The organism is Pseudomonas sp. HP_14, assembly GCF_055283875.1.
Genome location: NZ_JBTOQI010000020.1, coordinates 1 through 56,407, shown reverse-complemented (window position 1 = coordinate 56,407; position 56,407 = coordinate 1). Strand labels below are relative to the sequence as shown.

The following is a 56,407-nucleotide window of genomic DNA, read 5'->3' as shown; positions in this document are numbered from 1 at the left end:
CGCCGTTGTTCGTGGATAGCGCCGTAGAAGGAACGCTGCCGCCGATATCGATCCTCGACCCGGCAGAAAAAAAACAGCTCAACTATTCACCCGAATCACTGGCCGCAGTTGGCCATTTGCTGGAAATCAAGCTCAAGGAGTTTGGTGTTGAGGTGTCGGTGGATTCGATTCACCCAGGCCCTGTGATTACCCGTTACGAAATTCAGCCCGCTGCTGGCGTCAAGGTCAGCCGTATTGCCAACCTGGCCAAAGACCTTGCACGTTCTCTGGCGGTGACGAGCGTTCGTGTGGTTGAGGTCATCCCGGGCAAGACCACGGTGGGTATCGAGATTCCGAACGAAGACCGGCAGATCGTACGTTTCTCTGAAGTACTGTCGACGCCCGAGTACGACAACGCCAAGTCGCCCGTCACGTTGGCTCTGGGGCACGACATCGGCGGCAAGCCGGTGATTACCGATCTGGCAAAAATGCCGCACTTGCTGGTGGCCGGTACAACCGGTTCCGGTAAGTCCGTGGGCGTTAACGCGATGATTCTGTCGATCCTGTTCAAATCCGGCCCGGAAGACGCCAAGCTGATCATGATCGACCCGAAGATGCTTGAACTGTCGATCTACGAAGGCATCCCGCATCTGCTTTGCCCGGTGGTTACCGACATGAAAGACGCTGCTAACGCATTGCGCTGGAGCGTTGCCGAGATGGAGCGTCGTTACAAGCTGATGGCGAAGATGGGCGTGCGTAACCTTTCCGGCTTCAACCAGAAGGTCAAGGAAGCTCAGGACGCAGGTACGCCGCTGGCAGACCCGCTCTACAAGCGTGAAAGTATTCATGACGAAGCACCGCTGTTGACCAAGCTGCCGACCATCGTCGTGGTTGTGGATGAGTTTGCCGACATGATGATGATCGTCGGCAAGAAGGTCGAAGAGTTGATTGCGCGTATTGCCCAGAAGGCACGTGCGGCAGGTATCCACCTGATTCTTGCCACCCAGCGTCCTTCGGTCGATGTGATCACGGGCCTGATCAAGGCGAACATCCCGACGCGTATGGCGTTCCAGGTGTCGAGCAAGATCGACTCGCGGACCATCATCGATCAGGGTGGCGCGGAACAACTGTTGGGGCACGGTGACATGCTGTACATGCCGCCGGGCACCAGCTTGCCGATTCGTGTTCATGGCGCCTTTGTTTCCGATGATGAAGTACACCGAGTGGTGGAAGCCTGGAAGCTGCGTGGCACTCCTGATTACAACGACGATATTCTTGCAGGTGTCGAGGAGGCCGGTAGCGGCTTCGACGGCGGTAGCGGTGAAGGGGGCGAAGACAGCGAAAGTGATGCGCTCTATGACGAGGCGGTCAAGTTCGTACTGGAAAGCCGCCGCGCATCGATTTCTGCCGTGCAGCGTAAACTGAAGATCGGTTACAACCGTGCCGCCCGGATGATCGAGGCGATGGAAATGGCTGGCGTCGTAACCTCCATGAACACCAACGGCTCGCGTGAAGTGATCGCGCCGGGCCCGATGCGCGACTGATCGCGCACTTCCATAAATGCCCCGCCAGCGTTTCAAGGCTGGCGGGACTCCACCGAACTCTATGAGGGCTCCCATGCGTCTAATCCGCATGTTGTTGGTAACAGCACTGACTTTCTCCGCGATTCCGGCACATGCCGACAGCAAGGACGTCGCACGTCTGACCCAGTTGCTGGAAACGTCCAAAACCCTGACCGCGCGTTTCTCCCAGCTGACCCTGGACGGTGGCGGTACTCAGTTGCAGGAAACGTCGGGTGAGATGGCTTTGCAGCGTCCGGGTTTGTTCAACTGGCACACCGATGCTCCTCAGGAGCAATTGATGGTCTCCGACGGCAAGAAGGTTTCCCTGTGGGACCCGGACCTGGAACAGGTCACGATCAAGACCCTCGACCAGCGTTTGACCCAGACCCCGGCATTGCTGCTGTCCGGTGATGTCTCCAAAATCAGTGAAAGTTTTGATATCACTGCCAAGGAAGCGGGCGGAGTGATTGATTTCACCCTCAAGCCCAAAACCAAGGACACGTTGTTCGATAGCCTGCGCCTGTCGTTCCGCAACGGCGTCATCAATGACATGCAGTTGATCGACAGCGTCGGCCAGCGCACCAATATCCTGTTCACCGGCGTGAAAGCCAATGAGGCGATCCCGGCGAGCAAATTCCAGTTCCAGATTCCGAAAGGCGCTGACGTCATTCAGGAATAAGAGGTTTTAACGGTTGTCCATGGACCTGTTTCGAAGTGAACCGATTGCTCAGCCGCTGGCCGCACGTTTGCGTGCGACCAATCTGGATGAGTACGTCGGTCAGGAGCACCTGCTGGCTCACGGCAAACCTCTGCGTGAGGCGCTGGAGCAGGGGGCCCTGCACTCGATGATTTTCTGGGGGCCTCCCGGTGTGGGTAAGACCACACTGGCACGGCTCCTGGCGAAAGTCTCGGATGCGCACTTTGAAACGGTCTCTGCGGTACTGGCCGGGGTCAAAGAGATTCGTCAGGCGGTAGAAGTTGCCAAGCAACAGGCCGGGCAATACGGCCGCCGGACCATTTTGTTTGTCGACGAAGTGCACCGTTTCAACAAGTCCCAGCAGGATGCATTCCTGCCTTATGTCGAAGACGGCACGCTGATCTTCATTGGCGCCACTACTGAAAACCCGTCGTTCGAGCTCAACAACGCTTTGCTGTCGCGGGCCCGGGTCTATGTCCTCAAGAGCCTTGATGAGGCTGCGCTGCGCAAGCTGGTGAATCGGGCGCTGACCGAGGAGCGCGGTCTGGGCAAGCATCAGTTGAGCCTGAGCGATGAAGGTTTTGCCATGCTGATGGCCGCTGCCGACGGTGACGGTCGGCGCATGCTGAATTTGCTGGAGAACGCGTCGGACCTGGCCGAAGACGGCTCCGAAATCAGTCTGGAGCTGCTGAAAAGTCTGATGGGGGACAGCCGTCGTCGGTTTGATAAGGGCGGCGAAGCGTTTTACGACCAGATATCCGCCTTGCATAAATCCATTCGCGGCTCCAACCCTGATGCAGCCCTGTACTGGTTTGCCCGGATGATCGATGGCGGTTGCGACCCTTTGTACCTGGCCCGGCGCGTAGTGCGCATGGCCAGTGAAGATATTGGCAATGCTGATCCGCGCGCGCTGCCGCTGTGTATGTCTGCCTGGGATGTTCAGGAGCGACTGGGCAGTCCGGAAGGTGAGTTGGCCGTGGCTCAGGCGATTGTTTATCTGGCCTGTGCGCCGAAAAGCAACGCGGTTTACATGGGATTCAAGGCTGCGATGCGCGAAGCGACCGAGCATGGTTCGCTGGAAGTCCCGCTGCATTTGCGCAACGCGCCGACCAAGCTGATGAAGCAACTGGGCTATGGCGAAGAGTACCGCTACGCTCACGACGAGCCGGACGCCTATGCGGCAGGGGAAGATTACTTCCCTGAAGACCTGGATCCGCGTCAGTATTATCAGCCGGTGCCCCGTGGCCTGGAGCTGAAAATTGGTGAAAAGCTCAAGCATCTGGCTGCGCTGGACGCTGCCAGCCCTCGTCAGCGGAGAAAGTAGTGCTCAAAACCATTCTTGCGGTGTCGATTGCCGGTATCGCTGGTACATTATTGCGCTTCGCTGCTGGCACTTGGGTCAGCGCGAACTGGCCAAAACATTTTTACGCGGCGACCCTGGCGGTGAACATCGTTGGTTGCCTGATTATCGGTGTGCTTTACGGCCTTTTTCTATTGCGCCCGGAAGTACCGATAGAGATTCGGGCCGGCTTGATTGTCGGCTTTGTTGGTGGTCTTACGACCTTTTCATCCTTTTCACTGGATACGCTGCGCCTGCTTGAAAGCGGGCAAATGCCGTTAGCCCTTGGCTATGCCGGTATCAGCGTGTTCGGCGGGCTGCTCGCTACGTGGGTTGGCCTGTCCCTGACCAGACTTTGATAAACGAGAGAACGATATGCTCGATTCCAAACTGTTACGTACCCAACTTCAGGACGTAGCGGATCGCCTGGCTTCCCGTGGCTTTACACTGGACGTTGCCCGCATCGAAGCGCTGGAGGCCCAGCGCAAGACCGTTCAGACCCGCACTGAACAGCTTCAGGCCGAGCGTAATGCCCGTTCCAAATCCATCGGTCAGGCCAAGCAGCGCGGTGAAGACATCGCACCGCTGATGGCCGACATCGATCGCATGGCTGAAGAGCTGAATACCGGCAAGAAAGAGCTGGACGGTATTCAGGCCGAACTGGATTCGATGCTCCTGAGCATGCCGAATATCCCTCACGAATCCGTACCGGTGGGCGCTGACGAAGACGGTAACGTTGAAGTCCGCACCTGGGGCACTCCAGCCTCGTTCGACTTCCAGGTTCAGGACCACGTTGCGCTGGGCGAGAAATACGGCTGGCTGGATTTTGAAACCGCCGCCAAGCTGTCCGGCGCCCGTTTCGCGTTGCTGCGTGGCCCTATCGCACGTCTGCACCGTGCGCTGGCGCAGTTCATGATCAACCTGCACATCAACGAGCATGGCTACGAAGAGGCCTACACGCCTTATCTGGTTCAGGCGCCTGCACTGCAGGGCACTGGTCAGTTGCCGAAGTTCGAAGAAGACTTGTTCAAGATTTCCCGTGAAGGCGAGGCAGACCTGTATCTGATCCCGACCGCGGAAGTGTCGCTGACCAACATCGTCTCCGGTGAAATCATCGACGCCAAACAGATGCCGATGAAGTTCGTGGCTCACACGCCATGCTTCCGCAGCGAAGCGGGCGCGTCGGGCCGTGATACCCGCGGCATGATCCGCCAGCACCAGTTCGACAAAGTCGAGATGGTGCAGATCGTCGAGCCGGAAAAATCCATGGAAGCCCTGGAAGGCCTGACCGCCAACGCTGAGCGCGTTCTGCAGTTGCTGGAGTTGCCTTATCGCGTATTGGCTCTGTGCACCGGTGACATGGGCTTCAGCGCGGTCAAGACCTACGACCTGGAAGTGTGGATTCCGAGCCAGGACAAATTCCGCGAAATTTCGTCGTGCTCCAACTGTGGTGATTTCCAGGCGCGCCGCATGCAGGCTCGCTGGCGTAACCCGGAAACCGGCAAACCTGAGCTGGTGCATACCCTGAACGGCTCGGGCCTGGCCGTTGGCCGGACGCTGGTTGCAGTGCTGGAAAACTACCAGCAGGCCGACGGTTCCATCCGTGTTCCAGAAGTGCTCAAGCCTTACATGGGCGGGCTTGAGGTCATCGGCTAAATGGAATTTCTGCCGCTGTTCCATAACCTGCGTGGCAGCCAAGTGTTGGTTGTGGGCGGTGGCGAGATTGCATTGCGCAAATCCCGCCTCATTGCCGAAGCCGGTGCTGTATTGCGCGTTGTTGCGCCAGAGATCGAGCCGCAACTGCGTGAACTGGTTGAGAAAAGTGGCGGGCATCTGATTTTGCGTGGCTACAACGTCAGTGATCTGGACGGCTGCGTGCTGATCATTGCTGCCACAGACGACGAGCCGCTCAACGCTCAGGTCTCTCAGGATGCCAAGCAGCGTTGTGTGCCGGTCAATGTGGTGGATGCGCCTGCTCTATGCAGCGTGATCTTCCCGGCGATCGTCGACCGCTCTCCGCTGGTCATTGCCGTGTCCAGTGGTGGCGATGCTCCAGTGCTGGCGCGCTTGATTCGCGCCAAGCTGGAAACCTGGATTCCTTCCACTTACGGCCAACTGGCCGGTCTGGCTGCACGTTTCCGGACTCAGGTTAAAAAACTGTTCCCGGACGTCACGCAGCGCCGTGCCTTCTGGGAAGAGGTTTTCCAGGGGCCGATTGCTGACCGGCAATTGGCTGGGCAGGGCGCTGAAGCCGAGCGTCTGCTGATCGCAAAGATCGAAGGCGATGCACCGCATGCTCCCGGTGAAGTGTATCTGGTGGGCGCAGGACCGGGTGATCCGGATTTGCTGACGTTCCGTGCTCTGCGCCTGATGCAGCAAGCCGACGTGGTGCTCTACGACCGTCTGGTGGCACCAGCGATTCTTGATCTATGTCGGCGGGATGCCGAACGGATTTATGTGGGCAAGCGTCGCGCTGATCATGCGGTTCCGCAAGACCAGATCAACCAGCAACTGGTTGATCTGGCCAAGCAGGGCAAGCGCGTTCTGCGATTGAAGGGCGGTGATCCGTTCATCTTCGGGCGGGGCGGTGAAGAGATTGAAGAACTGGCTGCTCATGGCATTCCATTCCAGGTCGTACCCGGTATCACTGCGGCCAGTGGTTGCGCGGCCTATGCGGGTATTCCTCTGACTCACCGCGATCATGCGCAATCAGTACGCTTCATCACCGGGCACTTGAAAAACGGTACCAGTGATCTTCCGTGGCGCGATCTTGTAGCGCCCGCACAGACTCTAGTTTTCTACATGGGCCTGATCGGTCTACCGATCATCTGTGAGCAACTGATCAAGCACGGTCGATCCGCTGATACCCCGGCGGCGTTGATTCAACAGGGCACCACTTCCAGCCAGCGAGTCTTTACCGGCACCTTGGCCGATTTGCCGCGAATGGTAGCGGAGCATGAGGTCCATGCGCCGACGCTGGTGATCGTGGGTGAAGTCGTCCAGTTGCGCGAAAAACTCGCGTGGTTTGAAGGTGCTCAGGCGACGGTCTGATGCATCTAAACACGGCGCTAATGGGTAGGAGCGAACTTGTTCGCGAGGCGTGAGGCCTGATTCACCGCGCAAACCCCTCGCCAACAAGTTGCCTCCTACCTGTCTAGCGTTGAGACAGCGCTAGGGTTAAACGCCTGTCTTGTTCCAGATCCCACGTCCCGTCAATCGCTCACGATCATGCGCTCTGCTCAGGTCCTGCAACGGGCCCTTTGGCACGACAGCTGTCGGGTTGATGGTGCCGTGGCTCTCGTAGTAGTGATGTTTGATGTGCTCAAAGTCCACCGTTTCGGTAATGCCCGGCCACTGATACAACTCCAGCATCCAGTTGCTCAGGTTTGGATAGTCCGAAATCCGCCGCAGGTTGCACTTGAAATGGCCGTGATACACCGGGTCGAAGCGCACGATAGTGGTGAAAAGGCGTACGTCTGCTTCCGTCAGGTATTCGCCAGTCAGATAGCGCTTCTCGCCCAGCAACTTCTCCAGCACATCGAGTTCGGCAAATACATCATCAAACGCTTCTTCGTACGCCGCTTGAGAGGTCGCAAAGCCTGCGCGGTAAACGCCATTGTTGACCGCCGGATAAATTCGCTCATTCAGCTGATTTATCGGCGACTGCAAAGCGTCCGGGTAGAGGTCCAGGCGATTGCCGGTCAGTTCGTCAAACGCGCTGTTGAACATGCGGATGATTTCCGCGGACTCGTTGCTGACGATGCGTTGCAGCTTTTTGTCCCACAGCAGAGGCACGGTGACCCGGCCGGTATAGTCCGGTGTGTCGGCGAGGTAACGCTGATAGAGAAACTCATGGCCGTCGAGCGGGTCACCCGTTGAGCCTTTTTCGGTATCGAAGGTCCAGCCATGCTCGCGCATCAGCCAGCTGACCACGGAAACGTCGATCAGGCTTTCCAGCCCTTTGAGTTTGCGATAAATCAGCGTGCGGTGAGCCCAGGGGCAGGCCAGCGATACGTACAGATGATAGCGTCCGGCTTCGGCCTGAAAGCCGCCTTCGCCTGAGGGGCCTGGTCGACCGTCTGCGGTAATCCAGTTACGGCGTTGAGCCTGTTCGCGTTGAAACGCCCCATCTTTGCTGCTTTCGTACCACTGGTCTTGCCAGCGTCCTTCGACAAGAAGGCCCATATCAAAACTCCAAGATGATGTACTTACATGCTTTGGAGAAGAGTCTAGGCCGATTCGTTCGAACAAATAGCGCAAAGGTTGGGCATTAATGATCGGTTACATCGATGTTTTGCGGTTTTTCCAGAATAACTCAGCCTGAGCGAAGGCTTCTGAACGAGGCAATCCCAAACCGCGGAGGGCCAGCGCCATGGTCGAAATCAATGCCAGTTGCGGATAACTGTCTTCGATTTCGCCTTTCCAAAGCGCCACGAGCTGCTGCGGATCCAGAGTCGCCGGTTTTACGTGGCGGCGATCAGAAAGTGCAGGCCATTCCTCATCCCATGGCTCACCTGCGGTAGTGCCGTAGAGGTGGCTGATCGTGTCCGGGTTGATCTCCACCTCGCCGCCATCGCCTTTGACCACGATCGTGTGATTGCCCAGCAAGCCACTGGCATCGCGATGAACGCTCTGATAACCGGGGTGGAAGATGCTTTGCAGGCCGCAGCGGGCATCCAGAGGGTTGAGGATGCGGGCCAGGGAGTGAATTGGCGACCGCAGCCCAAGCGTGTTGCGCAGATCAATCATGCGCTGCAGCTGTGGCGCCCAGTCGCCCAGCGGAAAGAACGCCAGGTTGTGTTGTTGCAGTGCGTCATCCACGGCGTGCCAGTTACGGCACAGTGGAATGCCCAGCAGATCCAGCAATTGTTCGGTGTACATACGTCCGGCGGTGTGCGCGCCGCCGCCGTGCATCAAGATTCGCACCCCGTTCTGTGCCAGGCACTTGGCCGCTAGCAGGTACCAGGGTAGGTGGCGCTTTTTGCCCGCATAAGTAGGCCAGTCGATATCGACCTGCAATGGCGGGGCGTTCAATCGCTCGCGCAGTGCCTCAGTGAAGCCCGCCAGCTCCTCTGCGCTTTCTTCCTTGTGCCGTAGCAGCATCAGAAAGGCACCCAACTGGCTGTCTTCGACCTTTTCGTCGAGGAGCATGCCCATGGCCTCTCGCGCTTCTTCGCGGGTCAGATTGCGCGCTCCACGCTTGCCTTTGCCCAGAATACGGACGAATTGGGCGAATGGATGCTCGGTGGGTGTTTCAAGGACGAGAGGGGCGTAGTCGTTCATATGCAATTAGTCGGCTTGGGCAGGCCCGCCAGCTTGGCGGCGAGTTTGGCGGGAGTGCCGTTGAACAGGCGGTTCAGGTGCATGCTGTTGCCTTTTTCCGGGCCGAGTTTCAGAACCGTGTACTTGATCAGCGGGCGGGTCGCGGGTGACAGCTGGAATTCGCTGTAGAACTCCCTCAGCAACAGCAGTATTTCGACATGCTCGGGACTTAGCTCAATGTCTTCAAGGCTCGCCAAGGCGTGAGCAGCCTCCATTGACCAGTCATCAAGGCTTTGCAGAAAGCCGTCTTTATCCAGGGCAATACTTTGCCCGGCCACGTTCAGCTCGCTCATAGCCACGTGTTGACCTTATCAAAACGGATGGACAGCTCAACGAAGCCGGGATAGTCGACGACCTGTACCCACTCGGGTGCAACCATGCTCCGCGCCTGAATATCTTCTTCAAGCACAAACACCTGATTAGCGCTGTGCGCCTGCAAAGCCTGAAGTGCTGCTGTCGAATCGGTCAGCGCGTAGCTGGCGTCGCCGCACAGCAGCACACCGTCAGCCGGGCCGAGCAGGCGCAGACAACTGGTCAGGCGACTGTCAGTGAAGGGCGAATGAGATAAAACGTGCAGAGTCGACATCAGATAGTGATCACGTGGTCGTAACGGTCAATGAGTGCTGAGATTTCAGTGGATTGCGGCAGCTGAATGATTTCCTCATCCACCGCTTCCTGCAGGATGCCACGCTCGGCAAGGCTGGTGCCGCAGGCGTAGATATCTTCGACACCAAACATCGACAGCGCCTTGAGGTTGGCGGTCAGGTCTTTCTGCTGCAGAGCTTTGGCATTCTGATCCGGCAACAGCTGAAAGACGCCGTCATCCAGAAACAACAGCCCAACCGGTAAATCATAGGCGCCACCGGCCAGCACGATATCCAGCGCCTCACGCGCACCAGGCCCGGACCATGGCGCCTGGCGGCTGATGATCAACATTGATTTAGCCATTTCAAGGCCCTCCGAAACAAATCACACGGTCAGCAGTTTGCGCCGCATCGTGTAACTGGCCGAGCCCGGATAATTCCCACGGGGCAAGCAGGTTGGCAGCGGGGCGTTGATAGCGCTGCGCTTCTTCTTCATTCAGCACACCACGACGCAGGGCGGCGGCAATACACACCACGCCATCCAGTTGATGCTGCGTAATGAAGTCACGCCATTGGGAGGGCCGGTCGTGTTCATCCTGAGGCGTCACGACATTGGCCGAAGCACTGTGGACGCCGTCCTGATAGAAAAACAGCCGTACAATCTCATGCCCCCCGGCCAGCGCCGCCTGAGCAAACAGCAGTGCGCGGCGCGAGGAGGGCGCATGGGCAGCGCTGAAAAGATTGATCGCGAACTTCATGACAGGCCCTGAGCAGAAAACTTGGCCAATGATAAAGAATTCACGAGCACTAGACAGCAAAAAGCCCGCTAGGCGGGCTTTTTGTTGAAGCAGGGCAACTGATCAGTCGTCGCGGCTCATGATGCCGAAGATCTGCAACAGGCTGACAAACAGGTTGTAGATCGAAACATACAGGCTGATGGTCGCCATGATGTAGTTACGCTCACCACCCTGAATAATCGCGCTGGTCTGGAACAGAATGCAGGCCGACGAGAACAGCACGAAGCCAGCGCTGATCGCCAACTGCAGACCGCTGATCTGGAAGAAAATGCTTGCCAGTACCGCCGCCAGCAGGACAAAGAAACCAGCGGTAATGAAACCACCGAGGAAGCTCATGTCCTTGCGGGTGATCAACACGTAAGCCGACAGGCCACCGAACACCAGTGCGGTCATGGCAAATGCCGAGCTTACAACTTCAGCGCCGCCTTGCATGCCCAGGTAACGGTTGAGGATCGGCCCAAGGATGAAACCCATGAAACCGGTCAAGGCGAATGCCGACACCAGACCCCACGCCGAGTCGCGCAGTTTGTTGGTGAGGAAGAACAGACCGTAGAAACCGATCAGCACGACGAAAATGTTCGGATAGCCAACGCGCATCTGCTGCGCTACAAAAGCCATGACACCGCTGAAAGCAAGGGTCAGAGCCAGAAGACCGTATGTGTTGCGCAGGACGCGGCTAACCTCTAGCTGATCGGCCTGCACGCCGTTATTAACTGCGTAATCCTGTTCGCGCATGGCGAAACTCCTAGTGGTTGAAATGTTGAGTTGCAAAGATCATAACAGACGACCTGAAATCAGCCACCTAGAGAGTTTGACAGCGTGTTTCATTCCGGTATTATGGCGCCCGCAATGCAAACGGAAGTATGGCCGAGTGGTTTAAGGCAGCAGTCTTGAAAACTGCCGACTGTAACAGGTCCTAGAGTTCGAATCTCTATGCTTCCGCCATCTTAGATACGTCAAAGCCCTGAATTTTCAGGGCTTTTTCGTTTTTGGGGTTTGGCGGTGCAAGGCTGCTAAGTCGTTAAACGTTCCGATACTTTTGGCCACGTTCCGAAACTAAGCTTAGAAAGTCGATTATTTGGTAGGGGCAACGACCTCACCAACCCGTCTGTAAACTGTCTGAGTAATGCGCTTGTCCGTGTGTCGAAGGAGCTTGCTTGCGTTGCCCAGGTCGGCGATCTCGCTTGCAGCCTTCGGACGGATGTCTCGAAATTGGAACGCTTTCAATCTCAAACCATATTTTAGAATGTCGACACATTCACTTGCTGGGAAAGCCGGCAGCTTCTAGCCGTTAGCTGTACTCCATGAGAGGCAGCTTTGTGGCGAAAAGCGGTCTGATGTTAAGGGCTGCTTATGGCCGATTCTGTTGAAAAAGTCGGCTTCGAATTCCACGGCAGAAAAGTACGCATCTGAGATTGAAATCCTTACTTTTGGCTGAGGCTTTCGGGCTCAGATTTCACGTAGCAGCGTGCAAAAATGGCGTTTTCCCCGGTCAATTTCCGGACAGTTTGAGCGCAGCGACTTTTTCAACACAATCGGCCGTTCTCTGTCGGTCACGGCGCCGAAGCGTGCTGGTCAAATCCGATGCAATCTGTGGGCAGGTCGAATGCAAACAGGTGGTCAAGTGAAGTGCAATTTCGCATCTGGCGGCTCGGAACGGAAAAGGCGGTATGTGTGACGATAGGTGAGGTTGAGAGTGGTACAGAATGGTACGGGTTTTCTTGAAGGCCCACGTAGGCGCTAATTTACTGGTTATTTTTGATGGTCAGTCCATTCAATCATCGGGGACAGCGATAAAGCGGCGGGGCGGTTTAGGGCGCGGGGCTGATTCTGTCTGCATTTCGGCCATGCTTTCTGCAGCAGGCTTCAGTACGGCTGGGCCAAAAAACTGGGCCAATGGTTCATGTTTTCGCAGGGGGAGTCAGGGTTTTATGTCTCTGCGCGGCCCTGTTTTGCTGGGCCGGATCCCTGCGTGACACTGGAATGATGGTATAAAAATATGTCCTGTCTAGTAGTAGCTTTTTGATATCAGTTCACTTATCTCCGTTTCTGGTCGAGCGATGATCTAGACGGTGGGTCAAGCCTGACTATTACCGGTAGCTCTGAATGGTTCTCAACCGTGCTGCCCATTTGGCAGGTTCGGGTGGAGTCTCGGGATACAGAGCGTCCCGTTGATGACAGTTGGACGGTCAGCCGAAATAAATTAGGATCCTTCGCGTTTGGCACCCAGCAGCAGGCCTGCATCGCGTGCCGTCTCTGTACACTTGTTTCCCCAGGGAAGATGGCAATGATCAGCCTTGTACTGTCAGTTTTTTTTAATACGTTGGCTCTAGTCTTGGCTTCGCGAGTCATGGATGTTGGCCTGCGGTTTTTTCCTGCTTTTTTGGTCGTCGGCTCGTCTCTGTTGGCGGGGGATTTGCTGCAGGGCAGCGATAAAAACGTGCACACTTCCGGGATTGTCATCAGCGTGGTGATTTCCTTCGTGGGCTTGAAATTCTTCACCGGCGAAAGCTCTTGGACGGTGTTCAAGCTGATGATTGTTTCAATTCTACTCTTCGCTGCAATCGCGCAGGCGCTCGCACGCTTGTTCTAAAAAGGATGTCCGTGAATGTATATTCGCAAATATGGAACGGCTAAAGGCACAGATACGAAGTTGGTGGTACAGAAGTGGTACGAAGAATATCGGTGTCTCGTACAGGCCAAGTAAAACAAGCTCTGAGCTAAAAGTGGTTCCAGTCCATCATCGGGGACAGCGATAAAACGGCGGGGCGGTTTAGGGGGCGGGGCTGAGTCTGGCTGCATTTCGGCCATGCTTTCGTGCAGCAGGGCTTCAGTACGGCTGGGCCAAAGACCGGGCCAATGGTTCAGGTTTCCGCAGGGGGAGTCAGGGTTTATGTCTCTGCGCGGCCCTGTTTTGCTGGGCCGAATCCCTGCGTGACACTGAAATGATTGTATAAAAAAATGTCGCGGTGTAGCAGGTGGTGGCCTTAAGCTAGCCCTAGATGCTCGAATCTGCAATTACCGGCCATACGATGAACGATATTGAGTTTGCGCACACCGTCAGCCCGCAGCTGGGTGACCTGTACGAACAGGCAAAGAACCTAGGCGCTTCGACGCCGGGTTATGCCGTCACCTTCTTGCGAAGCTTTGCGGGAGCGCTCTGCGATACGCTAGCTCCGAATATGGATCGTGACTTGAATCTTGATCGCAAGATCGCGTACTTGCGAGATAGGCGTCTGGTAGACCACAGAGTACTGAACGCGCTACGCACCCTACAAAAACATGGAAATGTTGCGGCTCACCCTAAGGCGTTTAGCTATACGTCCCACGACGCTACTGAAATGCTTAGCCAAGCGCTGCCCGCTGCCCTCGAATTGCTCGAGTACTTGCACTCCCGGAACCCAGTGCTCGGTGCCCTCCCTGACTACACGGTCACACCATTCACCCAGCAAAACCTTCGAGAACTGAGCTACAGCGCTGTTTTCGAGGAAGACGCTGAGGCGCGCTACACGCTCGGAGTCCATTTCAAAGAAAAAGCTGATGGCCTAAAAACCTCAGAGGTAGTGTTCAGAACTGATGACGGTTACGGCGTTGAATCCCGTAAGTCCATTGATCAAGCCAATATTTGGTTCAAGCTCGCCGCAGACAGTTCACATGTCGAGGCAATGTATGAGTACGGAGCTTACCTTGCGCGTCTTCAAGGCGATGAATTTCAACAACGACGCCAAGAGGGCGAGCATTGGGTTTGGCGAGCAAGCGATAGAGACGACGCTAACGCGTTGGCTTTCATTGGCGACTGCCACTTGTGGGGGTCGGCTAGATACGCGCAAGATCTAGAATACGCCAGAGAGCTGTATCAGCAGGCTGCTGCCCAGTCTCACCCAGGAGCACTTGCTCAGTTGGGAGAAATGCATGAGCGAGGCATTGGCGGCCCGATAGACCTCAAGGCTGCATTCGAATGCTCTCTACAGTCTGCTGAGGCTGGGTTTCCGCAGGCACAATTTCACTTGTACACGCTCCATCACCGAGGTCACGCTTTTGCCGGTGACCGCCCGAAAGCTATCACTTGGCTAACCGAAGCGGCTGAACAAAAGTACCCAGAAGCGATGCTTGAACTCGGCAGACTAATCAGCCAGAAGCTCATTCCGGGTCGAAGCGACATTGATGCTCAAGCCCTTTATGAACAATGTCTCAGCAGCGAAATAACTCGAATAAAAGCCCGGTATGCGCTAGCTCACAGCCTGGTAAAGCAGGTAGACAATCTAGACGCACTCCATTCAGCGTTGGCGCTCATTACTCACTGCCAAGAGGAAATCACTGAAACGTCCCACCATAAGGATCTGCTTCCAGCGTGTGCAAGGCTTGCCGCATACATTTGGGAAAAGATACAGGTAGCCATGGCTAACGCGTACCCCCACCTTTCGTTCCAAATAGGTGCCACTCCCCCCCAAATCACAACGGAACAGTCCCCGCAGGCCTATGTTGGCTCGCCGGTAGGTCGGAACGAACTATGCCCCTGCGGCTCGGAGAAGAAGTACAAACACTGCTGCCGTTGATGGCAGCATAGTTAGGATCTGAATCTCACTGATTTTGTAAATGTCCTCAAGCCTCAATGAGGTCGACTAACGTCTTGAGAACAGTCTACTTTTGACAAATTGCTGCCCGTTGCGAAGGGTGGCAGTCGGCAGTAACGAGACATTCGTTAAATTGTCCTCCATAGAAAAGCCCCTTGGCGGACCTTTTTGCGTCCGCTGGAACCCCGCTACCTGGTTACCATGGTGAGGTACGATTTTTAGTTGTTTGCGGCTTGAAAAACGATGGAGATGACGTTCCGAAACAAGTGGCTTCAGAACGGGGGAGTGCGGTGTGCAGGGCACTGTAAATGCTTTAGTTTAGGAACGTTATAATCTGTATGGTGCTGTTTTTAAAAGAAAAATTTGGAGGCTTGAAAACTGCCGACTGTAACAGGTCCTAGAGTTCGAATCTCTATGCTTCCGCCATCTTAGATACGTCAAAGCCCTGAATTTTCAGGGCTTTTTCGTTTTTGGGGTTTGGTGGCAAGGCTGCTAATCCACGTAGTCGTTCCGCATTTATAAGCTGCGTCGCACATCAGGCCTCTAATCTCGCGACTATCTCGTCAACTTGACGATTTTCCTGCCCTTAGGCAAAACGTCTCAGCTGAGCGTTTTTCAGTACTCCCAGGGAGCTTGCTGGCTTCAGCAATGTAGTGAATTACCCTGGCCGCCTTGGCGCGGAGACCTTCAGATGCTTTCCACCAATTCACGACCCAGAGCGTTGATGGCCTGCTCGGCTGCTTTTTGCCGCTCATTGTCGACTGAACGCCTAGCCCCCTTGAGAGCTAATCAGGGATGGCCTTCTCCCCGTCTTCAAAGTGTGCGGTTTGATTTACTTTCGAAAGCAGAGTTTTCTCACGGCATTCCGAGACTTGTCCGAGCCTGATTGAGGCTACCTTTTGCGCGGTGCAGAGGTGGTGCTTCGTGCTCCCAAAACACCACTCAATTTAATGCTGCATGGTGATTTCTTTGCCATCCACCCTGCATGCCAAGAGTCTCCATCACCGATTCGGCTCAATCCTGGGCTAAAGGTATCAATGCTTGCAAACCGTGAATAAGCGTTTCACACTCTAGGCTCGGACGATGATAAGAAGCTTTCAACACAAGGGCCTGAAGGCTTTCTACGAAACAGGTAGGACAAAGGGCATTCAACTTGATCATGTAGAGCGTCTGCGCTTGGTGCTTGGTGCTTTGGATGAGGCCAGCAGTTCTTCTGAGCTGATGCTGCCGGGCTACCGCCTGCATCCGCTTAAGGGCCAATTGGCCGGATTCTGGTCGATGACCGTAAGTGGCAATTGGCGGGTGATTTTCAGATTCATCGACACGGACGTCGAACTGGTCGATTACCTCGACTACCACTAATAAGGAGGGCCACCATGGCCATGCACAACCCACCCCATCCTGGCGAAATGCTTCATGAGATGCTACCGGAGTTGAATATCAAGATCGCCGAAATGGCTCGGCGTCTGCATTTCTCTCGGGAAATGCTTTCGCGAGTTGTGAATGGGAGGTCTCCAATCAGCCCGGATCTTGCGGTCCGGCTAGAGCGCGCAGGTTTGAGTACTGCACGTTTTTGGTTAGGTCTTCAGCTCAACTACGATTTGTGGCAGGCGGAGCATCGTCAGCAGCCTGATGTAGATCGGCTTGTTGCAGCCTGAAGTAGGTGATATTGAATCGAAAGAAGTCAGAGTATCCTGAGTTCCTCATTCCCTCACCGAACCCACCAAAGAGAACCCCAATGCCCTACGAGCTGGACAATCGATTGGTCATCGGCGTTGCCTCCAGCGCCGTTTTTGATCTGCTGGATTCGGACGCAGTGTTTCGAAGTCAGGGCGAAGAGGAGTATCGGAAGTTTCAGGAACAGAACCTGAACAATCCGCTTCCCAAGGGGATCGCCTTTCCGTTCATCAAGCGTTTGCTGTCCCTGAATGACTTGAGCAGTGACCCGTCTGATCCGCTGGTCGAGGTAGTGCTGTTGTCCCGCAACGATCCGGACACGGGCTTGCGGGTGATGAAAACCATCGAGCATTACGGGCTGGGGATGACGCGCGCTATTTTCATGCAGGGGCGCTCGCCGTATGAATACATTCCGGCGTTGAACATCGCGCTGTTTCTGTCAGGCAACAAAGCTGATGTGGAGGCTGCCATCAAGGCCGGGCATCCCGCAGGCCAGGTTCTGGACTCGCAGTTTGATGACGATGAAGACGACAAAACCTTGCGCATCGCATTCGACTTTGATGGCGTGCTGGCGGGTGATGAGGCTGAGACGGTCATGCAGTCATCCGGCCTGGTGGAATTCCATGCCCACGAAGTGAAGAACGTGATGGAGCCACACAACCCTGGCCCGCTGAAAGAATTCATGGTCCGGATGGCGAAGATCCAGTCGGTTGAAGAGCAGCACAAAAAGCTCAATCCAGATTATGAAAACCGGATCAGGGTCTCCATCGTGACGGCCCGAAGCGCACCTTCACACGAGCGCGCGCTGAATACCCTGAAGAGTTGGGGGGTGATGGTCAATGACGCGTTTTTCCTGGGCGGTATCGAGAAGGGCAAGGTGCTCGCCGTACTGAAGCCACACATCTTCTTTGATGATCAGTCCGGGCACCTGAAGTCGGCGAGCGCGGTGGCACCGTCGGTTCACATTCCGTTTGGGATTACGAATCAGGGACCTGTCGAGCCGCCTGTGGCGAGTAGCAGTGAGGCAATTGAAGGCGCTGTTTGAAAGAGCAACCCAGCAAGGCCCAGCGGGCGAGTCAGTGACGTTCTCCTCGCTATACCAACGTATATTTTTACGTCCTTAGTTTCTGTCGATCAGATCAAAGCCATTGCTTAAGCTTTGCCGGACTGAGCAACCCTGCATAGTTGACTGAGTTGTGCCGGGCGCTCTGCATCTCCACGTGGCAGATGCAGCACGCCGGGACAGCGCGACAGAGGCTTTATTTATGCGTTTTTCCCTGCCCTTGACTCCGAGAGCACCGGTGCGTAATCCGGTGCAAAATCGCCCCGCATCACTGTTCGCTGAAGGTGCGATCGTTACTGCCATCGTGCTGCTGACGACGTTTGTCTTTTACAGCGCCAGTCAAATGAATCAGCCCATCAGCGCCCTTGAGTCAGCGCCAATGTCGCTCGATCTGGCGCACTTGCCTGCGTACACCTTGCGCACCACTTTGCGCATGTTTGCGGCGTTGTTTGCATCGGTGATCTTTTCGGTGGTTATCGCCACGCTGGCCGCTAAAAGTCGCAAGGCCGCGATGGTGATTCTTCCGGCGCTGGACATTCTTCAGTCGGTGCCTGTTCTTGGTTTTCTGACGTTTACCGTCGTGTTCTTCATGAGCATGTTTCCCGGCCAGCAATGGGGGCTGGAGTGCGCGGCTGTTTTTGCCATATTTACCAGCCAGGTCTGGAACATGACGTTCAGTTTCTACCAGTCGCTCAGGACAGTGCCCAACGATCTTTATGATGTGAGCCGACAGTTTTCATTTTCAGCGTGGCAACGGTTCATCAAGGTGGAGCTGCCTTTCGGGACGCCGGGGCTGGTGTGGAACATGATGATGTCGATGTCGGGAGGCTGGTTTTTCGTCGTCGCTTCCGAGTCCATTACCGTAGGCGACAGCACTGTCAATTTACCGGGCATCGGTTCATGGCTGGCGCTCGCGATCCAACACAAAGACCTGGCAGCGATCAGTTGGGCGGTGGTGGCCATGGTTGCGGTCATCGTGCTGTATGACGTGCTGTTTTTCCGGCCGATCGTAGCGTGGGCGGACAAGTTTCGATTCGAGCAGACCGCTTCACACAAGCGCCCCCGTTCCAGGGTTTATGACCTGCTCAGGTCAACGCGCCTCGTGCCGTTTTTGTTTGCGATCCTGCAAGGCATCCGCGACTGGGTGCCCGCAGGGCGAATGTTCGGACACGGTCGTTTCAGGCTGGCTTTCAAGCTCGACGCCCGGTTTCGCCGCCTCACTGATATCGCCTGGGTAGCGCTGGTGGTTGCTGCGTGCCTGACCGGCATCTATCAACTGACAGGTTTTATTGGCAGCACGCTGGGCGTGGATGAGGTGATCAATGTGTTTGGCCTTGGGCTCGCCACGCTGGCGCGAGTGGCGGTGCTTATTGTGCTTGCCAGCCTTGTCTGGGTACCCGTCGGTGTATGGATCGGCCTGAATCCGCGCAGGGCGGAACGCTTGCAGCCCATTGCGCAATTAATGGCGGCATTCCCGGCGAATATCCTGTTTCCGTTTGCAGTGGTCACGATTGTCGCCCTGAAGCTTGACCCCGATATCTGGCTATCGCCGCTGATGATACTGGGCACTCAGTGGTACATCCTTTTCAACGTTATTGCCGGTGCCAGCGCCTTGCCGACCGACTTGCTCGAAGCCTCGAAGGTGTTTCGTGTACGTGGCTGGCAATGGTGGCGAAAAGTCGCACTGCCGGGTGTGTTTCCGTACTACGTGACCGGCGCGCTGACGGCAGCAGGCGGCTCGTGGAACGCCAGTATCGTGGCCGAGGCCGTGTCGTGGGGGGATGACCATCTGTATGCATCGGGCCTGGGGTCGTTCATCGCTCAGGCTACTGCCGCCGGAGATTTCCAGCGGGTGGCGCTGGGCATTGTAGTGATGTCTGTTTTTGTGGTCGGTTTCAACAGCCTGCTGTGGCGACCGTTGTACCGCTTTGCCGAACGCCGGCTTCGAATTGATTGAGGGCAATCCAATGGAAGTGATCGACAAACGTTGTCTGGTAGACGTGCAGGGGCTAGGTCATGTCTACGGTACTGCGGGCGGTACCCGGCGCGTCGTGCTGGACGATGTGGCCATGCGCCTGAACGACGGCGAGGTCATCGGGTTACTGGGGCGCTCCGGGTCGGGTAAGTCGACCTTGCTGCGCTCCATTGCAGGGCTGGTTTCGCCGACCTCGGGGCTGGTCGCATTTCCGGCAAACGCGCCGGGAATCTCGACTTCAGTGCGCATGGTGTTCCAGAGCTTCGCGTTATTCCCGTGGCTGACCGTGCTGCAGAACGTGGAAATCGGTCTCGAAGCGTTGAGCGTTGCTGCGCCTGAGCGACGCCGTCGGGCACTGGCAGCTATCGATATGATCGGCCTCGACGGGTTTGAGAGTGCTTACCCGAAAGAGTTGTCAGGCGGCATGCGCCAACGCGTGGGGCTGGCGCGTGCGCTGGTGGTCGACCCCGATATCCTGCTGATGGATGAGCCGTTCTCGGCACTGGACGTGTTGACCGCTGAAACGCTGCGCACTGATTTGCTTGAGCTCTGGAGCGAGGGCCGGATGCCGATCAAGTCAATATTAATGGTCACCCACAACATCGAAGAGGCCGTGTTGATGTGTGACCGGATACTGATTCTTTCCTCCAATCCAGGGCGGATCATGTGTGAGGTTGAGGTCGCTCTGGCTCAGCCCCGTAACCGCGCAGACCCTGCCTTTCAGGCCCTGGTCGAAAGTATCTATGCACACATGGCAGGCGGCAATACTGTGCAGTCGCTGCGTGAAAGCCCATTTGCTGGCAATGGTATTGGCATGGTCTTGCCGCTGACTTCGACCAACGCATTGGCGGGGCTGATCGAGGCGATCGACAACTCTCCCTTTAATGGCCTGGCCGATTTACGCGAGTTGGCAACGGCGTTGCGTTACACCTCGGGAGACCTTTTGCCCGTCGCCGAAGTGCTGCAGTTGATGCGTTTCGCTGAAATGCAGGAAGGCGATATCACGCTTCTGGCGGCAGGGCGACGTTACGCCCAATCGGATGTGGATGAGCGCAAGCAGCTGTTTGCCCAGCATCTGCTCAAGTATGTGCCGCTGGTCAGCCATATACGCAGGGTGCTTGATGATCGTCCTGGGCGGACGGCACCGGCGAGGCGCTTTCGTGACGAGCTGGAAGATTTCATGTCGCAAAGCGACGCAGCCGTGACACTGGACTGTGTCACGCAATGGGGGCGCTATGCCGAGCTTTTTGCTTACGATGACGTGGCGGATCAATTCAGCCTCGACAATCCTTCCTGACTGAATTCATCCTCTTGGGTAAACAGTCTCCGGCGGGCGCTATACACTCCGCCTTGACCTCCAGATAGCGGTGACACGCAATGGTAATCCAGTGAAACGAACCCGGTTGACGCTTCGTTTGATGCTGCTGCTTGCGCTGGCATCCGGTATTGCTGCAATCGACACGGTGACTGACCTTGAAATTGCGGTCGGGGTCTTTCAAACCATCGTGGTGCTGATCGCGGTAAGGTTTTTGCCTGCGCGCGCGGTGGCGGGGGTGTCTGTCGTCTGTATGGTGCTGACGATCGTGAGTTACCGCTTCACTCGTTTCGGTGATACCGAGGCGGGGCTGATCAATGTGCTGATCAGTCTCGCGGCTATTGCCTGCACGACATACATGGCGCTGCGCTTGTCGACTGCCATTCGTACAGTGCATGAAACACGCACGCACCTGGCGCATGTTGCACGGGTCAACGTGCTGGGTGAACTGGCCGCCTCTATCGCGCACGAACTGAATCAGCCGCTGGCTGCCACGGCTAACAGTGGCAGCGCCTGTCTGCGCTGGATTGCAGCGGACCCACCCAATCTGCCGAAAGCCCGGCAGGCGGTTGAGCGAATAATCACCGACACGCACCGGGCCAGCGACATCATTGCGCGGTTGCGTAGCATGGCAAGGCATCAGGCGCCTGCCAAACAATGGCTTAACGTCGAGGACACGCTTAACGGCGCTCTGCGATTGATGGCCGGAGAGTTGGCGGAGCACGACATTGCGTTACACGTAGAGGTTGAAGAAGGCCTGCCTCCGGTGCTTGCCGATGAAGTGCAAATTCAGCAGGTCATTCTTAATCTTGCCCTGAATGCTGTGGACGCGATGCGTCAAGTGGGGTCTGAGCGGCGAAGGCTGGACTGCCATGTCGTGCTCGACTCGCCTCACCAGTTGCGTTTCTCTGTTGTTGATCAAGGCAACGGTGTGTTGCCGGATGACTGCGAGCGGGTTTTCGAGGCTTTTTACACGACCCGCCCTGAAGGAATGGGGATGGGCCTGGCCATCAGTCGCTCCATCATCGAGGCGCATGACGGTCGTATCTGGGCCTCGAGTAACCTGCCTTGGGGCGCTACTTTTCATTTCACACTGCCAACTGTTGCCAGGGAACCCGATGCCTGAAACTGCCGCTCAAAGCACTGCCGAGATGATTTACATCGTCGATGATGACCGCTCGGTGCGTGAGTCACTGGAGGATTTGCTGTCGTCTACCGGCCTGGCCTGCATGACGTTCGGGTCTGCACGCGAGTTCCTCGAGGCGACACTGCCGGATGTGCCCGGATGCCTGGTGCTGGATGTGCGTATGCCGGGCATGAGCGGTCTGGATTTTCAGCGGGAACTGGCGCGTCTGGGGATTTCGATTCCTGTGGTGTTTATCACCGGTCACGGTGATATCCCCATGTCTGTGAAAGCCATGAAGGCGGGTGCTATCGAGTTTCTGACCAAGCCATTCCGTGAGCAGGATCTGCTCGACGCCATCAGCCTTGGCCTGAGTCAGGATAAGCAAGCGAGAGAGGCGGCAGCCCTGGTCACTCAATTGAAGCAGCGTCATTCCGCTCTGACTGACGGCGAGCGTGAGGTCATGGCCTTGGTCGTTTCAGGCCTGCTTAACAAGCAGGTGGCTGCCCGGTTGGGTGTCAGCGAAATAACCGTGAAAGTCAGACGGGGCGCACTGATGCGCAAAATGGACGCTGACTCTCTGGCGACGCTGGTCAAAATGTCGGAGCGTTTGAAAGCCGATAGTTGACTGCTTTGAGGCTGCTCTTATCAAGCAAAACGCAATTTTCAGATTAAACCCAGTCTTGTAGGAGCTCACCGAGGTTACGAGGCCAGCGATAGCATTTCGTCTGACACTCCGCTATCGCTGGCCTCGTAAACTCGGTGAGCTCCTACAAGTCCAATGTTTGCTGCGCGATAGCGTCGGGTCAAACGATGATGTTCTAAACTGACCTACCACAGGTCACTCTTCGTTCAATGCCGGTGTCCGGGGCGGGATCAGTCGTTTGCTGCCGGTCGACTCAAAGGCCGAAGCAAAGCGCAGCAGGTTCGAGTCGTCGTAGGCGCGCCCCGCAAATGTAAGGCCCACAGGCATGCCGATGTCTGCCATTACGCCCATGGGTACCGTAACGGTCGGCACCCCGAGGTGGCGAATGGCGAGATTGCCGTTGGCAACCCACACGCCGTTGCTCCAGGCAATGTCGGCGGAGTGCGGGTCGACATCGGCATTCGCCGGGCCTACATCAGCCACCGTCGGGAATAACACGGCATCAATCTTCAAGCTTTCCATCCAGTCTTCCAGGTCGATGCGACGCGTCTGCTCCAGCCCCCTAAGCCCGTCAGGCAGGGTGGGGATCTGATTCCACGGGGTAATCCCTCGCTCGGCCATGCGTACATATTCGTCCATGCCGGCCGCCAGATCGTCTTCGCGGTTGGGCAGGGTGCCGGGGTCATGGGGGAAAATTTTTGCGCCGTCGACATCAGCCAGACGATTCAATGCAGGGTCGGCATTGGCGCGCAGGAATTCGTCAAAAGCCCATGCCGATAAATCCCACAGTTCATGATGGAGAAACTCCTTGGAGACCAGTCCGCGGGTAAACACCGTCGGCGCACCTGGACGATCACCTTCGCAGTTCGACACCAGCGGGAAGTCCACCTCAATCACTTCCGCACCGGCCGCTTCAAGCGTCTTGCGTGCCTCTTGCCACAGATCGATGACTGACGGGCGAGTGATGATGCGCTGACCGGTGGGGCCGCCAATGCCAGGTTTTTCAGAGGTGCCTGCTTCAGGGTCAGCATTGATGTACATGCGCGGGACGCCAAAACGCTTGCCCGCAAGGATCTTGGTGTCCGCCGCGAGTTCGGCATAGGACGCTGGACGTACCGAAGCAACGCTGGGGATTGTTACCCAAGGCTGCAAACGCCAGAGATCGCCACGGGTATCAGGATCTTCTGCAACGATGACATCAAGCACTTCCAGCAGGTCCGCCATGGTCCTCGCATAAGGCACGACCACGTCCATGGTCGGCGTCAACGGCCAGTTACCGCGTACCGATATGACTCCGCGCGAAGGCGTGTAGGCGCACAGACCATTGTTGGAGGCGGGGCCTCGGCCGCTCGACCAGGTTTCCTCTGCCATGCCGAATGCGGCGAAGCTCGCGGCAGTAGCAGTGCCTGCGCCGTTCGATGAACCGGAAGCAAACGGTGCCGTGAGGTAGTCAGCGTTATACGGGCTCTCGGCGCGGCCATACACACCGCGCTGCATGCCGCCATTGGCCATCGGCGGCATGTTGGTCTTGCCCAGGCAGATGGCTCCCGCCTCACGAAGGCGGCCAATGGTGAACGCATCGTGTTGGGCAATCAGGCTGGCAAATGCCGGGCTGCCTGAGGCGGCGGTGAGGCCCTTGACCAGGTAACTGTCTTTGGCGGTGTAGGGAATACCATCAAGCGGCCCCAGCGTCTGACCTTTTGCCCGACGCGCATCCGACGCTTGGGCCTCAGCCATTGCCTCTGGATTGCGAACCACAACGGCGTTCAGTGCGGTGGCCGTGTCCGGACCATCGTAGGCGTCAATCCTTGCGAGGTAGGCACCGACCAGCTCGACGGCGGTGGTCTGCCCTGACTCAAGCGCAGCACGCAGGGCTGCGATGGAAACTTCTGTGACGTTGATCATTGGGTTCTCACTTAATGAACTCTTTTAGTCATGGCCAGAATGATCTCGAAAAGTTCTGACTTAGCCTCTTCCGCAGAAATCTCGTCCATGGCGGCGGCATTCGACAGCGCGTCGGCAGCGCCGAGCATGGCGCGCATTTGAGCATTCGTAATCTGACTGTTCTCGCTGTCGTTGGCCAAGGCCGCACGACACTTATCCATAAAAATCTGTTCGTAATCACGCTTGATTTTCTCAAGCTCGGGGGAGCTGCTCAGCGCTGCAATCACCCCGGGAATCTCGCGACCTTGTAGCAGCACACAGTCGACATAACAGTCGGCAATCACTCTGGCGCGGGCTTGCACGGTCGCGCCGCCGTTGCGCAGGGCTTCATCAAACAGGGCGGTCTGGCGCGTATCGAAATCCTGATAAAGCCGTGCAAGCAGCAGTGGGCGAGTCGGGAAATGATCATAGACAACGGGCTTGGTGACACCGGCTGTTTGGGCGAGGTGGCCAAGTGTCAGGCTTTCAGTGCCTTCTTCCCGAACGATCTGCCACGCGACTTCCAGTAACTGGCTCAAGCGACCTTCCCGAGACATCCTTTGGCGCGGTTTCGAGGCTGAAGGTTGGCTTGACATGCTTATATACCAAAGGTAACTTAGAGTTAATGTACGAAAAGTATATAGCTATCAGCACTCATCAGCAATCATCTGCATTGGAGCTTCCGCATGCACGCACTCATTGTCGTCAGCCACCCTGATACGAGCTCTCTGACTCATAGCATCGCCAGGCATATTGCGCAGGGCATCACCGACGCGGATTCGCAAAACACTGCTGAAGTAGTTGATCTGTCGGCCTCGGGATTCGACCCTCGCTTCACCGCTGCTGACGGTGCCGTCCATCGGAGGGAAGGGCCTGCGCCCGCAGATGTCATTGCCGAGCAGGCACGGATCGACGCGGCAGACGCTTTGATCCTCGTTTACCCGGTTTACTGGTGGTCCATGCCTGCGCTGCTCAAAGGCTGGATAGACCGGGTCTTTTCCAACGGCTGGGCGTTTGACTTCAGCTCAGATGCAAAGTTGATCAAGAAGCTGGAGGGGCTCAGGGTGCATCTGGTGGGAGTAGGGGGCGCTGATGCTGGCACCTATGAGCGTCATGGCTATGCCTCGGCCATGAGAGTGCAAATCGATCACGGTATCTTTGATTATTGCGGGGCGAAGGTCGTGACCTCCGGGCTAATGCTGGACTCCGAAACCCAGGATCCGGCCGTTCACCTGAACGCTGCCTACGAGAAAGGCAGCGCTATTTTCTCAGGGTGAGGGGTCTTCCTGGTCAGTTCCAGGTCTGGATTACTCTTTGACGTCCATGAACTCTTTAGCCCAGGCCACATAGTTCTCGGGCAGGGTATAGGTGTGGGTCAACTCGGTAGCGCTCAGGTTCGAGGTGCTGTGAGTCACCTGGCGCTGGGCGCGCAGTGAATCGTAAGTCGCTTTGATTGCTGCGAAGTAAGCCGCATGGCCCTTGACGATTATGCGGACGCCCAGACTGGCCAGACGTTGCATGTCATTGAGCTTCGGATTGCCGTAGGTCACCAGCATCAGCGGCACGGAGAGGTGTTCCGAGATCTGTTCCAGGTGTTCGAAATCATTGATACCGACGATGCATATCCCGTCGGCGCCAGCTTTTTCATAAGCCAGGGTGCGCTCAATGATGTCTTTGACCGGCAGGACACCGGCATTCGTTCTGGCGATGATCGACAGTTCGGGATCAATGCGTGCTTCCAGTGCCGCTTTGACCTTGCCGATACCTTCTTCGATGGTAATCAGGTCTGTCGATTTACGACCGAACTGCGCGGGCAGAAGCGTGTCTTCAATGGTCAGAGCCGCCACGCCCGCACGCTCAAGCTCTTCAACGGTGCGCATCACGTTCAGGGCGTTGCCGTAGCCGTGGTCGGCATCGGCAATAAAGGGAAGCTGCGCAACACGGCCAATTCGGGTGGCTTGTTCAGCGAACTCAGTCAACGTAATAAGCGCGAAGTCCGGGGCTGCCAATACCTGCAGCGAGGCTACGGAACCTCCCAGTATCCCGACTTCAAAACCCAGGTCTCCGGCAATGCGTGCAGACATCGGATCAAAGACTGAAGCGGTTTCGAAGCAGGTTTGTGAGGCGAGCAGCGCTCGAAAATTTTGGCGCAGCGCCAAGTGGGACATTCTGGGCATGATGTTTCCTGATTCTAGGCTTCTTCATATTCGTAGTGGCGCGAGACTACCATGCAGGAAAATATAGGGTTATGACGTTTGAGAATGCCCTATGCGCCAAATGCATGATGTAAGCCTGGCAAGGCTTCTACCCTCAGGTAGAAGCCTTTCTTCACATCCTCCGCCTGTCTTGATCCAGACATCAAGACAAATATTACGGCGCGCGCCCTCCAATGTGCTTGATCAGCCTGCAGTGGAGCACCAGCAGTTGCGGCCCTGTTGTTTCGCCAGATAAAGACAGCCGTCCGCTGACTTCAGCAAATTGGCGGGCGTCACCTCTTCTCGGCCTGGTTGACTGGCCGTTACGCCCGCGCTGGCCGTCACCTTGCCCAAAGGGTGTGCGACATGTTCGATATTCAACGCCCTGATCGATTCCAGAATTGCCTCCGAAACCCGTATGGCGCCTGCTTTGTCGGTGTTGGGCAGCAACACGGTGAACTCTTCGCCGCCGTACCTCACGGCAAGGTCCCCTGGCCTCTGAACGGCTTGCTGGATAGCGCCACCTACAGCGGTCAGGCAATCATCGCCAGCGGCATGTCCGTACTGATCGTTGTAGCGTTTAAAGTAATCGACATCGAGCATGATCAGCGCCAGAGACGTGTTCTGCCGTTTGGCCAGACGAATCTCATCCAGTAATGCACTGTCCAGTCGCCTGCGATTCCCGAGCCCGGTCATGCTGTCGGTCAGCGCCATATCCCGCATGGTCTGGTGAGCATCCCGGATCTCCCGTTCCATGGCCATTCTCTGACGCAACTGGATCAAGACAATGAGCGCAAAGATCGAGAGCACGATAATTAGCGACAGCAGAATCAATCCACTTTTCAGCAGATCAAGCCGCCAGGGCGCAACAATCGACTCTCGCGAAAGGCCTGCCTCCACCACTAACGGATAAGTACTCAGCGCTCTGTAGCCATAGAGGCGTTCGGTATCGTCCACCACGGCTTTTACGGCTGCGATGCCTTCATTGGAGTTGGGCAGGTAGGATTTGAAAATCTCGCTGTTCGCCAGACTTTGCCCGACCACGGATGCAACAAAAGGACGCCTGACCAGGATGGTCCCGTTGCGCATGGCGAGAACCAGTGCCCCCTTGTCATCAATTTTGAAGTCGCCGTAATAGTCGACGAAATAACTGACTTTGACTGTCCCCAGCAGCACCCCGGCAAATGAGCCGTCACTGTTATTCAAACGACGAGAGATAGGGATGATCAGGTCGTTGGTTGATTTACTTCGCACGACGGCGCTGATACGAACGCTGCGATCATTGTGAGTGCGGTGATATTGAAAATAATCCCGGTCAGCATTATTGGCGGTTTCAGGCGTGACCTCTTTGTCTGTCACTACCCATTGTCCATCGGGGCCGTAGATAAAAAGGCCATGCAGTTGCGGCATGATTCTGGATTGCTGGACCAGCAGCTTGTGGATGCGCGGGACGTCGAGATGCTCTAAACCGTCACCTTCCACTCGTTCGCTGAGGGCCGCCGTCAGTACGTCGACTTGCCGTATGGCGTCTTCAGCGTGCTGTGCGGTTGCGCGGGCCAGATTTGTGACTGAGTCCTGAGCGGATGAGAAGGCGGAACGATAATCTCGCCATGTACGCCAACCCTCGACGCTCAGAAAGGCGAGGATCACAACCAGCATGAAGATGACCGTAAGCCGAAAAGTCGCTCCGGTTCGCATTGCTTTCGCCGCATAAATTTCGACAGGGCTTGCTGACTCGTGCTCTGGCGAGTTGCGTCCGGGCATTAACATCTCCTTCAAACCTGCAGGCATTCAACGGCGTGGCTGACCTGAAATGAACGTTGTTCGATTAGGACAAGGCGGCCTGCGGATGGTGCATTTTGCGTTTAACCTCCTTGATCATCGGAAGGGGGCTGAACGAATGTCCGTAGACCGGGTGTTTTGGCCCGCGCATCATGCAACCGCCTTTCACGGTTTACCAGTAATGCCTCAAACAGATTTGAGCGAGGGGAAGGTGCAACTGAACTGCCCCCCAGAATCTGGACACCTGGTCCAGACTTCGGGGGGCAGTTCATGGGTTCAGGTCATTGCAAACCTGATAGGCGCTGCTCGGGGTAGAAAGAATCGTCAGACGCTTAGCGACGATCCAGCCACACGGTCTGTGCGTTGCAGAATTCGCGCAGGCCAAAGTGTGAAAGCTCACGGCCAAAACCGCTTTTCTTCACACCACCAAAGGCTACCCGTGGGTCGCTGCCGCTGTAACCATTGATGAATACGCCTCCGGTTTCCAGTTCATCAGCCATTTTGCGAGCCTGATCAACATTGCGAGTGTAAACAGTCGCGGTAAGGCCGAACTCGCTGTCATTGGCCAGTGATAGCGCATGGGCAGCGTCCCGTGCGGTGATGATTGACGCGACCGGGCCGAACAACTCTTCCTTGAAAGAGGTCATCTGGTCGGTAACATTGGCGAAAACCGTCGGCTCGTAGAAATTGCCAGAGCCTTCTGTTTTTCTGCCACCGAGTAACAACGTTGCGCCCTCACCGAGAGTGGCCTGCACCTGACCGTCCAGTTCGTCACGCAAGTCGAAACGGGCCATCGGGCCGACGTAGGTGTCTGCCAGCAGTGGATCCCCCACTGAAAGCCGGCGTGTTGCCTCGACGAATTTGCGGGTGAATTCCTCCACCACACCTTCCTCGATAATCAGGCGTTTGGCGGCTGCGCAAACCTGCCCGCTGTTCTGGAAACGTCCGACAACGGCGGCGTTAACCGCTTCGTCCAGATCCGCATCATTGAGCACAATGAACGGGTCGGAGCCGCCCAGTTCCAGCACGCATTTTTTCAGCGCAGCCCCGGCCTGAGCCCCGATCGCCATACCGGCACGGACGCTGCCAGTCAGGGTGACAGCTGCAATTCGCGGGTCGGCAATCGCTTTGGAAACACCCTCTGGCGTCACGTTGATGACTTCAAAAATACCGTCTGCAAATCCTGCACGCTTGAACGCGTCCTGCAGCAGGTATGCGCTGCCCATGACATTGGGCGCATGCTTCAAGACATAGGTATTACCGGCAAGCAGCACTGGCACCGCGCCACGCAGCACTTGCCAGACAGGGAAGTTCCACGGCATCACCGCGAGGATCGGGCCGAGCGGGCGGTATTCGATTTGAGCCTTGCCGCCCTCAACCAGAGTCGGTTCGGCGCTGAGCATGGCCGGGCCGTGTTCTGCGTACCACTCACACAGTTGTGCGCATTTTTCAATTTCGCCTCGGGCCTGGGTAATCGGTTTGCCCATTTCCTGGGTGATCATGTTTGCCATGTTGGCGGCGTTGTCGCGTAACGCTGTGGCCAGGGCAACCATCAACTGAGCACGATCTGTCACGGCTGTTTTGCGCCATGTGGCATAACTGCTGGAAGCCCGGGACAAGGCGCTATCGAGGGCCGCGTCAGATTCAAAAGGATAATGGCCGATCTGCTCGCCGTTGGCGGGGTTGATCGAGATGGCATGGGTAACGCTGGAGATAGTAGTCATTGCACCGTCCTGCTGGGTGGGGAATGCGTTCAGGTTACGGCGCTATTGTTTTTATGAAAACTGAATAATACTGAGCGTATCTTTCACAAAAGGAGAATGGTGTGGATCTGGTCCAGCTGGAAATGTTCAAGGCCGTTGCCGAACAGGGCAGCATCAGCGCTGCGGCGCAACACATCCATCGCGTGCCTTCCAACCTGACCACCCGGATCAAACAGCTTGAGCAGGATCTGGGCGTGGATCTGTTTATCCGGGAAAAAAGCCGCTTGCGTCTTTCGCCAGCAGGCTGGAGCTTTCTCGATTACGCGCGGCGTATTCTCGACCTTGTGGGGGAGGCTCGTGCCACGGTTGCCGGTGAAGAGCCTCAGGGGTCATTTGCTCTTGGCTCACTTGAGAGCACGGCGGCGGTGCGGATTCCCGAATTGCTGGCCGCTTATAACCAGCATTACTCGAAGGTTGAACTCGATCTGTCCACTGGCCCGTCTGGCACCATGATCGATGCCGTACTGGCGGGCAGGCTGGTGGCGGCCTTTGTCGATGGCCCGGTTTTGCACCCGGCACTTGAGGGAGTACCCGCGTTCGAGGAGGAGATGGTGCTGATTGCGCCACTCAACCATGCACCGATCAGTAGAGCGCTGGACGTCAGCGGCGAAAATATTTACGCCTTTCGTTCCAACTGCTCTTACCGCCATCACTTCGAGCAGTGGTTCGCCGCCGACGCAGCGGTGCCCGGCAAGATATTCGAAATGGAGTCGTATCACGGGATGCTTGCCTGCGTCAGCGCCGGTGCTGGCCTGGCGCTGATGCCGCGCAGCATGTTGCAGAGCATGCCGGGCTGCACCACGGTCAGCGTCTGGCCGATGGCAGAAGCGTTCCGGTTTTTACGCACCTGGCTGGTATGGCGCAAAGGCACCGTTTCGCGCAGCCTGACCATGTTCGTGCGGATGCTGGAGGAGCGGGGCGTGGTTCAAAAAGAGTCATTAAATCCATGACCTGTCGGAGCCAACTTGTTGGCGAAACATCAAGCAGGCGCATTCAGATATTGCGTCTCGCCAATAAGTTGGCTTTTACAGGGCTGTTTCAAACTATCGTTCTAAACAATATTCAACATCACAACTTAAAACTTCTGTTTCCTGAATAAATCCGGAAAATACCCGGCATTGGAAACCCTGCCCTTTGGCAGATTTGTATTCAGGATTTCGTTAATGCGTCTCTCTCTCTTTTGTACTTCCGCACTTGCCGTTTCTCTTCTGACTGGCTGTGCCTCTGCGCCCAATCAGCCGACCCGTGTATTGCAAACGGCCAAGTCACCCGAGCAATACACCGACTGCCTTGTGCCCAAGTTGCAGGAACGCAAGTTCACGCCGACGTTGTCACAAAGCCAGCGCCACTATCGAGTTGTGGTCTCCAGTGCTATTGCAGCAGACAACGTGATCGAGGCTTACAAAGCCCCGACGGGAGGAAAGGTGTTCCTGTACGAGCGTCGACCGCTGGCCTCAAGTTTCACGCCTTCCAGTTTCGAGCAGGCGGCACAGGAGTGCCTGTAACGGTTGACTCTTTGTTGCCCGCTACACAGACGTACGCTCCTGCCTGCTGATTGCTCCTCACGCCTTTGCATTTTTTGACAAGCGGTTCGATTTAGTCGCGGCCGCTCAAGCTCAATGGTTTCGAAGCCAGGAGAAGGCGTTTTGTGGTCGAGGTATAGAGATCATACCATCATCACAGTATACAAATGAAAATGTGCATGCTAAACCTTTAGCCAGGTCAGTCGCTTCGCCAAGCGGCCTGGCTTAGGTGAAATCGCTGCCTTACAGCGATCAAAATAAGAAATCACCTCATCACATCAGCAAGCGTGCAAACGCTCGCCGTAGATGAGTCGGAGAAACGACATGTCAACTGTCTCCGCATCCCATAGCGTCGAGAAATCGGCCATCCGCAAGATCTCACTCCGGCTGGTTCCGTTCGTGGGGTTGATGTTTTTCATCAACTTCCTGGACCGCACGGCAATCTCTTTTGCAGGCCCCAATGGCATGACCCAGGACTTGGGCTTGACCATCGCGCAATTCGGCCTCGCTTCCGGGATCTTTTTCATTGGCTACATCCTTCTTGAAGTGCCCAGCAACCTGGCGCTGCATCGCTTCGGTGCCCGCAAATGGTTGGCCCGGATCATGGTCTCCTGGGGCATTGTGTCGCTGCTTTTCACTTGGGTCAGCAGCATCGAAGGGCTGTACGGTTTGCGTCTGCTGCTGGGTGTGGCCGAAGCAGGCTTCTTCCCTGGGGCGATTCTTTATCTGAGCCTGTGGGTGCCGTCGCGCTACCGCAGCAAAATTCTCTCGCTGTTTTATCTGGCGCAGCCGCTCACCGTGGTGATTGGCGCGCCGCTGGCGGCCTGGTTCATCGGGCATGACGGGCTGTTCGGTCTGGCGGGCTGGCGGGTGATGTTCCTCGGGGTGTCGTTGCCAGCGATTCTGGTCGGCTTCATCGCCTGGTACTACCTGGTGGACAAACCTTCCGATGCCAAATGGCTGAACAGCGAAGAAAAGGCCTGGCTGGAAGGTGAGCTTGAGCGTGAACAGCAGCAGACCCAATCCAGCCAGGGCCACTTGAGCGTAGGCCGCGCAATGTTGAACGGCCGCGTCTGGGTGCTGTGCCTGATCTACTTTGGTTTCATCTATGGCCTGTACGCGTTGTCGTTCTTCCTGCCGACGATTATCGGCGGGTTCCAGGCGCAGTTCGGCACCACCTTCACGGTCTTCGAGAAGGGGTTGATCACCGCAATACCTTATCTGCCTGCCGCCGTGGCTTTGTATTTCTGGTCACGTGACGCGACCAAACGTGGCTGCCGTACCTGGCACGTTGCACTGCCGGCGCTGACCGGCGCAGTCAGCATCCCTCTGGCACTTGCCATGGGGTCGCCCGCCACGACGGTTGCAGTGGTAACCATCACCGCCTGCTCGATCTTCGCCGCGCTGCCTAACTTCTGGACTTTGCCGACTCAGTTTCTGACCGGCGCTTCGGCTGCCGCAGCAGTGGCGCTGATCAACACCGTCGGCAACGTTGCAGGCTTCTCCGCAGGTTTTGTCACCGGGATGCTCAAGGAAAGCACCGGCGGCTATACCGTGCCGATGTTTGTCGTCGGTGGGTTGATGCTGATGTCGGCGATTCTCATGGTCGCGCTCGGTAGCCAACGAAGAGTCGCTCCGGCCGCGACTATGGCGGGGCCTCAACCTGTCACACAGGGAGAATAATAAATGACGCGTTTATTCAATCAGCCATCAGCTTTTGCCGGGGAGTTAGTGGAGGGCTTTGTTGCGGTACACGGCGACAAGGTTCGTCAGGTAGCCGGTGGGGTAGTGCGCAGCACCGATACCCCGGCAGGTTCGGTCGCGGTGGTGATTGGCGGCGGTTCCGGGCACTACCCGGCGTTTGCCGGGCTGGTGGGGCAGGGGCTCGCCCATGCGGCGGTCATGGGCAACCTGTTTGCTTCGCCCTCGGCACAGCAGATCTACAACGTGTCGCGCATTGCGCACAAAGGTGGCGGGGTGTTGCTCGGCTACGGCAACTATGCCGGAGACGTGCTGCATTTCGGTTTGGCCAGAGATCGTCTCAACGCGGAAGGCATCCCTTGCGAGGTGATTGCCGTCACCGACGACATCTCCAGTGCATCTGTCGCAGAGCTGCATAAGCGCCGCGGTATTGCTGGTGATCTGGTGGTATTCAAGGCCGCTTCCGCCGCTGCTGAAGCTGGTTATGAATTCGACGAAGTTGTGCGTGTAGCGCGGCACGCCAACCAGCGTACCCGTTCACTGGGCGTGGCTTTTTCCGGCTGCACGCTACCGGGCGCCGATCAGCCTCTGTTCAACGTGCCTCACGGCAAAATGGCGCTGGGCATGGGCATTCACGGCGAGCCTGGTATCGATGAAGGGCCGGTGCCGACGGCTGACGAACTGGCTCAATTACTGGTTGCCGCGTTGCTCGACGAACTGCCGGATGGCATCGACGAGGCGCAAGGTCAGCGCGTTGCGGTGATTCTCAACGGGCTGGGCAGCGTGAAGTATGAAGAGCTGTTCGTGGTTTACCGGCGCGTTGCGCAGTTACTAAGCAGCGCAGGTTTGACAGTGGTTGAGCCTGAGGTCGGCGAGCTGGTGACCAGTTTCGACATGGCCGGGGTGTCCTTGACCCTGTGCTGGCTGGATGAAGAGCTGGAGCTTTTCTGGCGTGCGCCGGTGTCGACGCCTGCCTACCGGAAAGGCTCGGTGTTATTGGCTAAACAGTCGGATGTTCTGGACCTGCAACTGGTTGAGCAACAGGTCATCCCGCCCGCCAGCATGAAATCCCGTCGCTCTGCAAAGTGCGTGTTGCAGGCGCTGGAAAGGGCCGAAGCCACTGTGCTGGAACACGCAGACGAACTCGGTCGCATCGACGCCGTTGCCGGTGACGGTGACCACGGGATTGGCATGCAGCGCGGGGTCGTGGCTGCGGTCGCCAAGGCGCGGGAAATCCTGGCCCTCGACGGTGGCGCAGGCACGTTGCTGCGCTGTGCGGCAGACGCTTGGGCCGATCAAGCCGGTGGCACCTCCGGTGCTCTGTGGGGCGTTGCCTTGACGGCGTTGGGCACCACGCTCGGTGACCGGCTTGATCCGGACGCAGATCTGGTGGCCGAAGGAATACGCAAGGCCAGCGAGGGCATTATGCATTTCGGCAAGGCCCAGCCTGGCGATAAAACCATGGTGGACGTATTGGTGCCATTCAGCCTGGCGCTGTGCGAAGCAGCGCAGCGCGGTCTTGAGCTGGGCGAAGCGTGGAGCGTCGCTGCACGGGTCGCTGAAGAGGCCGCCGCCGCCACGGCCGAACTGCGGCCACGCATCGGTCGTGCACGGCCTTTGGCTGAGAAAAGCCTCGGTACTCCAGATGCCGGTGCGGTTTCCCTTTCCCTGATTATCAATGCGATCGAGCCGGTGCTGCTGGCTGGCCTTCGCGCGTCGAGCCGTTCCGAGGAGACAATCCATGAGTGACAAAATACGCATCGTTATCGGTTGCGATGATGCCGGTTACGAATACAAGGAAGCCCTCAAACGCGATTTGCTGGCCAATCCGCTGGTGGAGTTTATCGAGGACGTTGGTGTTGATGCTCAAAGCCACACGTCTTACCCCTTGGTGGCTATCGCCGCCGCCGAGAAAGTCGCGGCAGGGCTGGCTGATCGGGCGCTGTTGATTTGTGGCACCGGGCTGGGCGTGGCGATTGCTGCCAATAAAGTGCCCGGAATCCGCGCAGTCACCGCACATGACAGCTTTTCAGTCGAGCGCGCGATCCTCAGCAACAACGCTCAAGTGCTGACATTCGGTCAGCGTGTAATTGGTCTGGAGCTGGCCCGGCGTCTGCTCAAGGAGTGGTTGACCTATCACTTTGACGAAACCTCGGCATCGGCTCTGAAGGTCAAAACCTTGAGCGATTACGAGCGAGTGAGCGCCAGATGAATGCCGCGATGAGCGCCCCGGTGGTGACGCTTGGCGTTAGCCTGAAGATGTATTTCGGCTACCAGCGCACGCTGGACTGGTGTAAGGCCATTGCTGCGCACATTGAGCAGCAGGCACACGTGCGCAGTGGCGCTGTCGAGATATTCATTATCCCGAGCTTCCCAATGTTGGCGCCCGCGATGCAAATTTTCGCGGGCGGCGCTCAGGTCGGCGCGCAGAACATTTTCTGGGAAGACGAGGGCGCCTACACCGGTGAAGTCAGCCCGGCGGTGCTCAAGGAAATGGGCTGTCAGGTGGTGGAGATCGGTCACGCCGAACGACGTCGCTATTTCGCAGAAACCGATCAGAACATCGCTGACAAAACCGCTGCTGCCTGGCGCAACTTTCTAACTCCGGTGCTGTGTCTGGGCGAGGCAGATAACAGGGGTATCGAGCATGCCGTGCAGGTCTGCATGCAACAACTGCAAGCGTCGTTGATCGCGGCCAGGCATGCAGGCCTGCAGGGCGATCTTATCATCGCCTACGAGCCGCAATGGGCCATTGGCGCCAGTCAGGCTGCTTCGCCGGATTACATTGGCAGCGTCTGTGCACAGCTGAAAAGTCGCCTTGCCGGTGAGGGCTTGAGCAACGCGCGGGTGATCTACGGCGGCAGTGCCGGGCCGGGGCTGCTCAGCCAGTTGGGCGGTCAGGTCGACGGTCTCTTTCTCGGCCGTTTTGCCCACGACCCCGCAGCTTTCAAATCGATTCTCGAAGAGGCGGTACGCGTTTGCGAACGCAACGTGACGATCTCGCAGGAGGCTAAGCAATGGCAATCGGCCTGAGTACTTATTCGTTTTTCTGGCGCGGTTCCGAGCGCGTATCACGCCCGATGGACCTGTCGGCAATGCTGAATCACACCGCTGAACTGGGCGCCGGTGTATTCCAGATCTGCGATTACCGGGGCATTGAAGCGTTCTCGACAGAACAGCTCCAGGCCCTTAAATCCCAGGCTGATCAGCTTGGGATCGTTCTTGAGTTGGGCACTCGCGGGCTGGAAACCGCGCACTTGATCAAATATCTGCAAATCGCCCGGGTGCTCGATGTTCGCGTGCTGCGCAGCATGTTCAACAGCAATAGCCATAAGCCGGGCCCGGATGAAGCGTTCGGTTTGCTGGAAGCTGTAATGCCGCGCTTTGTCGAGCAGGACGTGAAGCTCGCCCTGGAAACCTATGAGCAGGTACCGACGCGGACGATCCTCGATGCAGTCGAGCGCGTCGACAGCCCCTGGCTGGGTATTTGTCTGGACCCGGGCAACTGCGTGGCCGCGCTGGAGCACCCGAAAAAGGTCATCGACATGACCGCTCCGCGAGTGCTGAACCTGCACGTCAAAGACTTCAATTTTTCCCGTCGCGATGGCTGGGTAGGGTTCACCTTTGCGGGCTGCCCGATGGGTGAGGGCCTGCTGGATTACGACTACATGCGGGCGAAAGTGAACCCTGAACAAAACAACATCAACCAGATCATCGAGCATTGGCTGCCATGGCAATCAGATGCCGCGACAACCTGCGCACTCGAAGATCAATGGACCCGACACAACCTGAACTACCTGAATGCTAAGCAAAGCGAGGAGTGACCCCATGACATACGAACTCAAAAAAATTGCAATTGTGGGCGCTGGCGGAAAGATGGGCATGCGCATTTCCAAGAACCTGCAAGGCAGCCATTACAGTGTGACCTACTGTGAAAACTCCCCCCGGGCGCAGGAGCAGATTCTGGCCTCCGGACGGCAGTTGTCGGTGACCGAGGAAGTGGTGCCTCACGCTGACGTGGTTATCCTCGCCGTGCCTGATGTCGCGCTGGAAACCGTCTCCGGGCTGGTGGTGCCGCAGATGAAAAACGGTGCGATCCTGCTGACCCTCGACCCGGCAGCTTCCTATGCCGGGCTGTTGGCACAGCGTGACGGGATTCACCAGGCCGTGGCTCATCCGTGCCACCCCTCGGTTTTCCTGGAGCGCACCACCAAAGAAGAGCACGCCGACGCCTTTGGTGGCACCGCCGCAATTCAGGACGTGTGTGCTGCATTCGAAACCGGTAATGACAAACAGCGCTCCGAACTGGCCAACATCATTGCCGTGATGTACGGCCCGGTAGGAGAAGTGCACTGGGTCACGGTCAAGCAATTGGCCTACCTGGAGCCGACGCTGGTGGAAACCGTGGCGTGCATGGTGGGCAGTTTCATGAAGGAAGCGCTCGACGAAACCATCAATCGCATCGGTGTGCCGGAGGCCGCGGCCAAGGCCATGCTGTACGGGCATATCCAGATCGCCCTGGCGGTGGCGTTCCGCAGCACCAATCCATTCTCGGATGCCTGCCTGATCGCCATCGATTACGGCCGTGAGCAAATCATCAAGCCGGACTGGAAAAAGATCTTCGATGAAAAGGAGCTGGATCTGATCATCGCCCGCATGCTCAAGATCGATGCGGTGCGTAAGGCCGACGCGGCTTGATTAACCCGGGTTAACCGCTAACGTTGCGCTCGGGGGCTCATACCTCCGGGCGTTTTTGTTTCTGTCTATCTATCCGGCTGAACAGGAGTTTTTATGCCGAACGCTAAACCCTTGCGTGGCGCTTTGATCGGCTGCGGCTTTTTTGCCCTTAACCAGCTACGTGCCTGGCAGGAACTGGAGGGCGTGGAGATCGTTGCCTTGTGTGACAACGATGCCGAACGGTTGGCTGCTTTTGCCAGCCATCATCCCGGCGCAGCGCAGTTCACCGATGCGCAGGTGATGCTCAATGAGCTACAGCTGGATTTCGTCGACATCGTGACACCGCCGGTTGCCCATAAACCATTGGTAATGATGGCGGCCTGGGCCGGTGTTCAGGTGATCTGCCAAAAGCCATTCGCGCTGACCCTCGATGATGCCCGAGTCATGATCAATGCCTGTGCCGAGCAGGGAGTCAGCCTCACTGTGCATGAGAATTTCCGTTGGCAGGCGGCGATCCGCGCGACGATCGAACAGCTGCGCTCGGGTGTCATCGGCACGCCGTTTTTTGGCCGTATCAGCTTTCGCAGCGGGTTTGACGTGTACCGCTTGCAGCCTTATTTGGCCCAGACCCCACGTTTCATCATTGAAGATTTGGGTGTCCACGTGCTGGATATCTCCCGTGCGCTGTTTGGTGATGTCGGCCGTCTGACCTGCGAAACACGACGGGTTAATCCAGCCATTAACGGCGAGGACGTCGCCACGTTGTTGTTGGCTCATGACTCGGGTGTTACCAGTGTGGTGGACTTCAGTTATGCCACGCGGGTTGAAAAAGATCCGTTCCCGCAGAGTCTGCTGGAGATCGACGGTAATAAAGGCTCGCTGCGGTTGTTGGCGGATTTCAGTCTGCAGGTACACGCTGAGGGGGTGACACGCGTGCTTGATGTTGCGCCGAGCATTCCAGGATGGGCTGAGGCACCGTGGTTTCCGATTCAGGAAAGCGTCTTGCGGTTGCAGCGGGAGTGGTTGTTGAGCCAGCAGTCCGGCAGCCCGGCTGAAACGTGTGGCAGTGACAACTTCAATACCCAGGCGTTGGTGGAGGCGGCGTATGAGTCGGCAGAAAAGGGCACTACCGTTAGGCCGCAGCGTTGGGGGTGATTTTTATCTTCGTGTACTTTGAAAATGAGTACATATCCATTACCGGGGTAACGGCTGATATTGGCAGCGCCCTTACGGCGCCTCACTTTTGTTCCGGAAGCCGGCCCAGCCAAAAGTAAGCAAAAGGCTCTTGCCCCACCACTGGGTGCCTCGCTGTCGCTCGGCATACCCGTAATCCGACATTGCTGCGTGGGGCCGCCGCCACCGGCCATCCATGGCCTGAGGCGGCTAAACCGGCATCCCTGCCGGTTTGCCCCACGCAGCAATGTCGAATTCCGGCCGTCGTGGTTTAACGGGGCGCCTAAGGTCAAAATCAAAAGCAGATCAAAAGCAGCAGGATCGCCTCGGACCGGTAGGAGCGAACTTGTTCGCGAGACGTCAGCAAGGCCAACGCATTCGTTGTCTGACAAACCGCCTCACAGTCTTCGGCAGCTCCTACAGATGTCCGGCAATCCACACAAACAGGTCGGCTTTCAGGCCGCCGCGCTGTTGATTTTGATCTTAGGCGCCCCGTTAAACCACGCTGGCCGAACGCAGATTCTGCACCGTGGGACGCCCTTGAGTTGAAGAGTGGCAAGGCCGCCGGGTTAGCCGCACCGGGCCATGGATGGCCCATTGCGGCGGCCCACGGTGCAGGATCTGCGGGCGGGTACACCGAGCGACAGCGAGGTGCCGAGTGGTGGGGAAAAGGCCTTTTGGTGGACCTATGCCGATGGCGGGGTAGAAGCAGTCAGCGCATCCCGAACCCGCCATCACGCACCTGCTTGCTGTTCTCTTTGGTCACCAACACACAATCCACCGATTGCTTCTCGGGTTTATCAGTCTTACCCGTGCGCAGAAACTGATCGGCCTGCTCCACAGCCATGGCTGCCATTTGCGTTGCCTGCTGCAGGCCGGTCGCAACGATCGGGCCATCCGCAGCGATCTGACGTACCACATCCGGGTTGCCGTCGATGCCCACCACGATCACCTCACTCTTGCCCGCGTTTTTCAACGCGGCCGCAGCCCCCAGCGCCATGGTGTCGTTACCCGCCAGGACACCGACGATATTCGGATTGCCCTGAATGATGGTTTGCATCACGTTGTAGCCTTGAGTCTGGTCCCAGTTAGCCGATTGCTGCGAGACCATTTTCAGATCCGGGATCTGATCCAGTACCCGATGAAACCCCTCTGAACGCACGTGAGCATTGACGTCCGAAGTACGTCCGGTCAACTCAACATACTCACCCTTGAAACCCACCTGATCAGCGAAAAACTCAGCCACTGACGTCGCGCATTGAGAGTTGTTGGAAACGATCTGCGCGGTGGCAACGCCATTGGCATTGATCTCACGGTCGATCAGGAACGTCGGGATTTTTGCCTCCTGAGCACGTTTCACCGCCGCAATGGACGCGTCGGAGCCAGCGTTGTCGAGAATGATCGCGCTGGCGTTATCACCGATGGCGGTTTGCACAAGCCGCAGCTGGATGTCCGGGTCATCCTGATGCACCAGGGCTTTGGTCCGATAGCCGAGTTTTTTCGCGGCGGCCTCCGCCGTGTCCGACTCCGCTTTGTAAAACGCGTTGCTGGGCGAGGGCGTGATGATCACGATCAAATGATCGGCAGGCTTGAAGTCGGCGGCAGTGGCGTGGGCGGCGCAGATCGAAAGCGACAGCGCGGCCAGTGAAAACATATGACGAGAGAAGCGGATTTTCATTGTTATTGTCATCCCTTGCTGATTAAAGGTTAGCGACTGCCTTCCCCCTGTCTTCCTGGGCCTTGGCCTCGCGTTCAGCGCTGGATTTCTCCACGCGCCGCTGCAACTGGTCGACAACCACCGCCAGCACAATGACCGCGCCGGTGATGACCGTTTGCCAGAAATCGGAAATCCCTACCAACACCATGCCATTGCTCAGCACTCCGAGCACGAAGGCACCGATGATGGTGCCGCCAATGGTGCCGACTCCGCCGAACAGCGACGCGCCGCCCAGCACTACCACTGCAATGGCGTTGAGTTCATAAGAAGTGGCGATAGCCGGATTGGCTGCACCGAGACGTGAGGCAATGATTAATCCGGCCAGCGCAGCGCAGAAACCGGAGATGGCGTAGGTACCGAGTTTGACCCGGTTGACCCGCACGCCAGATAACTCGGCAGTGCGCTCATTGCCGCCAATGGCGAACACCTGGCGACCGAATACTGTTTTGCGGCTGACGTAAACAGCGACCAGAGTCAGGATGATCATGAGCCAGATCGATACCGGTACCGACAGTACCCGAGCCGTGCCCAGCAGCAGAAAGCCTGTGTTGTTTAGTTCGGCCTGACCACCCAGATCGCCGTAAGTCGCACCGCCGGACACCAGTTGTGCGGCACCGCGTGCCATGTAGAGCATGCCCAGGGTCATGATGAACGGCGTGACTTTGAGGCGGGTGATGAACCAGCCATTGACGGCACCTACCAACGTGCCAAGCGCGAGAGTCACCATGCACACCAGCGGGATGCTGCCGAACACGGCGATTCCCAGCCATGGCAAATGCAAGCCCTCGGCGATCAGGCTACCGGCAACCATCGCCGCCAACCCGGCAATTGCACCTACTGACAGGTCGATACCGGCCGCCAGAATGACGAAGGTCATACCGATACCGAGGATGGCAAACACTGCGACCTGTTCGGCAACAATCACCAGGTTGCGCGCGGAAAGAAACGACGGCGCAATCGAGGCGAACAGAATCACCAGGAGCATCAGTGCCAGATAGGCGCGTAGCTTGAGCAGCAGCAATGGCAGCGAACGCAGACTCAGCGCGTGAGGTTTACGGGCCTGCAGTGACAGTGACTCGGCCATCAGGCGATCTCCTTCTTATTCTGGTTGGGCGCCGCCGCCGAGTCTTTGCGTACCACTTGCGAGAAAGCGACAAGGCTTGCTTCGCACAGTTGCCCGCGGGGCAGGTTGGCGGTGATCCGTCCCTGGCACATCACCAGAACACGGTCGGCACCGCCGAGGATTTCTTTCAGATCACTGGAAGCGTAGAGAATCGTCAGACCGCTTTTTGCCAGCCGGTCCAGTACGTCGAACAACTCGCGGCGGGCCTTGATATCAATGCCGCGGGTTGGCTCATCAAGCAGCAGCACATGCGGTTCGGTCAGCAGATTCTTGCCCACCACAACCTTCTGCTGGTTACCACCGGACAGTGAAGAAATGGCAATGCCGGCGTTCTCGGTCTTGATGTGCAGCTCACTGATCATGCGGGCGACGTCAGCATCCATGGGCGGGTTGGCCAAACCGTCGAAGCGGCTATATCGGGAGAGATTGGCCAGCAACAGGTTATCGCGCACAGAAGCGCCGCTGACCAGGCCCAGTTTCTGGCGGTCTTCCGGGACCAGAGCAATCCCGGCCTTGATCCGCCCGGCAATGTCCTGAACCAGCGGCAGGCTGTGACCGTTGACCTGAATCTGGCCACCAATGGCCTTGCGCAAGCCGATCAGGGTTTCAAACAATTCCGTACGCCCGGCGCCCATCAGTCCATAAAGCGCGACGATTTCGCCGCGTTTGACGCTGAATGAAACCTTGTTGAGCAGCAATGAACCTCGTTCGCTGGCCACCTCAAGGTCGCTGACCCGCAGCATTTCCGGTTGATTTTCGTGAACCTCGGGCCCACAGCCTGCGCGTAATTCGGTGGTCATCTGGCGGCCGATCATGCGCTCCACCAACCAGTCAACGGTGACCTCGTCGCGGGTGCCCGTGCCGACCAGCGCGCCGTCACGCAGCACGGTGAAGTAATCGCCGATTTCGATCAGCTCTTCGAGGCGGTGCGAGATGTAGATGATCGACACGCCTTGCTGCTTCAGCTCACCGATCAGCGAAAACAGAATTTCGACCTCGGCTTCGCTCAACGAAGAAGTCGGCTCATCCAGAATCAACACACGGACGTCACTGACCAGCACCTTGGCGATCTCGACGATCTGCCGTTTGCCGATACTCAGGTTTTGCACCAGCGCATCGACATCAATGTCCTGACCCATCCGTTTCAGCGTGGCGTGGGCCAGTCGACGCTGCTCGTTATGGCGAACCCGGCCAAAGCTGGCCCGCAGCTCTTTGCCGATAAACATGTTTTCCGCCACGCTAAGGTTTGGGCACAGGTTCAGTTCCTGATGCACGATGCCGATGCCCAGCGCCATGGCCTGGCGTGGATCGCTCAGTGTCAGCGGCTGATCACCACTGAACAGTTGGCCTGAGGTGGGTTTTTCGATACCGGCCAGAATCTTCATCAGCGTTGACTTGCCCGCTCCGTTTTCGCCGATCAGCACATTGACTGCGCCATGCATGACGTCGAAGTCCACGGCCTTGAGCGCGGTCGTGCCTTGATAGACCTTGCTGATTTGCCGGGCGCGCATTTCCAGACGCAACACCGGAGCAGGTTGAACCTGGGAAGCGATCAGCATGATCTACTCCTCCACCTTGAGGCTGATTGGCACGATGCGTACCGAAGAGGGTGACTGCTGGTTGAACACCCCGGTGAACTCGATGGTTTTACCCGCCAGCCCGGCGACCGGGGCTGCTGCATAAGCCTGTGCCAGAGCCCTCTTGTTGAGTGCCGCGGCCACATCCGCATACTGCGTCTGATTGGTGAAGTTGTTCAGCGACATATTGTTGGCCACATCGCGCAACACGGTGCTGATGACCAAAGGCCCGGTCAGCAACTGGATTTTTGCCGTGCTGGTCAGCGAGCTATCGAGTAACTCCAGACTCAGCAGCCCCATCGGCGATTTGGTGTTCACCTCTATAACGCGAGCGCGGCCACTGACAATGTAGTTTTTCGATTGAGTCTGGTGAGGCACTGCATAGCGATTGCTGGCCTCGCTGGCGTTCTGATTGATCGCGTTCAGTACCTGAGCCAGATCTGCGGTGTTTTTTGCCACGACACTTTCGACATCAGGCGACCACTGCTCAGCCACAAAGTGTTCGGCGTCAAAACTTGCGAGGGCGAATTTCTGGTTTTGTCCCTGCGCGTTGGCAGAGCGGGCATCGTTGAAGATGACTTTGCCGGTGAGGGGGTCAAGAGGGCGGACGCTTAACAGCGGGCCGTTGAGGACCGACGTCGTCAGCAATAAGGCTACCGCTGTAACCAACAGAATGATGGCCGACAGGCTGCGCGTAGAGACTGTCGGGTTTTTGCCAGACGACACTAAGCTCATGCAACGCTCCTCGCTTTATAGCGATTTTTTTGTATTTGTCAGGAGGTTCTGTCATCACTATATATCATCATCATACCAGTGCTGCTAGTCTAATTTGAGTGTCACCGATCACCGTGAATCTGCCGGTGTTTACCTATAACAAGAACAATGGAGCGCCCCCGATGGCAGCATCAAGTACGCTCTCCCGGCGTCTGTACGGCACTGATCAGCCTGATGTCGAGAGCGTGGAAACGTCAGCGGGAGCTTTTCGCTTTCGCGTACAAGGCCCTCAATTACGTGGCGTGATGCTGGGTGATACGGAAGTTTTGCGCAGCGTCGGCCTAGTGATCCGTGACGAGTTCTGGGGCACTCATCAATTGCATCAACGTGCCTGCGAAACCTTTGCCGACGATCAGGACTGGCGACAAATCGTCGACGGATACGTAGCCGGTATCGATGGCGTTCCCTTGCTGGAGTGGTGGGTCGACATGCATATCGGCTTGCGGGGCATATCGGTTTGCGCTCGCTTGCGGGCCCTGGAGGATTTCGTGACGTGTCGCGCAGGTCTGATGCTGCTGCACCCGCTCAAGGGCGTGGTTAACTCCCCGGTCAGCGTGACCCATAGCGACGGGAGCATTGAGCACGGTTCCTTCCCCGACCTGATCGCGCCCGGCCAGCCGTTCCTTGATATCCGGCGGCTGGCTCACTCGCCCGCGCCGGGCCTGACCCTGCAATGGGATTTCAGCGGTGACGTGTTCGAGATGGAGGATCAACGCAATTGGTGTGACGCCTCTTTCAAGACCTACAACCGGCCGCTGGCCTGGCCTTGTCCTTATCGATTAGGTAAAGGCGAGCACATTGAACAAAGCATCAGCCTGTCATTGCTTGACGACTCCGGGGTGTGCACATGAACCTGGTTTCTGTTCGTTATACAGGCCCCGCCGACTCTCCGTTCCCCGTGTTAGGGCAGGGGTTGTGGGTCAACAATCTTCTGGACGATGCAGACGTCGCAATAAAGCTGATCGAGCAACTGCACAGCGCGCATCTGGAGTTGCTGGTTGACCTGCGCAGTGCGGCTGCTTTTGATCAACTGCGCAGTGCCTTGCAGTTGTGCGCCAATGCAGCCACAGATGTGTGGCTATTGGCGGTGGTTGACGATCAATGGCCGCAGGCGCAGCTTTCGAAGCTGGCTGAACTGATGCGCGACAGCTCGGCAGCGGTGCGCGGCATTCTGCTCACGCCTGCGGCGTATCTTGAGAGTTATCAACCTGACGGACGCTGGCCAGAGGGCCTGACGCCGACTCAGGTCGCGGTACTGGCGCGGGAGTATTTGCCGGAGATGCTGATCGGTGGTGGCTTCCCGACGTTCTTCACAGAGCTCAACCGCTGCAGACCGGCCAGCGAGAGTTTTGATTACCTGACCCACTCCACGTCGCCGTTGGTACATGCTGCTGATGACTATTCACTGGTGCAGTCACTGGAGGCATTGCCCGACGTATTCCGCTCCGGTTTGCAATTGGCTTCCGGCAAACCCTATCGCATCACCACCAGTGCTATCGGTGCCTGGCGTAATCCCTACGGCGGGCAACTCACCCCTAACCCGAGGCGTGAACGATTGACCCTGAGCAATCAGGATCCCCGACAAACCAGCTTGCTCGCTGCGGCCTGGACCCTGGCGCATTATCAGGCCGCACACCTCGGCGCAGTGAACGCAATTGCCTTATGGGCGGTCAATGAGCCATTCGCGGTCGCGCACACGCATGAATACTGGCCGGTGTTTCACGTGCTCAAAGGTCTCGCTCGGGCGCGGGGCAAACAAGCCCTGAGCTTTCACGCATCCGTTGCGCAGGTCATTGCCTTCGGCTGGTTGGAGGGCGCGCAGGGTAACGTGCGACTATGGCTGGCCAATCTGAGCGCGAAGCCTCGGGAGGTTACGCTGGACGCGATGCGAGTGACGGGTTCAAGGTTGCTGGATGAACAGACCTGCCAGCAGGCACTGTCCGATCCCGATTTTTTCAGTGCGTTGCAACCGATCGATAACGAAGCAGCGTTGGTGCTGAGGCCATGGGCGGTGGCGTTAATCGACTGCCACCTTGGCCGCGAGCCTGGATTATAATCGCGCCATCGTTGCCGTTTTTTTTATGCATTTCACGTGATGCATTCCATGGAGCCACCTTCAGTAATGCCAGAGATCAAGAAACGCCTGATTCAACGCAAGAAGCTTTCCGACATCGTCTTTGAGCAACTGATCGATCTCATTGAAGAGGAAAACCTTCAGCCGGGCGATCAGATGCCTGCTGAGCGCGAACTGATGGAAACCTTCGGCGTGGGCCGCCCGGTCGTTCGCGAAGCCATGCAGCGCCTGGCTGGCATGGGCATGATCAGTATTCAGCATGGCGAGCGAGCCAAAGTCGGGCGGGTGGACATGCATTCGATGATCAGCCAGATTGATCTGGCTGCGCGTCACTTATTATCGAGTTCGGCGAAAAACGTCGATCATCTCCGACAGGCGCGTACTTTCTTCGAGACCGGGTTGGTCAAAATGGCGGCTGAAAAAGCCACGCCTGCTGATGTCGCCCGGCTGGAGTCGGCGCTGGCAAAAATGCACAAGCACCGTGAGACCGATGAGTTTATTCCGGCCGATATGGAATTCCACGGCGAAATCGCGAAAATTTCCGGCAACCCGATTTACGTCGCCATCTCTCGGGCAATTCTCGAATGGATGGCGGATTACCGTCAGGACATGCTGCGATTCAAAGGCCGGGAAATGACCATCAAGGAACACGAAGTCATTCTTGGTTTCATCAAAGCCAATGATCCGGCAGGCGCCGAGCGCGCCATGCATGATCATCTGGTCAAGCGCGCCGAAGAGTAAGTCCTTCACGGGACGCAGCTTCTTCAGGCGTCCCGGTCCGCCCCCCGCCAATCAAATCCAGCTTTCGACCCACATCCAGACCGGCATGGTCACTGCTGAAACCAGCGTCGACAGGCAAATGGCCGAGCTGGTTTTTTGCACATCCTCCTGGGTGCGTGAAAAGCCCAGCACGTTCAAACCGCAAGGCGTCGCCGCCATCAGCATCAACACCGCTCGCGGCGTACCACTGATGCCGATGATCATGCAGGTCGCCAGTACCAGCACCGGCATGATCAGCAACTTGGCAAAGGTAATACCGACGGCCTCGATACTGGGGCGCAGGCGGTAACCCGCAAGATTGCCGCCGAGCACGATCAGTGCGCAGGGCAGGGCGGCCTGGGCCAGCCAGGTGGTCAGGTGATCGGCCCACAACGGCATCGTCAGGCCCGAGAGATTGAGCAGCACGCCGAGCAATAAACCGATGATCATTGGGTTGGCCAGACTGCCAACCAGGGTTTTGACGCTGAACGGCTCATCACCAGCGAGGCTGTTGTATAGGCTCTGGAAGCTGAACAGCAACAGACTATGCACCGCCAGGATCGTAAACAGCAGCACCAGACCGGCGTTGCCAAACAGACTGGCCACCAACGCAATGCCCATCAGCCCGTTATTGCCGAAGGCTGCGGTCAGGCCAAAGGGCGTCGGGTGCCCGATGCGCCAGTGAGCAACCAGATTGACCCCGGCAAAGACGATCAGCGCCGGTATGAAATAGGCCGCCAGAATCGTGGTGTTCAGGCCTTCATGCAGCGGCGCCTTGGCCATGCCGATGAACAGCACCATAGGCATGAAAAGCTTGAATGCCAGCTCGCCGAAGGCCTTGTTGCTCTCCGCCGACAATGTGCCGCGACGGCGCAGGAAGTAGCCCAGAACAATCAACAGAAAAATCGGCAAAATAGCTTGCGGAACAGCCACGGCAGAAGGCTCCGGCAGAAAGTGTGCGGGCATTATTACCGCGGATGGTCTGGTTTCCTACCTTGGGTTTTTACTCGTAGCAGACACTTGACCTGTAGCAGGGGAGGCACCGCGCCCTCGACGCAGTGTTGTCGCGTAGTAAACATGGAACCCTGTAGGAGTGAGCTTGCTCGCGATATCGGTAGATCTTTTAAATAGATATCGCCTGATCTGACGCTATCGCGAGCAAGCTCACTCCTACAGAAAATGCAGACTCCGCAATGGCAATGTCTGCTGGGCGCCTATGGCATAAGGCATGGACAGTCGCGATCATTTGTTTTTATTATAAAATCTTTTGTATTTATTATTCTTTATTGCTTTTAGTTCTATGGTTAAAACCACTTCCATTTACTCCGCTGCCGAGCCGATTTCCATGAGCAAGCAAGATCGACACATGCGTCTGGGCCTGTTCATTCAGGCTGCCGGTCACCATTCCGCTGGCTGGCGATACCCTGGCGCGCAGGCGGGTAGTGAGAACTTCCCGTTGATCCGTCAACTGACCCTGGCGGCTGAACGAGCCAAATTCGACATGGTGTTTTTTGGCGACAAACTGGTCACCAACGGCAAAGAACATCCGTCGATGATCGTGCGCCTGGAGCCCGTAGCTCTGCTCGGCGCGCTGGCGTCGATTACCGAGAAAATCGGTTTGGCGGCGACGGCCTCCACCACTTACAGCGAGCCTTACACCATCGCCCGGCAGTTCGCCACGCTGGATCATTTATCCGCCGGGCGATCTGCCTGGAACGTCGTGACCACTGGCTACGACAGTGCCGCCAACTTCACCCGCGCTACCCATCCGGATCATGCTCAGCGCTACGCCGTCGCCGAAGAATTTGTCGATGTGGTTCGGGGGCTGTGGGACAGCTGGGAGGATGATGCCTATGTACAGGATCGGGATTCCGGCGTCTTTCTTGATCCCGCGAAACTGCACGGGCTTGATCACAAAGGCGAGTACTTTTCCATCGCCGGGCCGCTGAACGTAACGCGCGGGCCGCAAGGTCATCCGGTATTGATTCAGGCCGGTTCGTCCGGGCCAGGTATGGCCTTGGCCGCACGGATTGGTGAAGTGGTGTTCACCGCTCAGCAGGGGTTGGCGGAGGCTCAGGAGTTCTACCGGGACCTCAAAGGCCAAGTCGTCGCTCATGGTCGCAGGCCGGAGCATTGTCTGGTGATGCCGGGCGTGATGCCGATCCTTGGCGCGACGGCCTCTGAGGCGCAGGCGCGCTTTGATCAACTGCAAAGCTGGACCGATCAGGAGGCCGCACTGTTGATGGTTGCTGATCGTCTTGGCCACGACCTGGCCGGTTTCGACCTTGATCAGCCGTTACCTGACTTGCCGCTGCCGCAGAACATGAAAAGTCGTGCTCAGTTGCTGCTGGATCTCTCCCATCGCGATGGCCTGACCCTGAGGCAGATCTGCAATTTGGCGGCGGGTGCCCGCGGGCACAAAATTGTGATCGGTACGCCGCAAACCGTCGCCGATGAATTGACTGCCTGGTTTGAAGGCGAGGCCGCTGACGGTTTCAATTTGATGCCGGCTTACTTCCCTGAAGGCCTGGAGCATTTCATCGACGGCGTGCTGCCGATCCTGCGCAAGCACAAGTTGTTTCGCGAGGAATACACCGGCAGCACCCTGCGCGAACACCTTGGTTTGCCAGTTCCGGCTAATCGGCACGGGTAGTGGTTGCCGGTTGCTTGCCGCTGTCGTGAAGCAACCAATGGACTTTGTAGGAGCGCACGAGCAACGCGAGGCCGCGATAGCGGTGTATCAGACAGTCCGCCATCGCGGCCTCGTAACCTCGTTGAGCGCCTACAGGAATGAGGTCAGGTCTGAAGATAATTCTATGCTTTAAGCTGATATAAGATTCGGTAGTGATAATAAAAAATAATATTAGGTTAGATCGCATTGGCATTTCACAGACCTGCATTCAACGCTTATGTTCATGCTCAATCCGGCCTCATGGCCGTCGACCATGAACGGGTGGCCGTGCGTGCCACCCTGCGTTTTAGTCACGAGGTCTTCATGACACAAATCGTAATCGCCACTCAGCATGACGAAGAGGTCAACGAGCTGCTGCGCCAGCGTCTGCCTGAGTACACATTCGTGCCGATTGGCACCGGTACGCCCGACTCTATTCCTGCCGAAGCGACTATTTTGATGGCGCGCCCGGTGTTCCGCGCGGGCAGCGGCGAGAAACCACCACGTCCTGAGGGCTGGCCATTCAATCTGCAATGGATTCATCTGTCTTCGTCCGGCATCGACACTTACCCGGAGTGGCTGTTTGAAGTACCGCAGGTCACGTCGGCCCGTGGTACTTCTGCAGTAGCGGTTGCGGAGTTTGCATTGGCGGCGATTCTTGCCAGCGCCAAGCGTTTTCCCGAGGTCTGGATCTCCGAGGCAACGCAGTGGCAGCGACATTCCTTGCAGTTGGTCAGCGGCAGCGTATTGGGAATTGTCGGCTTTGGTGCGATTGGCAGTGCGCTGGCTATTCGAGCCCAGGCATTGGGCGTGAAGGTGATTGCGACCAATCATTCAGGCAAGCCGTTTTATGTGCCGGGTGTTGAGCGTGCGAAGACTCTGCAGGCACTGTTTGCGGCGTCTGATCATGTGGTCGTTGCTGCACCGGCTACGGAGCAGACCCGACACCTGATCAACGCCGAGCTGTTGAGTCACGCCAGGCCGGGCCTGCATCTGATCAACATCGCGCGGGGTAGCCTGGTGGACGAGGAGGCTCTGGTGGCTGCACTGGATGCGGGGCAGTTAAGCCGGGCAACGCTGGATGTCGCGCAGAGGGAACCATCGCCAGCTGATCATCCGTTCTACAGCCATCCGAAGATTCGCCTGTCGCCACACGTTTCTCCTGCCACCGGCGACCTGTGGGGCAATGTGATTGATCAGTTCGTAAGTAATCTGTTGCGCTTCCACAAGGGCGAGCCATTGGCTGAGCAAGTGGATTTCAAGCGGGGGTATTGAGGAGGACTACCGGACACTTGTATCGCAGGTGTGTTTTTTGTATTGCCTGCAAGATCGCCATCGCGAGCAAGCTCACTCCTACAGTTGGAACGCGGTCCTGTAGGAGTGAGCTTGCTCGCGATAGCGTCGGTTCAGCCACCTCAAACCGCGATTTGTACCTCGCGCTCACCCAGCGCTTCGCTGACCGCCTGTACGATCACTTCAGCCTCGGTACGCACCAGCCAGTCCGGGCTGACTTCAGCGAAGATCACTTCGCCGTGCTGACCAATCACCACCACCGCCGGTTGCGGCAGTTCCCAGGTGCCTGTCCCTGTGACTTCACCGATACCGCCACCTCCCTTGCTCAATGCTGCCTTGCGCGAAGCTTCGTCGAAGCTGTAGAGAATGCCCAGCTGTCGCGCCAGGGTATTGTCCTTGTCGGTGGCGACCTGAAACTGCAAATCATGACGCTGCTTGATATCGATCAGCCGCGCCGGTATTTGCGGGCTGACGGCCACGAGCGGCACACCCAAGGCTTGCAGTTTCGGGAACAACTGGCGCTGGTAATAAGGCAGGGCAATGTTGCACGCCGGGCACCCCGCGAAGCGAAAGAAAATCAGCACTGCGGGGCCGTAGGCGCTGAGCTTTTCACGCGTCAGGGTGCCGCCCTCGACGTCCAGTAGCTGAAAATCCGGAACCGGATCGCCGCGTTGCACAAAGCGTGCATGCTGTGCGGCATCCACCAGGGTCTGACGTTGGTTGATGTTGATTTGCAAGGCTTCCGGCGCCCAGCTGGCGAGGCGTTCGGCATGCAGGTCTGCCAACAGTTGGTTCAATGATTCGCTCATGGTCAATGCTCCTGATGTCGGTTTTACTGGGGAAGGGGTTTGTTTTTATGCATGACAGCGGCTTCCTTGGGGCATGCAGATGTTGCTTGCGCGCACTTCTGTGGGAGGCATGGCCTGCCTGCGATAAGTTCAAGCCTTATCGTCGGCAAGCCGCGCTCCCACAGGGAGTCACCTGGCTTGAATGTTTGGTTCAGGCGTTAACCGCACGCCGCACCCGATGCGGGATGTCATCGTCGGCAATCAGCACGCGCTCCATGCGTCGCGGATAGTCGCCGTAGTTGTAAACCGGGTAGTGCAGGGTCGAGCGGTTGTCCCAGAAGGCGATGGAGTGTTCGCGCCATTTGAAGCGCACGTGATGCTCGGGCTTGTTGAATTCCTGATGCAGGCGTTCAATCAACCGCTTGCTGCGCTCAGGTTCCCAGCCGATCACCGAAGGGTTTTGCGAGAAGTTGATGAACAGGCTGTCTTCGCCCGTTTCCGGGTGGGTACGCACCAGTGGATGGGCGAGGATCGGATAGTCGTAGCCCACGGCGTGCAGAGATTTCCTGAAGTCATGAACCACGAACAACGTGTCGATTTCTTCTCGCAGCGCGTCCGGCAGCGCCCGATATACCGCACCCGCATCGGCCCAGACCGTATCGCCACCGACCTCTGGCAGATCCACCGCCCGCAGTACCGCACCGAATGTAGGTTTCAGTAGCCAACTGGTGTCGGTGTGCCAACGCCCCGTGGTTTTTGGCCCGTACAACTCACGTGCATCCTGAGCCTGAATCAGGTGTGCATAGGGTTTGCTGGCATCGTTCTTTTCCGTGGTCGGGTGCTCGTACAGCTCGCCGAAGGCCTTGGCAAAGGCGATTTGTTGCTCGGTGCTGATGTTCTGATCACGGAAGAAAATCACCTTGTGTTCCAGCAGCAGCGCGCGAATTTCGTCGCGTTGTGCAGCAGTGAGCGGCTGGGTCAGGTCGACTCCGCTAATCTCGGCGCCGATGGTCGGTTCCAGGCGGGTGACTTGCAGTGATCTTACTATCTGGAGCGGAGGTTGCTGACGAGTTGGGGCTGGGGTCTGCTGTTCAAGAGTCGCGGACATGGCGGGTGGGACCTCTCTTTTGTTGTTAAGGGTTAACCTCCGCCTGGAGAGGGGTCGGGTAAGGACGTTGCTGGGAATGTCAAAACAGCTTGGGGCTATGTAAGCATAATGATTATTTTTAATATGCTACTTTTTTATGATTAACATAGAACAAAAATGCATTTGCGGATTTCAGCCGACCGACTCGATGTGCGTTTAAAAATCAGTAAATTTAATAATTAGCTTAGATTAAAATGTGATTTTTAAATGCTTTCTTATGCGTTTAGGCTGCTCCCACACGTACCGCATCTGTCGGTCCCGCCTTTTTATGGAGCAGCCCCATGAGCAATGTCAGTTCCTTGCCTCTTCAATCCCAACAGTCTGGCTCCGGCAGTGTCCGTGAGCGCGTATCGCCGGAGGAGTGGGAGGTACGGGTCAAGCTGGCAGCCGCTTACCGGCTGGCCGCGCAGAAGCGCTGGACTGACCATATATACACGCACTTTTCTGCTCGTGTACCGGGTAAGGAAGAGCACTTTCTGATCAACGCCTTCGGCTTGTTGTTCGATGAAATCAGTGCGTCGAATCTGGTCAAGGTCGATATCGACGGGACTATCGTCGATGACCCGACCGGCCTGGGCATCAACTACGCCGGTTATGTGATCCACAGTGCGATTCACGCCGCCCGCCATGATCTGGTGGCGGTTTTACACACCCATACCCGTGACGGCATTGCTGTTTCTGCACAAAAAGGCGGTTTGCTGCCTATCTCTCAACACTCGCTGGGTTTCTCGGGTCGTATCGCTTATCACGGCTATGAGGGCGTGGCGCTGGACCTGGATGAGCGCGAAAGACTGGTGGCGGATCTGGGCGACAAGAGCGTGATGATCCTGCGTAACCACGGGCTGCTGACCGGCGGTGTGAGTGTCGAGCACGCTTTCCAGCAACTGCATCGTCTCGAATACGCCTGCAATATTCAGGTGGCGGCGCAATCGGCGGGCAATGATGAACTGATCTTTCCACCGGCGGAAGTCGTGGCCCGGGTCGAAGAGCAGGCCAAGGTCTTCGCGGATGGCCATGGCCCAGGCGTTGCCCGTCACTGGAATGCCCTGATTCGTGAGCTGGAGCGCAGCGATACGTCTTACAAGGAGTGATGCGCGCGCTATCTCTCGGCAAATATTGAACCTGTAGGAGCTGCCGGAGGCTGCGATCGCGGTATGTCAGGATGAATGCTTCGCAGCCTTCGGCAGCTCCTACAGAGTATTTTTTTCAAAGCCGCACTTGATGTGAGGTTTGACGTAACGCTCGTTTCAGGAAGAAAACCATGTCCGAAAAAACGCTGGATTCACACGCTTCGGAAGGCGGTTTTCTGATCGTCGATAAAGCCCCGCGAGTTGAGACCTCAACACAGCGGGAGCGCTGGAAAGCGCCCGACTTTGCTGTACGTCTGCTGAGCCCCATTGCCTTGCTGTTGCTCTGGGAGCTGGCCTCGCAACTTGGTCTGCTGCCCAGTCGGGTGATCGCCGCGCCGTCGCAAATTGGCGGCACGCTGTGGGCGATGATCGAGTCCGGCGAGTTAGGCACTCATTTGTGGGTGTCCCTGCAACGGGCGCTGTTGGGGCTGAGCATTGGCGTGTTCATCGGCGTCGTGGCCGCCTTGATTACCGGCCTGTCGAAGAAGGGCGAAGTGATTCTCGACTCACCGATGCAAATGCTGCGCACTATTCCTTCGCTGGCATTGGTACCGCTGTTCATCCTCTGGTTCGGCATAGGCGAGTTCACCAAAATCGCCCTGATTGTCACGGGCACTACATTCCCGGTGTACCTCAATCTGTACTCCGGTATTCGCAACATCGACCCCAAGTTGATCGAGGCGGCCAACACCCTGGGCCTGAACCGCCGTCAGCTGATCTGGCACGTGATCCTGCCCGGCTCCCTGCCGTCGTTTTTCGTCGGGCTGCGCTACTCCCTCGGAATTTCCTGGTTGGCGCTGGTGTTCGTCGAGCAAATCAACACCACTGCCGGGATCGGCTATCTGGCCAGCGATGCCCGAGACTTCATGCGCACCGATGTGATCGTGATCTGCCTGTTGATCTACAGCATTCTGGGGCTGGTTATCGATGCAATCATCCGCACGCTGGAGCGCTATGCGCTGGCCTGGCGTCCCACTTTCGCAAGGAATTGACCATGGCTACTCTGGACGTTTTACACCCTTATTCGAACCCCGCATCGTCAGCGGAAGCCGCTCCGGTGCAACTGCGAAATGTGGTCCGTCAGTTTGGTCGGCAAAGGGTGATTGATGAACTGAACCTGGACATCGCGCCGGGGGAGTTCGTTGCTTTGCTGGGGGCCAGTGGCTCGGGTAAAACAACCTTGCTGCGTGCTTTAGCGGGGCTGGACTCTATCGACAGCGGTCAGTTACGGGTGCCTTTGGCACGGGCTGCGGTGTTTCAGGAACCACGGTTGATGCCGTGGAAAAACGCCTGGAAGAACGTCGTGCTGGGGCTGGATATCAAGAACCCGCATGCCCGTGCTCTGGAGGCGTTGACTGAAGTGGGCCTTGCCCATCGGGTCAACGCTTACCCGGCGACCTTGTCGGGTGGCGAAGCGCAGCGCGTCGCGTTGGCCCGAGGCCTGGTGCGTGAACCCAAGTTGCTGTTGCTCGATGAGCCTTTCGCCGCGCTGGATGCGTTGACCCGGATTCGTATGCATCAACTAATCATCGAACTCTGGCGCAAACACACCCCGGCGGTATTGCTGGTGACGCACGATGTGGACGAAGCGATTCTGCTGGCCGATCGGGTCATCGTGCTGGAGCAGGGCAAGATCGCCGCAGAAGTACGCATCGACCTGCAACGCCAGCGCAGTACCGGGCAGGCCGGGTTTCAGGCGATTCGTACGCGGTTGCTGGGCTTGCTGGGTGTGGACAGCGCGGTGGCCCACAACGCTGTAGAAGCGCCTGCGGTGCAGGATAATCTGCGCCGGTTTGCGAATGTGCGTTGAGCCTATTCCAGACTGTGCTTGTGAATACATGACCCCTGTGGGGGCGGGGGGGGGCCCCGCGATGGGTTTGGGTGATCATAGGGGCAAGCACCCCGACCACCAGGGGTTGTCCCGAAACGGGGACACCCCATCCGAAAAAAAAAAACCCCGGCGG

Annotated in this window: 52 protein-coding genes, 1 tRNA gene and 1 pseudogene (1 of these 54 cut by a window edge); 34 read left to right on the top strand and 20 right to left on the bottom strand. The window is 57.2% G+C overall.

What is annotated here, in order from left to right; translation table 11 throughout:
- The 6 genes from ftsK to cysG all read left to right on the top strand — a co-directional run.
- Positions 1-1,523 carry the 3' portion of a DNA translocase FtsK gene (gene ftsK, locus ACYASS_RS14355; RefSeq protein ID WP_463586623.1) on the top strand. 880 nt of this gene lie to the left of the window's left edge, so only the last 1,523 of its 2,403 coding nucleotides appear in the window; its start codon lies off the left edge, out of view; the stop codon is at positions 1,521-1,523.
- A gap of 73 nt (positions 1,524-1,596) precedes the next feature.
- The gene (gene lolA / locus ACYASS_RS14350) at positions 1,597-2,220 is read left to right on the top strand and encodes an outer membrane lipoprotein periplasmic chaperone LolA (RefSeq protein WP_087265247.1); all 624 of its coding nucleotides are present in this window, start codon (positions 1,597-1,599) and stop codon (positions 2,218-2,220) included.
- 19 nt (positions 2,221-2,239) lie between these two features.
- Positions 2,240-3,562 (top strand): replication-associated recombination protein A, encoded by a 1,323-nt coding sequence (locus ACYASS_RS14345; RefSeq protein WP_463586622.1) that lies wholly within the window; start codon positions 2,240-2,242, stop codon positions 3,560-3,562.
- Positions 3,562-3,936, top strand: a complete 375-nt coding sequence (crcB, locus tag ACYASS_RS14340; RefSeq protein ID WP_027899218.1) for a fluoride efflux transporter CrcB — start codon at positions 3,562-3,564, stop codon at positions 3,934-3,936. Before ACYASS_RS14345 ends, crcB begins: the two co-directional genes overlap by 1 nt.
- Positions 3,937-3,952: 16 nt before the next feature.
- On the top strand, positions 3,953-5,233 hold the full coding sequence (gene serS, locus ACYASS_RS14335; RefSeq protein ID WP_463586621.1) for a serine--tRNA ligase: 1,281 nt from the start codon (positions 3,953-3,955) through the stop codon (positions 5,231-5,233).
- The gene (cysG, locus tag ACYASS_RS14330) at positions 5,234-6,628 is read left to right on the top strand and encodes a siroheme synthase CysG (protein WP_463586620.1); all 1,395 of its coding nucleotides are present in this window, start codon (positions 5,234-5,236) and stop codon (positions 6,626-6,628) included.
- Positions 6,629-6,754: 126 nt separating this feature from the next.
- Here the strand turns inward: cysG and ACYASS_RS14325 are convergent, their stop codons facing one another.
- From ACYASS_RS14325 to ACYASS_RS14295, 7 genes are all read right to left on the bottom strand, one after another.
- The gene (locus tag ACYASS_RS14325; protein WP_463586619.1) at positions 6,755-7,762 is read right to left on the bottom strand and encodes a glutathione S-transferase family protein; all 1,008 of its coding nucleotides are present in this window, start codon (positions 7,760-7,762) and stop codon (positions 6,755-6,757) included.
- A 96-nt stretch (positions 7,763-7,858) separates the two neighbouring features.
- Positions 7,859-8,860: a glycosyl transferase family protein gene (locus ACYASS_RS14320; protein WP_463586618.1), complete on the bottom strand. Its 1,002-nt coding sequence runs from the start codon at positions 8,858-8,860 to the stop codon at positions 7,859-7,861.
- A complete protein-coding gene (locus ACYASS_RS14315) occupies positions 8,857-9,192 on the bottom strand; it encodes a TusE/DsrC/DsvC family sulfur relay protein (RefSeq protein ID WP_463586617.1) in 336 nt (111 codons plus the stop codon). Before ACYASS_RS14315 ends, ACYASS_RS14320 begins: the two co-directional genes overlap by 4 nt.
- Positions 9,189-9,485 (bottom strand): sulfurtransferase complex subunit TusB, encoded by a 297-nt coding sequence (tusB, locus tag ACYASS_RS14310; RefSeq protein WP_243248483.1) that lies wholly within the window; start codon positions 9,483-9,485, stop codon positions 9,189-9,191. The genes ACYASS_RS14315 and tusB overlap by 4 nt, the downstream gene beginning before the upstream one ends.
- Positions 9,485-9,847, bottom strand: a complete 363-nt coding sequence (gene tusC / locus ACYASS_RS14305) for a sulfurtransferase complex subunit TusC (protein ID WP_243248482.1) — start codon at positions 9,845-9,847, stop codon at positions 9,485-9,487. Before tusC ends, tusB begins: the two co-directional genes overlap by 1 nt.
- Position 9,848: 1 nt before the next feature.
- Positions 9,849-10,241 carry a sulfurtransferase complex subunit TusD gene (tusD, locus tag ACYASS_RS14300; protein WP_463586616.1) on the bottom strand — a complete coding sequence of 131 codons (393 nt, stop codon included), beginning with the start codon at positions 10,239-10,241 and terminating at the stop codon, positions 9,849-9,851.
- A 102-nt stretch (positions 10,242-10,343) separates the two neighbouring features.
- Positions 10,344-11,015: a Bax inhibitor-1/YccA family protein gene (locus tag ACYASS_RS14295; RefSeq protein ID WP_087265237.1), complete on the bottom strand. Its 672-nt coding sequence runs from the start codon at positions 11,013-11,015 to the stop codon at positions 10,344-10,346.
- Between the two features lie 122 nt (positions 11,016-11,137).
- Here ACYASS_RS14295 and ACYASS_RS14290 point away from each other — a divergent pair.
- Positions 11,138-11,225: transfer RNA gene (locus ACYASS_RS14290), tRNA-Ser, on the top strand.
- Between the two features lie 129 nt (positions 11,226-11,354).
- Here the strand turns inward: ACYASS_RS14290 and ACYASS_RS14285 are convergent.
- A pseudogene (locus tag ACYASS_RS14285) lies at positions 11,355-11,507 on the bottom strand (integrase); the annotation flags it as partial.
- 1,060 nt (positions 11,508-12,567) lie between these two features.
- Between ACYASS_RS14285 and ACYASS_RS14280 the strand changes: the two are divergent.
- The 9 genes from ACYASS_RS14280 to ACYASS_RS14240 all read left to right on the top strand — a co-directional run bounded on the left by ACYASS_RS14280 (position 12,568) and on the right by ACYASS_RS14240 (position 22,635).
- Positions 12,568-12,873, top strand: a complete 306-nt coding sequence (locus ACYASS_RS14280; protein ID WP_463586615.1) for a hypothetical protein — start codon at positions 12,568-12,570, stop codon at positions 12,871-12,873.
- 409 nt (positions 12,874-13,282) lie between these two features.
- Positions 13,283-14,836, top strand: a complete 1,554-nt coding sequence (locus ACYASS_RS14275) for an SEC-C metal-binding domain-containing protein (protein WP_463586614.1) — start codon at positions 13,283-13,285, stop codon at positions 14,834-14,836.
- Positions 14,837-15,937: 1,101 nt separating this feature from the next.
- Positions 15,938-16,216, top strand: a complete 279-nt coding sequence (locus ACYASS_RS14270; protein ID WP_463586613.1) for a type II toxin-antitoxin system RelE/ParE family toxin — start codon at positions 15,938-15,940, stop codon at positions 16,214-16,216.
- Between the two features lie 14 nt (positions 16,217-16,230).
- Entirely contained in the window at positions 16,231-16,512 is a 282-nt protein-coding gene (locus tag ACYASS_RS14265; RefSeq protein ID WP_122666239.1) for a HigA family addiction module antitoxin, read from the top strand.
- An 80-nt stretch (positions 16,513-16,592) separates the two neighbouring features.
- Positions 16,593-17,576 (top strand): 5'-nucleotidase, encoded by a 984-nt coding sequence (locus tag ACYASS_RS14260; RefSeq protein ID WP_463586612.1) that lies wholly within the window; start codon positions 16,593-16,595, stop codon positions 17,574-17,576.
- A gap of 361 nt (positions 17,577-17,937) precedes the next feature.
- Entirely contained in the window at positions 17,938-19,551 is a 1,614-nt protein-coding gene (locus ACYASS_RS14255; protein ID WP_463586627.1) for an ABC transporter permease, read from the top strand.
- A 10-nt stretch (positions 19,552-19,561) separates the two neighbouring features.
- Positions 19,562-20,866 carry an ABC transporter ATP-binding protein gene (locus tag ACYASS_RS14250; RefSeq protein ID WP_463586611.1) on the top strand — a complete coding sequence of 435 codons (1,305 nt, stop codon included), beginning with the start codon at positions 19,562-19,564 and terminating at the stop codon, positions 20,864-20,866.
- A gap of 121 nt (positions 20,867-20,987) precedes the next feature.
- Positions 20,988-22,010 (top strand): sensor histidine kinase, encoded by a 1,023-nt coding sequence (locus tag ACYASS_RS14245; protein ID WP_463586626.1) that lies wholly within the window; start codon positions 20,988-20,990, stop codon positions 22,008-22,010.
- A complete protein-coding gene (locus ACYASS_RS14240; protein WP_463586610.1) occupies positions 22,003-22,635 on the top strand; it encodes a response regulator transcription factor in 633 nt (210 codons plus the stop codon). The genes ACYASS_RS14245 and ACYASS_RS14240 overlap by 8 nt, the downstream gene beginning before the upstream one ends.
- A 213-nt stretch (positions 22,636-22,848) precedes the next feature.
- On the opposite strand, the gene ACYASS_RS14235 is transcribed toward ACYASS_RS14240, so the two are convergent.
- Both ACYASS_RS14235 and ACYASS_RS14230 read right to left on the bottom strand, forming a co-directional pair.
- On the bottom strand, positions 22,849-24,558 hold the full coding sequence (locus tag ACYASS_RS14235) for an amidase (protein ID WP_463586609.1): 1,710 nt from the start codon (positions 24,556-24,558) through the stop codon (positions 22,849-22,851).
- An 11-nt stretch (positions 24,559-24,569) separates the two neighbouring features.
- Positions 24,570-25,172, bottom strand: coding sequence for a TetR/AcrR family transcriptional regulator (locus tag ACYASS_RS14230; RefSeq protein ID WP_463586608.1), 603 nt, complete (start codon positions 25,170-25,172; stop codon positions 24,570-24,572).
- Positions 25,173-25,262: 90 nt separating this feature from the next.
- On the opposite strand from ACYASS_RS14230, the gene ACYASS_RS14225 reads away from it, so the two are divergent.
- The gene (locus ACYASS_RS14225; protein WP_463586607.1) at positions 25,263-25,853 is read left to right on the top strand and encodes an NAD(P)H-dependent oxidoreductase; all 591 of its coding nucleotides are present in this window, start codon (positions 25,263-25,265) and stop codon (positions 25,851-25,853) included.
- Between the two features lie 30 nt (positions 25,854-25,883).
- On the opposite strand, the gene ACYASS_RS14220 is transcribed toward ACYASS_RS14225, so the two are convergent.
- From ACYASS_RS14220 to ACYASS_RS14210, 3 genes are all read right to left on the bottom strand, one after another.
- Positions 25,884-26,753 carry an isocitrate lyase/PEP mutase family protein gene (locus ACYASS_RS14220; protein WP_243248471.1) on the bottom strand — a complete coding sequence of 290 codons (870 nt, stop codon included), beginning with the start codon at positions 26,751-26,753 and terminating at the stop codon, positions 25,884-25,886.
- Positions 26,754-26,975: 222 nt separating this feature from the next.
- Positions 26,976-28,535 (bottom strand): sensor domain-containing diguanylate cyclase, encoded by a 1,560-nt coding sequence (locus tag ACYASS_RS14215; RefSeq protein WP_463586606.1) that lies wholly within the window; start codon positions 28,533-28,535, stop codon positions 26,976-26,978.
- A 350-nt stretch (positions 28,536-28,885) separates the two neighbouring features.
- The gene (locus ACYASS_RS14210) at positions 28,886-30,277 is read right to left on the bottom strand and encodes an aldehyde dehydrogenase family protein (protein ID WP_463586605.1); all 1,392 of its coding nucleotides are present in this window, start codon (positions 30,275-30,277) and stop codon (positions 28,886-28,888) included.
- A gap of 101 nt (positions 30,278-30,378) precedes the next feature.
- On the opposite strand from ACYASS_RS14210, the gene ptrR reads away from it, so the two are divergent.
- From ptrR to ACYASS_RS14165, 9 genes are all read left to right on the top strand, one after another.
- Complete coding sequence (gene ptrR, locus ACYASS_RS14205; RefSeq protein WP_463586604.1) at positions 30,379-31,266, top strand: putrescine utilization regulator PtrR; 888 nt, start codon at positions 30,379-30,381, stop codon at positions 31,264-31,266.
- A gap of 213 nt (positions 31,267-31,479) precedes the next feature.
- Positions 31,480-31,821 carry a hypothetical protein gene (locus ACYASS_RS14200; RefSeq protein WP_463586603.1) on the top strand — a complete coding sequence of 114 codons (342 nt, stop codon included), beginning with the start codon at positions 31,480-31,482 and terminating at the stop codon, positions 31,819-31,821.
- A gap of 342 nt (positions 31,822-32,163) precedes the next feature.
- Positions 32,164-33,522 (top strand): MFS transporter, encoded by a 1,359-nt coding sequence (locus ACYASS_RS14195; protein WP_243248466.1) that lies wholly within the window; start codon positions 32,164-32,166, stop codon positions 33,520-33,522.
- Positions 33,523-33,525: 3 nt separating this feature from the next.
- Positions 33,526-35,289: a dihydroxyacetone kinase family protein gene (locus tag ACYASS_RS14190; protein ID WP_463586602.1), complete on the top strand. Its 1,764-nt coding sequence runs from the start codon at positions 33,526-33,528 to the stop codon at positions 35,287-35,289.
- The gene (locus tag ACYASS_RS14185) at positions 35,282-35,752 is read left to right on the top strand and encodes a ribose-5-phosphate isomerase (RefSeq protein WP_122666221.1); all 471 of its coding nucleotides are present in this window, start codon (positions 35,282-35,284) and stop codon (positions 35,750-35,752) included. Before ACYASS_RS14190 ends, ACYASS_RS14185 begins: the two co-directional genes overlap by 8 nt.
- Positions 35,749-36,573 carry a triose-phosphate isomerase family protein gene (locus ACYASS_RS14180; RefSeq protein WP_463586601.1) on the top strand — a complete coding sequence of 275 codons (825 nt, stop codon included), beginning with the start codon at positions 35,749-35,751 and terminating at the stop codon, positions 36,571-36,573. The genes ACYASS_RS14185 and ACYASS_RS14180 overlap by 4 nt, the downstream gene beginning before the upstream one ends.
- On the top strand, positions 36,558-37,364 hold the full coding sequence (locus ACYASS_RS14175) for a sugar phosphate isomerase/epimerase family protein (RefSeq protein WP_463586600.1): 807 nt from the start codon (positions 36,558-36,560) through the stop codon (positions 37,362-37,364). The genes ACYASS_RS14180 and ACYASS_RS14175 overlap by 16 nt, the downstream gene beginning before the upstream one ends.
- A 4-nt stretch (positions 37,365-37,368) precedes the next feature.
- Complete coding sequence (locus ACYASS_RS14170) at positions 37,369-38,238, top strand: phosphogluconate dehydrogenase C-terminal domain-containing protein (RefSeq protein WP_122666218.1); 870 nt, start codon at positions 37,369-37,371, stop codon at positions 38,236-38,238.
- Positions 38,239-38,331: 93 nt separating this feature from the next.
- On the top strand, positions 38,332-39,372 hold the full coding sequence (locus tag ACYASS_RS14165; protein ID WP_463586599.1) for a Gfo/Idh/MocA family protein: 1,041 nt from the start codon (positions 38,332-38,334) through the stop codon (positions 39,370-39,372).
- A gap of 730 nt (positions 39,373-40,102) precedes the next feature.
- Here the strand turns inward: ACYASS_RS14165 and ACYASS_RS14160 are convergent.
- The 4 genes from ACYASS_RS14160 to ACYASS_RS14145 are packed head-to-tail and all read right to left on the bottom strand — an operon-like array spanning position 40,103 to position 44,542.
- Entirely contained in the window at positions 40,103-41,068 is a 966-nt protein-coding gene (locus ACYASS_RS14160) for a substrate-binding domain-containing protein (protein WP_463586598.1), read from the bottom strand.
- Between the two features lie 22 nt (positions 41,069-41,090).
- Positions 41,091-42,191 carry an ABC transporter permease gene (locus tag ACYASS_RS14155; protein ID WP_463586597.1) on the bottom strand — a complete coding sequence of 367 codons (1,101 nt, stop codon included), beginning with the start codon at positions 42,189-42,191 and terminating at the stop codon, positions 41,091-41,093.
- On the bottom strand, positions 42,191-43,789 hold the full coding sequence (locus tag ACYASS_RS14150; RefSeq protein ID WP_463586596.1) for a sugar ABC transporter ATP-binding protein: 1,599 nt from the start codon (positions 43,787-43,789) through the stop codon (positions 42,191-42,193). The genes ACYASS_RS14155 and ACYASS_RS14150 overlap by 1 nt, the downstream gene beginning before the upstream one ends.
- Positions 43,790-43,792: 3 nt before the next feature.
- Positions 43,793-44,542 carry a DUF2291 family protein gene (locus ACYASS_RS14145; protein ID WP_463586595.1) on the bottom strand — a complete coding sequence of 250 codons (750 nt, stop codon included), beginning with the start codon at positions 44,540-44,542 and terminating at the stop codon, positions 43,793-43,795.
- A gap of 161 nt (positions 44,543-44,703) precedes the next feature.
- Here ACYASS_RS14145 and ACYASS_RS14140 point away from each other — a divergent pair, with 161 nt between their 5' ends.
- The 3 genes from ACYASS_RS14140 (at position 44,704) to nanR (ending at position 47,396) form a co-directional block, all read left to right on the top strand.
- Positions 44,704-45,432: a hypothetical protein gene (locus ACYASS_RS14140; RefSeq protein WP_463586594.1), complete on the top strand. Its 729-nt coding sequence runs from the start codon at positions 44,704-44,706 to the stop codon at positions 45,430-45,432.
- Positions 45,429-46,637: a hypothetical protein gene (locus tag ACYASS_RS14135; protein WP_463586593.1), complete on the top strand. Its 1,209-nt coding sequence runs from the start codon at positions 45,429-45,431 to the stop codon at positions 46,635-46,637. The genes ACYASS_RS14140 and ACYASS_RS14135 overlap by 4 nt, the downstream gene beginning before the upstream one ends.
- Positions 46,638-46,703: 66 nt before the next feature.
- Positions 46,704-47,396 carry a transcriptional regulator NanR gene (nanR, locus tag ACYASS_RS14130; RefSeq protein WP_243248456.1) on the top strand — a complete coding sequence of 231 codons (693 nt, stop codon included), beginning with the start codon at positions 46,704-46,706 and terminating at the stop codon, positions 47,394-47,396.
- A 51-nt stretch (positions 47,397-47,447) separates the two neighbouring features.
- Here the strand turns inward: nanR and ACYASS_RS14125 are convergent, their stop codons facing one another.
- Entirely contained in the window at positions 47,448-48,347 is a 900-nt protein-coding gene (locus ACYASS_RS14125) for an AEC family transporter (RefSeq protein WP_463586592.1), read from the bottom strand.
- A 412-nt stretch (positions 48,348-48,759) separates the two neighbouring features.
- Here ACYASS_RS14125 and ACYASS_RS14120 point away from each other — a divergent pair, with 412 nt between their 5' ends.
- Positions 48,760-50,067 (top strand): LLM class flavin-dependent oxidoreductase, encoded by a 1,308-nt coding sequence (locus ACYASS_RS14120; protein ID WP_463586591.1) that lies wholly within the window; start codon positions 48,760-48,762, stop codon positions 50,065-50,067.
- A gap of 342 nt (positions 50,068-50,409) precedes the next feature.
- Positions 50,410-51,360, top strand: coding sequence for a D-isomer specific 2-hydroxyacid dehydrogenase family protein (locus ACYASS_RS14115; RefSeq protein ID WP_463586590.1), 951 nt, complete (start codon positions 50,410-50,412; stop codon positions 51,358-51,360).
- A 140-nt stretch (positions 51,361-51,500) separates the two neighbouring features.
- Here the strand turns inward: ACYASS_RS14115 and ACYASS_RS14110 are convergent, their stop codons facing one another.
- Positions 51,501-52,187: a peroxiredoxin-like family protein gene (locus ACYASS_RS14110; protein WP_463586589.1), complete on the bottom strand. Its 687-nt coding sequence runs from the start codon at positions 52,185-52,187 to the stop codon at positions 51,501-51,503.
- 190 nt (positions 52,188-52,377) lie between these two features.
- Positions 52,378-53,274, bottom strand: a complete 897-nt coding sequence (locus ACYASS_RS14105) for a TauD/TfdA dioxygenase family protein (RefSeq protein ID WP_463586588.1) — start codon at positions 53,272-53,274, stop codon at positions 52,378-52,380.
- A 320-nt stretch (positions 53,275-53,594) separates the two neighbouring features.
- On the opposite strand from ACYASS_RS14105, the gene ACYASS_RS14100 reads away from it, so the two are divergent.
- The 3 genes from ACYASS_RS14100 to ACYASS_RS14090 all read left to right on the top strand — a co-directional run bounded on the left by ACYASS_RS14100 (position 53,595) and on the right by ACYASS_RS14090 (position 56,253).
- Entirely contained in the window at positions 53,595-54,404 is an 810-nt protein-coding gene (locus ACYASS_RS14100) for a class II aldolase/adducin family protein (protein WP_463586587.1), read from the top strand.
- 170 nt (positions 54,405-54,574) lie between these two features.
- Entirely contained in the window at positions 54,575-55,435 is an 861-nt protein-coding gene (locus ACYASS_RS14095) for an ABC transporter permease (RefSeq protein WP_463586586.1), read from the top strand.
- A 2-nt stretch (positions 55,436-55,437) separates the two neighbouring features.
- Complete coding sequence (locus tag ACYASS_RS14090; protein ID WP_463586585.1) at positions 55,438-56,253, top strand: ABC transporter ATP-binding protein; 816 nt, start codon at positions 55,438-55,440, stop codon at positions 56,251-56,253.
- Positions 56,254-56,407 lie beyond the last annotated feature (154 nt).

Excerpts from the sequence above, each read along its gene's own strand:
- lolA (WP_087265247.1), top strand. The coding sequence starts at position 1,597 with ATGCGTCTAATCCGCATGTTGTTGGTAACAGCACTGACTTTCTCCGCG.
- ACYASS_RS14345 (WP_463586622.1), top strand. The coding sequence starts at position 2,240 with ATGGACCTGTTTCGAAGTGAACCGATTGCTCAGCCGCTGGCCGCACGT.
- serS (WP_463586621.1), top strand. The coding sequence starts at position 3,953 with ATGCTCGATTCCAAACTGTTACGTACCCAACTTCAGGACGTAGCGGAT.
- cysG (WP_463586620.1), top strand. The coding sequence starts at position 5,234 with ATGGAATTTCTGCCGCTGTTCCATAACCTGCGTGGCAGCCAAGTGTTG.
- ACYASS_RS14325 (WP_463586619.1), bottom strand. The coding sequence starts at position 7,762 with ATGGGCCTTCTTGTCGAAGGACGCTGGCAAGACCAGTGGTACGAAAGC.
- ACYASS_RS14320 (WP_463586618.1), bottom strand. The coding sequence starts at position 8,860 with ATGAACGACTACGCCCCTCTCGTCCTTGAAACACCCACCGAGCATCCA.
- ACYASS_RS14315 (WP_463586617.1), bottom strand. The coding sequence starts at position 9,192 with ATGAGCGAGCTGAACGTGGCCGGGCAAAGTATTGCCCTGGATAAAGAC.
- tusB (WP_243248483.1), bottom strand. The coding sequence starts at position 9,485 with ATGTCGACTCTGCACGTTTTATCTCATTCGCCCTTCACTGACAGTCGC.
- tusC (WP_243248482.1), bottom strand. The coding sequence starts at position 9,847 with ATGGCTAAATCAATGTTGATCATCAGCCGCCAGGCGCCATGGTCCGGG.
- tusD (WP_463586616.1), bottom strand. The coding sequence starts at position 10,241 with ATGAAGTTCGCGATCAATCTTTTCAGCGCTGCCCATGCGCCCTCCTCG.
- ACYASS_RS14295 (WP_087265237.1), bottom strand. The coding sequence starts at position 11,015 with ATGCGCGAACAGGATTACGCAGTTAATAACGGCGTGCAGGCCGATCAG.
- ACYASS_RS14280 (WP_463586615.1), top strand. The coding sequence starts at position 12,568 with ATGATCAGCCTTGTACTGTCAGTTTTTTTTAATACGTTGGCTCTAGTC.
- ACYASS_RS14275 (WP_463586614.1), top strand. The coding sequence starts at position 13,283 with ATGCTCGAATCTGCAATTACCGGCCATACGATGAACGATATTGAGTTT.
- ACYASS_RS14270 (WP_463586613.1), top strand. The coding sequence starts at position 15,938 with ATGATAAGAAGCTTTCAACACAAGGGCCTGAAGGCTTTCTACGAAACA.
- ACYASS_RS14265 (WP_122666239.1), top strand. The coding sequence starts at position 16,231 with ATGGCCATGCACAACCCACCCCATCCTGGCGAAATGCTTCATGAGATG.
- ACYASS_RS14260 (WP_463586612.1), top strand. The coding sequence starts at position 16,593 with ATGCCCTACGAGCTGGACAATCGATTGGTCATCGGCGTTGCCTCCAGC.
- ACYASS_RS14255 (WP_463586627.1), top strand. The coding sequence starts at position 17,938 with ATGAATCAGCCCATCAGCGCCCTTGAGTCAGCGCCAATGTCGCTCGAT.
- ACYASS_RS14250 (WP_463586611.1), top strand. The coding sequence starts at position 19,562 with ATGGAAGTGATCGACAAACGTTGTCTGGTAGACGTGCAGGGGCTAGGT.
- ACYASS_RS14245 (WP_463586626.1), top strand. The coding sequence starts at position 20,988 with ATGCTGCTGCTTGCGCTGGCATCCGGTATTGCTGCAATCGACACGGTG.
- ACYASS_RS14240 (WP_463586610.1), top strand. The coding sequence starts at position 22,003 with ATGCCTGAAACTGCCGCTCAAAGCACTGCCGAGATGATTTACATCGTC.
- ACYASS_RS14235 (WP_463586609.1), bottom strand. The coding sequence starts at position 24,558 with ATGATCAACGTCACAGAAGTTTCCATCGCAGCCCTGCGTGCTGCGCTT.
- ACYASS_RS14230 (WP_463586608.1), bottom strand. The coding sequence starts at position 25,172 with ATGTCAAGCCAACCTTCAGCCTCGAAACCGCGCCAAAGGATGTCTCGG.
- ACYASS_RS14225 (WP_463586607.1), top strand. The coding sequence starts at position 25,263 with ATGCACGCACTCATTGTCGTCAGCCACCCTGATACGAGCTCTCTGACT.
- ACYASS_RS14220 (WP_243248471.1), bottom strand. The coding sequence starts at position 26,753 with ATGCCCAGAATGTCCCACTTGGCGCTGCGCCAAAATTTTCGAGCGCTG.
- ACYASS_RS14215 (WP_463586606.1), bottom strand. The coding sequence starts at position 28,535 with ATGCCCGGACGCAACTCGCCAGAGCACGAGTCAGCAAGCCCTGTCGAA.
- ACYASS_RS14210 (WP_463586605.1), bottom strand. The coding sequence starts at position 30,277 with ATGACTACTATCTCCAGCGTTACCCATGCCATCTCGATCAACCCCGCC.
- ACYASS_RS14200 (WP_463586603.1), top strand. The coding sequence starts at position 31,480 with ATGCGTCTCTCTCTCTTTTGTACTTCCGCACTTGCCGTTTCTCTTCTG.
- ACYASS_RS14195 (WP_243248466.1), top strand. The coding sequence starts at position 32,164 with ATGTCAACTGTCTCCGCATCCCATAGCGTCGAGAAATCGGCCATCCGC.
- ACYASS_RS14190 (WP_463586602.1), top strand. The coding sequence starts at position 33,526 with ATGACGCGTTTATTCAATCAGCCATCAGCTTTTGCCGGGGAGTTAGTG.
- ACYASS_RS14185 (WP_122666221.1), top strand. The coding sequence starts at position 35,282 with ATGAGTGACAAAATACGCATCGTTATCGGTTGCGATGATGCCGGTTAC.
- ACYASS_RS14180 (WP_463586601.1), top strand. The coding sequence starts at position 35,749 with ATGAATGCCGCGATGAGCGCCCCGGTGGTGACGCTTGGCGTTAGCCTG.
- ACYASS_RS14175 (WP_463586600.1), top strand. The coding sequence starts at position 36,558 with ATGGCAATCGGCCTGAGTACTTATTCGTTTTTCTGGCGCGGTTCCGAG.
- ACYASS_RS14170 (WP_122666218.1), top strand. The coding sequence starts at position 37,369 with ATGACATACGAACTCAAAAAAATTGCAATTGTGGGCGCTGGCGGAAAG.
- ACYASS_RS14165 (WP_463586599.1), top strand. The coding sequence starts at position 38,332 with ATGCCGAACGCTAAACCCTTGCGTGGCGCTTTGATCGGCTGCGGCTTT.
- ACYASS_RS14160 (WP_463586598.1), bottom strand. The coding sequence starts at position 41,068 with ATGAAAATCCGCTTCTCTCGTCATATGTTTTCACTGGCCGCGCTGTCG.
- ACYASS_RS14155 (WP_463586597.1), bottom strand. The coding sequence starts at position 42,191 with ATGGCCGAGTCACTGTCACTGCAGGCCCGTAAACCTCACGCGCTGAGT.
- ACYASS_RS14150 (WP_463586596.1), bottom strand. The coding sequence starts at position 43,789 with ATGCTGATCGCTTCCCAGGTTCAACCTGCTCCGGTGTTGCGTCTGGAA.
- ACYASS_RS14145 (WP_463586595.1), bottom strand. The coding sequence starts at position 44,542 with ATGAGCTTAGTGTCGTCTGGCAAAAACCCGACAGTCTCTACGCGCAGC.
- ACYASS_RS14140 (WP_463586594.1), top strand. The coding sequence starts at position 44,704 with ATGGCAGCATCAAGTACGCTCTCCCGGCGTCTGTACGGCACTGATCAG.
- ACYASS_RS14135 (WP_463586593.1), top strand. The coding sequence starts at position 45,429 with ATGAACCTGGTTTCTGTTCGTTATACAGGCCCCGCCGACTCTCCGTTC.
- nanR (WP_243248456.1), top strand. The coding sequence starts at position 46,704 with ATGCCAGAGATCAAGAAACGCCTGATTCAACGCAAGAAGCTTTCCGAC.
- ACYASS_RS14120 (WP_463586591.1), top strand. The coding sequence starts at position 48,760 with ATGAGCAAGCAAGATCGACACATGCGTCTGGGCCTGTTCATTCAGGCT.
- ACYASS_RS14115 (WP_463586590.1), top strand. The coding sequence starts at position 50,410 with ATGACACAAATCGTAATCGCCACTCAGCATGACGAAGAGGTCAACGAG.
- ACYASS_RS14110 (WP_463586589.1), bottom strand. The coding sequence starts at position 52,187 with ATGAGCGAATCATTGAACCAACTGTTGGCAGACCTGCATGCCGAACGC.
- ACYASS_RS14105 (WP_463586588.1), bottom strand. The coding sequence starts at position 53,274 with ATGTCCGCGACTCTTGAACAGCAGACCCCAGCCCCAACTCGTCAGCAA.
- ACYASS_RS14100 (WP_463586587.1), top strand. The coding sequence starts at position 53,595 with ATGAGCAATGTCAGTTCCTTGCCTCTTCAATCCCAACAGTCTGGCTCC.
- ACYASS_RS14095 (WP_463586586.1), top strand. The coding sequence starts at position 54,575 with ATGTCCGAAAAAACGCTGGATTCACACGCTTCGGAAGGCGGTTTTCTG.
- ACYASS_RS14090 (WP_463586585.1), top strand. The coding sequence starts at position 55,438 with ATGGCTACTCTGGACGTTTTACACCCTTATTCGAACCCCGCATCGTCA.